The sequence below is a fragment of the Schaalia sp. Marseille-Q2122 genome (assembly GCF_903645355.1).
Taxonomy (GTDB): domain Bacteria; phylum Actinomycetota; class Actinomycetes; order Actinomycetales; family Actinomycetaceae; genus Pauljensenia.
Genome location: NZ_CAHJXR010000005.1, coordinates 288,358 through 346,028, shown reverse-complemented (window position 1 = coordinate 346,028; position 57,671 = coordinate 288,358). Strand labels below are relative to the sequence as shown.

Genomic DNA, 57,671 nt, shown 5'->3' with positions numbered 1-57,671 from the left:
AGAACGCGGACGTCGAATTCGGCGCTTTGAGCCTGAGCGAGGTCTTGCACGAACGCGGGTATCCCGTCATTAGGACGGGCAGGGAACGTGGAGGCCAGAACGAGGAGGCGGGGCTTAGACGGTGGCATGCTCTTCCTTTTATGGGTAACGGACACAGCGTATCATTACTGCAAGAGCGCGTATTTTGACGTCGCATCGCTCGCCTCCGGTAGCTGTGGAGGCAGAGCGCTCAAGAAAGGTACCTATGTCACGCTTCCTGGTTATTGGTGGAAACGGTTTTATTGGGTCGCATCTTGTTGATGCGCTTGTGGATCGTGGGCATGAGGTCAGTGTTTTCGACCAATTCAATGGTGTCGAACCGCGATGGAAGCCAGCGGACGTGGAGGTGATTTCAGGCGATTTTCTCAATGTCGGCGATGTACGGCAGGCTTTACGCGGCAAAGAAGCCGTGGTTCACATGCTCTCAACCACTGACCCTGCCTCTGCAGAGGATGACCCCACCGTTGACATACGAACGAATCTTCTCTCGTCGATTAACCTGTTTCAAGAATGCGTCGATGCAGGTGTCGGGCACGTTTATTTCCCGTCCTCTGGAGGAGCTATCTACGGAAACCAAGAGGCGCAGATTTTCTCTGAAGACTCTCCGACCTTCCCCCTTTCCCCGTACGCCATTGGGAAGTTGGCTATCGAAAACTATCTGGGCTACTTCCGGAGGAAGTACGGCTTACAGTCGACAATCATGCGCATTTCCAACCCCTATGGGACGAGGCAGAACCCTCGTAAACGCCAAGGAATTATCCCGATCTTTCTCCGTGCAATCCTCCGCGGGGAACCGTTGACCATTATGGGGGATGGCTCCATGGAGCGCGACTATATTTACGTTGAGGATTTGGCGGCGATCATGGCGCTGATGATGTCCGAAGAGCCCAAGCGGACTCTGTATAACGTCGGTTCAGGGGTGACCTTGTCCGTACGGGAACTGCTAGAAACAATCCGTCGGGTAACGGGTGTAGATCCGCAGATTACGATGGTTGAGACACCATCTACTTTTGTGCAGCGCGTCGCCCTGGATGTCTCTCGCCTGCGGGAGGACTACCATCTCCCACCTCTGACTCCTCTTGAAGTCGGTCTTGCTGAAACTTGGGGTGAAATCCGTAAACTTGGCCATTGAAAAGCGAGAGAAATGAGTAAGATGAGCGCTGTCAAAAACGGTGTGAAATACCTATTTGTTGCCGTGGCGCTGGCTTTGCTGGCGTGGGCTGTGTGGCAACAGCGCTTCTCAGTGGCCGAAGGTCTTTCGCGTCTTGGAGGCACGGCTGTGAGTGTGGCGCTAGTGTCTGGTGCGGGAGCAGCGTTGCTTAACGCCTTGTCGTGGCGAGCAAGTTATCGGGCGATGGGGGCAGAGCTTCCTCTGTTGGAGGCAATGCGAGTCTTTCTTATCTCTCAGATCGGAAAGTATCTGCCGGGGAGTGTGTGGCCGGTGGTCACTCAGATAGAGATGTCCCGCCGACATGGCATTAGTCGCTCTCAGGCGGCTACAGCATCGATTGTGTCGATGCTGGTTGGGACACTGACTGCAGCCTTAGCTTCCCTCTTGATCTTTGTGGCGGACTCGGGGACCCTTCTGTCTCAGTATTGGCCGGTGCTTGTTGCTGTGCCCCTGATTATTACGGTTATCTACCCGCCTGTGCTCAACCGGCTGCTGCGACTTATATCGCGATACTTCCGTCGTTACGAGTGTGTGGAGGTTGTGGACTTTTCTGCCCTCGTGCAGAGTTGTCTATGGTCCGGTGTCATGTGGGTGGCTTTTGGCATTCACTTCCACGTTCTGGTCAATGGGCTGTCTGAAGTGCCTGTGTCCTTCGCCCACAGTGTAGGAACTTTTGCTTTGGCGTGGGTGGCCGGTTTCTTGTTCATTATTGCTCCGGCGGGAGTTGGCGTTCGTGAAGCGGTGTTTGTCATTGCATTGGGTGATGCGATAGGCGCACCTCAAGCGTTGACTGTGGCAGTGCTGTCGCGAGCGCTGTTGACAGTGATTGACGCTGTCGGCGTGGCGCTGGCGGGGCTAGTGCCGATGCTTGTATCGCCGACACACGCCAAAAAAGCCAAGGGCGATTATTCCGGCTGAGGTTCTTCAGCTGCGGAAGGAAGGCTGCCCTGGGAGTGTGTTCCAGCATCAGCCGGGAGATGAGGGGCCTCGTGCGTCGATCCGCAGGCGTGAGGAGCATCAATACCAGGCGGGGTGTGGGTATTGATGTACTCCACGCGTTTAACGCGTTCAAGAACGTCCTCGATGAGGACACGGTTCGTTCGCTGGAGGTCAGCTACCACGAGGATGGAGAGTGTGACCATCGCGCCGGTGGTGAGAGCAGAGCCAAAGATCAGGGACTGGATATGGCCTGAGGAATCATCAAAGAGCCACTTGATGAGGAATCGAATCATCGGAATGATGCCGATAATTCCCATAATCGCTGCAATCCAGCCTAAGACCAGATGCGGGCGGAACATGAGGTAGGAGCGGATAATAGCCGCCCCCGATTTGTACATATGCTGCCAAATATTCTTAAAGAGGCGCGATTCGCGAGTCTTGGGGTTGGTAGTGATGGGAACCGAGGCGATCTTCAGTCGCTTGTTACCCGCCTGAATAATCGTCTCCATGCAGTAGGAGAATTGCGTGATGATATTGAGGCGATAAAGCGCCTGCCGGGAGTAGGCGCGGAACCCCGACGCAGCATCGGGTAGCTGGGTGCCAGCCGCTGCATTGACGACCTCTGATCCAAAATGCTGCATTCGCTTCTTGAACCATGAAAAGTGGGCGATCTTCGCCGTTTGCCTGTCAGCGATTGCAATGTCTGCCTCGCCAGCCAGAACGGGGGCGACGAGCGCAGGGATCATCTCTTGGGGGTATTGGTTATCCCCGTCGGTGTTGACAACAATGTCGGCTCCATGGGCCAGCGCGTAGTGAACGCCATCAGCGAAAGAACGTGCCAGCCCCATTGTGTTCGCGTGGGAGACGAAATGACGGACGCCAAGAGCGCGTGCCACCTCAACAGTACGATCCGTTGAGCCATCGTCAATGACAAGGATCTCCACCTCGTCAATCCCCTCAATCGACCGAGGGATCGAGGCAAGGACGAGGGGGAGGGTTTCTTCCTCATTGAGGCAAGGAATCTGGACAAACAGACGCACGGCGCACTCCTGAATACTGGACACATCCAGCTCCCAACCCTAGCACTCCTCGCTTGAGACCACGATCCTCACAGGGCGCTGCCCCCACAGGGAAGAACAGGGGTGAGACAGAGACGGAGTAACGCCGCTCTAGGAGTGAGTCGGACACGATAAACACTATGCTTTCGTGAGCCGGTGAGCCTGATAGAGTCAGGGAATGCGTATTTCGGTTATCGGATGTGGCTACCTTGGGGCCGTTCATGCAGCAGCAATGGCCGAGCTTGGTCATGAGGTTGTCGGAGTCGACGTTGACCGCGCCAAGGTGGAAGCCCTCTCGCAAGGAATAGCCCCCTTCTATGAGCCGGGACTTCCTCAGCTCCTCGAACGCAATGTGGCTGCGGGGCGTCTTCGATTCACCACTCACTACGAGGAAATCCGCGGCTGTTCTGTCCACTTTATTGGAGTAGGCACCCCCCAGATGAGCCAATCGGGGGCTGCGGACCTGCGTTTTGTTGACGCAGCCGTTGAGGCGATGATTCCCCACCTGGGATTTAGCGAATCAGGCATTGAGGTGATTGCAGGAAAGTCAACGGTTCCAGTAGGGACAGCACAGAGCATTGCCCAGCGCGTCGCATCCACAGGTGCTTTCGTTGTCTGGAATCCGGAGTTCCTCCGGGAGGGTTTTGCTGTGAAGGACACCCTGGAGCCAGACAGAATGGTTTACGGCCTGCCCGAAGATCCCGAGATCGCAATCCGCGCTCAACGTCTCTTGGATGAGGTCTATGAGCCGATTATCGATGCCGGTACACCGCGTTTAGTCATGGACTATGCCACCGCTGAGCTTGTCAAAATCAGCGCCAATGCCTTCCTCGCCACGAAGATCAGCTTCATTAACGCAATGGCTCAGATCTGTGACGCCGCTGGAGCTGATGTGACAGCCCTTGCAGGGGCAATCGGCCTTGATGAGCGTATCGGGCGGCGCTTCTTGCGGGCCGGCATCGGCTTTGGTGGCGGATGCCTCCCCAAGGACATTCGAGCCTTCCAGGTTCGGGCACAGGAGCTCGGGGTGGGAGACTCCCTCGCTTTTCTGCGCGAGGTAGACCGTGTGAACGATACGGTTCGGCTTGGGGTCATTCACACGGTGCGTGAATTGTTGGGCGCTGACTATTCTTCTGCGCGTATCGCGGTCCTTGGCGCGGCTTTCAAACCTGATTCAGACGATATGCGTAATTCGCCGTCGCTGGATCTCGCCCGTCATTTTGCTCAAGAAGTCGCGTCGGTGATCGTAATGGACCCTGAAGCTGGTCCTGTTCTGCGTGCTCAAGGTGAGCTTCCTTTCGAGGTTGCGCAGACGATTGACGAGGCGTTGACGGGTGCTGATTTGGTGCTTCTTGGTACTGAGTGGGCGGTCTTCCGTCAGATCGACCCCACTCACGCGGCCGCCCTCGTGAAGCGAAAGATCATTGTGGATGGTCGAAATGCCCTGCGTGCGACCTCATGGAAAGCTGCAGGCTGGACCTATCGGGGTATTGGCCGACGTTAGTCTGAGGAAGGTTCCAGGTGAATTACGACCTTATTGTTGTGGGGTCAGGACTCTTCGGCCTGACCATTGCTGAGCAGTGCGCGAACCGTTGGGGCGTGCGTGTTGCCATCGTTGAACGGCGTCCCCATATTGGGGGGAATGCCTACTCGGAGATTGAGCCATCGACAGGCATTGAGGTACACCGTTACGGCGCCCACATCTTCCACACATCGAATGAGAGAGTGTGGGAGTATGTGAATCGCTTTACCTCCTTCACGCCCTACATTCACAAGGTGTGGACGACAGTGGGTGGAGTTGTCTACCCCATGCCCATTAACCTGGGGACGATCAACCAATTCTTCGGAGCCGCGCTGAGCCCCGATCAGGCGCGGGCATTGATCGCCGAGCAGGCCAGTGAGGTAGACGATCAAGAGATCCACGATTTTGAATCGAAGGGGATCTCCTTAGTGGGGCGTCCCCTCTTCGAAGCCTTCTTCAAGAACTACACGGCGAAACAATGGCAAACTGATCCGCGAGACCTCCCTGCCTCCATCATCACGCGCCTGCCGGTGCGCTTCACCTACGACAATCGTTATTTCACGGATACCTACGAGGGGCTTCCTCTCCACGGCTATGCGCACTGGTTGTCCCAGATGGCTGACCATCCCAGAATTGATGTCTATCTGGACTCTGACTTTTTTGATCCGCACCACCCCCTAGGCCAAGCCGCAACCGTTGGGAATGTTCCTGTTGTGTACACGGGTCCGATCGATCGGTACTTCAACGGGGAGGAGGGGAATCTGTCGTGGAGAACCGTCGATTTTGACGAGGAGATCGTCGATACTGGCGATTTTCAGGGATGTCCGGTGATGAATTATGGTGACTTGGAGGTGCCCTACACGCGCATTATCGAGTTTCGGCATTTCCACCCAGAGCGTGATTACCAGCGCGAGCGAACGGTAATTTTCCGCGAGTTTTCACGCTTTGCTGAGGGTGATGACGAGCCGTACTACCCGATTAATACCGCCTCAGATCGACAGACCCTGATGGCCTATCGGGAGCGCATGAAACACGAGGATCAGGTCTTCTTTGGTGGGCGACTGGGCTCCTACCAATACTTGGATATGCATATGGCGATCGCCTCGGCGTTGAATATGGTGGACAACTCTTTGGCTGATCTCTTCGCACAGCGTAGACCGTAGCCTCGCGGCGAGACTTCGGCTCAGGAGTTGCTACGTGAGGACTGTCCTTACCGCAGCGGGTGCTAGGCGTTGTGAGGACGCTCAGTGAGCATTATTTCGTCGACGTTGTCGTAGTAGGCGGGGTCGATAACGATGGCGCTGCCTGCCTGTGCCCAGAGCGCGGTGAGTGGGGCGCATAGGGTGAGGGCGTCGCCCTCGTGAAAGACGCAGCGTTCCGTGTCGCTGAGCGTATGCGAAGAGCTGAGAACGGGGGCAGCAGTATCCCCGGCGGAGGAGCGCATAGTGCGGGGAGGCCAGTCCTGGGCCTCATGCTCGTGCTCGAGGATGTCATTGTGTGACATCAGTGCTTCGAGGGCGTCAATGGCGGCCGCTGGGAGCTCTTCCTCCCATTGCAGAGCGAGGAAGGCAAGGTTGTGAAGGAAGAGGTCGGCGCCCTCTTCCTGGGCGCGTTCTGCGGCGGCGCTGAGGTGGTTGGTGACGTAGACGGTGACCGGAGGGAGGGAAGTCGGCTCCGCAGTGGGGGAGTCGTCATGGACGAGGGCGTCTCCGGGGGACTCGTGGGCAGTGAAACCCTCCTGACGTGGGGGGATGGTGACGGTCCATCCGCATAAGGTTGCGGCGGATACCCAGATGATTTTCTGCCAACACGAAGGAAGATCAACAACCATGTGTTGTGAAGCCCCAGGTGAGGGGGCATAGAGATCGGTGTACTCGTGGGTGAGGAGGTTCGCGGTCTTTGAGAACCATCGAGCAAGCACTGGGCCGCCGAGTTCCACACGGTCTGGACCGTACCACGTGAGCACAGGTCGGGCCTGTGTGTACAAGGAATCAACAACCTGGTGGAGTGAAAGCATAGAGGATAGCCTAACGTGGGGAGAATCCCAAATACATCTTTTGGGCTTGACTTTCACGTATGACACGCGTGTAATTCTTATTGTTGACCGAACAGAGACGAAGGGGCGAACAATGTGGAACATCCTCGGAGATGGACCTATTGCATGGTCTGACGCCTCAGAATTTGAGCTGCTCGGCATTGACGACGGGCCCTTGGGATGGCAACAGCACGCACTATGCGCTCAGACCGACCCGGAAGCATTCTTCCCGGAAAAGGGTGGCTCCACTCGCGAGGCTAAAGCCGTCTGCCAGTCCTGCTCTGTGCGCTCTGAATGCCTCGAATACGCCCTCCAAAACGACGAACGCTTCGGCATCTGGGGCGGCATGTCTGAGCGCGAACGTCGTAAGCTGCGTCGCTTCGCCATCTAATCGCCGTGACTGCTACCGGTCAGAGCACCTGCGCCCTCCTCGTCACTGTCGCCGAGGATGAGGATTTCCGCGCAACCCTGTCTGCCCTGCACCACCAAAGCCTCCCACCCGCGCACCTGGTCGTCATCGACGCCTCCGATAAAGGCGTCATCAGCGAAGCCTCCCTCCCTCAAGGCACCCATCTTTTTCACGCCCGCGCGGCGCATAACTTCGGGCGCGCTCTTGACGAAGCCCTCCGCTCCCACGCCCTCGCCCCACTGCTTTCTCAGTCACGTTTCCTGTGGCTCCTCCACGCCGACTCCACCCCCGAAGCTGACTGCCTCAAACATCTTCTTGCCGCCGCAGAGGCAGGCACCACCATCGGAGTTGTCGGCCCCAAACTCCTTGACGCCACCGGGACGCGCGCCTTAGCTGTGGGCATCACTGCCACCCGAAGCGCCCACCGCCAAGAGACCTCCCTACCCGAAGAAATCGACCAGGGACAATACGACGGGCGCGTCGACGTCCTCGCGGTAAGTACTGCAGGCATGCTCGTCACCACCGAAGCGTGGACGGCGGCCGGGGGCCTCGACCCGATCCTGGGCCCCTACGGTGACGGACTGGAGTTTGGTCGGCGCGTCCGGCGTCTAGGCTACCGCGTCGTTGTCTGCCCCAAGGCCCGCATCCGCCACCATCGGCGCTCCTGGCAGGCCAAGCGCTCCATGACGCAGCTGCTGCGCGCGCGCACCTACAACTGGCTCCTGGCCGTCCCCGCCTGGCAACTACCCGCCATCATGCTCGTGGCCCTCATCGCAGCGCCGATTCGCGCCCTTGTCTTCGCCGTGGCCGGACAGAGCTCGAGAGCATGGAGTGAACTCCTCGCAGGCCTGTACGTCTTGGCTGATAGCCCACACCTTCTGGCCAGACGCGCCTGGATTCACCGACACGCGAGGGCTCCTCGCCGCGCTGTGGCCAGCCTGGAACTGCCGTCACGGGCGCTGCGGGAACGACGCCAAGAGATCCGTAAGGGCGTTGAGCGCCTCCAAGGCACCGAGGCTAGCCCCGAATTGGCAGGGGCCGTCCGCGTCCATCGCGCACGCACCCTTGTGGGGGCGGGCATTGTCGCGGCCCTCCTGACAGTCCTTTCCCTGCTCATGTGGGCGCCCCTCCTCGATGGCGTGACAGGCGCAGCCTGGGCGCAGCTACCCTCCTCCTGGCAGTCACTGTGGGATGCGGCTTGGACGCCGTGGATTCCCGGCGGCGATGGTGCCCCCGGTGTCAGTGATCCAGTAGTCGTGATCCTCGCTCTCCTCACCGCTCCAGCGGCACTCTTTGGCTTGAGTCCCTACGAGCTTGGCCCCTGGATGCTGGCCCTCACTGTTCCTGCCGCTGGCCTGGGAGGCTGGGCGCTGGCCAGTGCCCTGACTCTGCGTGTGGGTGCGCGTGCCGCTGGAGCCCTCCTGTGGGCCAGCCTGCCCATGATGACGCTGAGCGTGACCAGTGGTCACCTCAGTGCGGTGCTCTTCCACGCCGTTGTTCCCTTCGCTTGCGCTGCATGGCTGAAGTTCATGGGTCTTCGTTTCCGCCGTGAACTCGCCGGCGAACTCAGTGCCGTTATTGATCCCTCCAGTACTCGGATGCGCTGGTGGGGGCCAGCGGCGCTCAGCCTCTTCATCCTCAGCGGACTCATGCCCGCCCTCGCCCTCGCCGCCCTCGTTGCGGCAAGCCTCGCAGCGCTGATCGGAAGCTTTGCCGGGCGACGAGGCTCCCGCCGCAACGCCAACTCCTTCCGCCCACCCCTGTGGCGTGTTCTGGCAGCACTGGCGCCAAGTCTCCTTCTTGTCCTGCCCTCCCTGGTGCACACCCTGCGAGGCGGCGGATGGGGCGCCGTCCTCGCTCTGCTCACCTCAGCACACCCCGCTCACCTCAGGACCAGCGTGGCACCCTGGCAGCTCATTCTGGGGATGCCTCAGGGATGGGAGGCCGTCCCACATCATGCCACCCAGCTGGCAGCATGGGCCCTGCTACTCGTCCCCGCTGTTTTTGTGCTCATCTGGGCGCTGGTGCGCTCTGGGAGAAGCGCCTACCACTGGCAAAATCTGGACGCTCCGACACAGGCGCACAAAGAGGCATGGCGGCTGTGGCTTCCCCCTCTGGCGCTCCTCGCAGCGGGCCTGTTCATGGTCGGCGCCTACGCCATGACCTTCCTGCCGGTGGGAGTCTCAGATGAGGGCCTTATCGCCTTTGCATGGCCTGCACCGGCCCTGTCAGCTGCTGGCGTGTGCCTGCTCATTGCGGTTCTAGCTCCAACAGGGACCACGGTGGGGGAGCGCAGGCTCTACCAGCTTCTCTCTGTGACGGCAATAGCCGCACTCGCCACTTCCCTTGGGATCACGCAGGGGATGGTTGGCCTGCCCGTCGGCGAACGCATCCACGATGCCGCAGCGAATGCTCTGCCTGCGGCCAGCGTTCACGCTCAAGAGAGTGCGCGGGCTGCGAGGATCCTCCGCGTGGATCCCACGGCCGAACCCCTGCGTCTTCGTCTCTATCGCGGCCGCGGCCCAGTCATCACAGAGTCTTCCGCTCTGCTGCGATACGCCGAGATCGCCTCCCACGCTCAGCGCGACACGGATCCTGCGTGGAGTTCTCTGGCCTCTGCGGCGCTGACAGCAATGACCGCCCCGGATGCTCAGGCGATCGCCACCCTGGCCGAGCACGGGGTCGACGCCATTATTCTCAGCTCACCTGAGGGAGACTCTGCTGCGCCCCTCGCCCGCGCCCTCGATCGCGCGCCCGGTGTTGAACGCGGTGCTCACACCGGCGCTGGAGCAAGCTGGCGTATTCGTCCGCAGGGGAGCGTCCCGGCACGCGCCACGCTCATTCCTCAGGGACAAGAGGATGCTCAGATGAGGGAGCAGGCGGCCCTCACCGTGGATTCTTATGGCCTCACAGTCAGCGGTTACGCGAATGAGGCAGGCCGCCTGCACCTGGCCGAGCGAGCATCTCAAGGATGGGTGTTGCGCGCCAATGGAGAAGTGCTTGCCCCCTCCACCCACCAGTGGGCCCAAAGCTGGACGATTCCCTCTGAAGCCACCATCACCATCACCTATGAGGCGCCCTGGATGAGTGCCTGGAAGTGGGTGCTGCTCGCCAGCGTACTTGTCTCCCTGCTCGGCTGTATCCCCGCAGGGAGGAAACAATGACACCCACCCACGAGAAGGATTCCCACGAGAAGGATTCCCACGAGAAGGATCCCCGCGAGGAGCAGGACTCTCAACACACGCCCATGACCACCCTCCCCCCCCGAGCCCACGGAAAGCCCCGCCCCTCGCCTACTGACAGTGCGACCCCAAAAGACGAGGACACAATCCACGACGCGGCCGAGCCTGCAACCGACACTGATAGCACCTACCTCACTCACACGCGCAAACGTCAAGCGAGGATCCTCGGCCTTGCCTGGTTCATCGGTGTTGGACCATTGGCGCTATCGCCGCCAGCACTTTGATCGTGCCCTCTCACAGGGCGCCCTTCCCGCTCTCTTCCCCCTCTTCGCCAGCGGCCACCAACGATGCAGACGAGGCACGCCCGCAGCCCCTGCCTGCCACCATTGTGAGCGCGCATCCCTCAAGCCTTACCCTGGGCTGCCTCGATGCCAGCATTGATCCCTTCGCCCCTCTCGGCGTCGAGGACACAGAAACCTCGACGAATCGACAAGCGCCCCGCGCGGTTGCCGCCACCCTCTGGCGCCCCTCCTCGGCCATTCCCACAGAGTTCCTGCTGGGAGGAGAACCCGCACAACCTCCCACACTCCCTGACGGCCGCGCGTGGGCCCTCACCACCACCCTCCCCGCCTCCAACAACGAGGCCGGCGCGCCCGCCTCGGCAGAGACCACCACTGAACTGCCCCACGGCGTGAGCCTCGTCGGACAAAAAGGCGGTGAACTCCGCGGCCTCTCCCTACTGCCCTGCACCCCCGCAGCCCTCGAACACTGGTTCGCTGCTGGAGCGACCTCCTCCGGTGAAGACATGGTCATCCGCCTGGCCAATGTCGGCAGCCAACCCTCCGTCGTCACCCTCGCCGCCTGGGGAGCCCGCGGCCCCCTCGACCAGCTCTCCCAAGGCCTGGTCGTCGGCGCAGGCGAGACACTGTCGATCCAACCCGGACGCTACTTCCCCAACGAGGAACGCCTCCTCCTCCGGCTCAACGCCGACGGCCCAGGCGTCTCTGCATGGCTTCACAGCTCCGCCATCAACGGAGAAATCCCCCAAGGATCAGCGTGGGTGGGCTCCACCCTGCCCAGCACTCAACTCGTCATTCCCGGCCTGACCGCGCAGGGCGCACACTCCCTTCGTCTTGCCGTCCCCTCGCTCACCGCCAGCGCTCAGACCGCGGCCCCGACGGCGAAGGAAAACGGGGCTGGCGAGGAGGCAATGACCGCGCAAGCCGAAGTCACCCTGCGCCTCATTGACACTGCGGGAACCCACGATATTCCCGGTGGGACACTCTCCCTGGCAGAACACAGCGTCCTCGATATTGACCTTCCCGCCCTCACCGAGACCTCGACCCTCGTCATCGAATCCACCCTGCCGGTCGTCTCTCAAATCCGCACCCTCTACCCCGGGACGCAGTGGCCAACAGGCGCTGCCCAACCCGCCCAGTCAACTGCAGAAAGCTCTGCACAGCGGTGGACTGGACGGGGCCTGCTCACTCCCTCCACCCCCATCCGGGCACTGAGTATCCCCGCAGCCACCGAAATGACCACAGCCTTAACTCGCGCTTTCGATGCGGCGATCATCCGCCCAACCTCGGTGACAACCCCCGCTGAGAGCAGCATTGCCAGCCAGGACATCCTTCTGATCAACCCCACCCCCGAACCCCTCACAGCCCGCTACGGGGAGGAAGAGAAAAACATCCCAGCCGGATCAAGCATGACCCTTCCCCTGGCAGGGACTCAGAAGACCTTGAGCGTGGAGGAAGGCCTACATGCAGCGATCCTCATCCGCGCCGAACTCCCTACCGGCAACCTCGACGCCGTCTGGCCCCTCGGCAATGTCGCCATGAGCGGCTTCACCCGCGCTCTCGACCTGCGCTGAGGCACTTCGGTCAGACACCACATCCAGACAGCGTGCTCAGGCGAAGCGGAGCGGCTGGCGCAGGCAGGCCACTGCCACAACGCCCTACTGGTTGAGTGCCTCGTCATACTCATCGGGAGGAATGATTAATACCCGATTGATGCGCTCAAGCAGAATATGGCGCAGCATCCGCTCCAATTCCTCCCCCTGAGCGCGAGCCACCACCGGCAGGCGATAGACAACAATCCGATCCTTCAACCCGCGACGACGATCAGCGGGAAACAAGCGTGACAGCACAAAAGAATGATCCTCCCACGTTGCAGGATCAGAGGGCGGCACGTCCTCGCACGCAAACTCAATCGTCGCCACCGCAGGCCAACGCTGCGTGAAATCCCCAATCACCCGCGCCATGAGGTCCTCAAAGCGCTCGCGGCGAGTACGCCAGGCGGGCGTGCGGGGAAAAAACAGCGGAGAACGCATGCCGCGGCCGTGGCGATCTCGATAAGGATGGCGCGCAGAGAACATGACACCACGATAGCCCACCCCAGGCCAGCGCCCTACGCCCACGACACCACCCCCGGCGTGTGGAGAGGCGGCCGCAAAAGACGGGCGCACCCGCCGATGTCACCACCTTGCTTGCCAGAAAGTCGTAAGGTAGAGCGGTGATTGCGGCTCGACCTTGTTCCAAACCCGGATGCACCCACCCCTCCGTGGCGACATTGACCTTCAACTACCATGACTCGATGGCAGTCCTGGGGCCATTGGCGACCTCACCGGAACCGCACACCTATGACCTGTGCGAAAACCACGCCATGAGTCTCACAGTGCCCGTGGGATGGCAGATCGTCCGCCTCCAAACCACCTACGAGCCAGCGCCGCCCTCCTCCGACGACCTCCTGGCCCTCGTCGACGCGGTGCGTGCCGCCGCCCGTTCTGAGGGCGCCGCACGTCGCCCACAGACTCACCCCCCGCACAATGAGCGCACCGCAGCCTCCCCACTCGGAGGCGCCGACGAGGAAGAACCCTCCTATGCGACCGTCACTCAGCTGCGTCCCCACTCGCTGACCGAAACCTCCCAACACGGTAGCAATACCCCCGCGCCCTCCCGTGACAGCACCAGCGAATCTCGCCCAGCCGGCCTGCGCCCACGCAGCGCCGCAGAGCACGTGGCCAGCGAACTCGGCCCATTCGCCCAGCCTCGCCCTGACCTGCCCGCAGAGGAATAGTCACAAGCCCTTCGTCAGAGAATCTCTGAGGAAGGAGGGCGCGCCCAGAGCCTGAATCCAGGCCGTCTTTCAGAGTCCAAAGGGCGAGGTCGTCGCGCGTTCAAAACTCCGCTGGCTGCGCTCATCACGCGCCACCAGGCGCAGGAGGTCACGATCACGGCGCACCACCAAGACCGCCGCAATAAAACGTTCCGGATGAGTATTCGCCGGAGGAGCAGGCTCAACAAAAGTCATCAATTGCTGGGCGATCTGCTGGGCGCCAGCCTCACGCACATGAGGCACCAAAGAACGGCTCGTGCGTAAGAAATGCAGGGCCTGCGAGGACACACTCGTTGGTAAGGACACCACCTGCGCCGTCGACGCCCACTCGGCCAGATCCGGGGGCATCAGCACCGGGGCATAGAGCTGAGGCTCAGGCAAACGAATCACCATCGTCCCAGCAGCCATATCACCTAGACGCTTCGAACGTGGCGCCACCAGGGTCGTCACCATGGCAATGGCCCCCAGGGAGAGCCACACCTCCAGAATGCCTGCCAACATACGCATCAAGGAATGACGAGCTGTAATGACGCCACCGTCATCACGAACCACCTGCAATCCAAACGCCCACTTTCCCAACGAACGGCCGCGGGTGGCGACCTCGACAGTCATGGGAAGGATCACCAGCAGCATGACGAGAGTGCCGATGGCGACGACGCGGAGCATGGACTCGGAGGAGACCTCCACGTACAGCTGAGCCACGTAGAGGGCAATCACCGTGTAAAAGAGCGTCAAGGCGATGTCCACCATGGTCGCTGCAGCGCGAAGCAGAGGGGATGCCGGGGAAATCTCCAGGGCAACAGCCTCGCCGGTGACAATCGATTCTTGCTGAATGTGGCGTAGCGGGACGACAGAAGCACTCATATATGACACGCTAGCGGATGTGGACATTGATGCGCTGAAGACTGCCCGAGCAAGCTCATGGTCGCGCCTGCATGAGCTGGCCCGCTCATCGAGTTTGAGCGGGCCGGAGATTGACGAACTCGCCCGCCTATACCGGGCGGGAACTGCAGATCTTGCCTCCATCCGTTCAGCAACCCCCGACCCGGACCTCATCCGGGTACTCTCACGTGACCTGGCAACGGCGCGCGCACGCCTGACGGGCACATCGGGCACCTCGGCCTACAGTATCGCCCGCTGGTTCCGCGCCGAACTCCCCGCAGCCCTGTACTCCATCCGATGGTGGAGTATCACGGTGATGCTTCTCTTCATCCTTGTCGCTGCCGTTCACGCATGGTGGTTGTTCGCCGACCCCGTGCGCTTCAGCGCCCTGGGCACCCCCATTGAACTGGAGAACTACGCCAAGTCGGACTTCGTGCAGTACTACCACCAGGACACCAACGCTGAATTTGGCGCCTCCGTGTGGGTGAACAACGCCTTCATTGCCGTCCAATGTGTGGGCGCGGGCATCACAGGCCTGTACCCCGCCTATGTTCTGTTCAACAATGCTGCGATGCTCGGGCAAGTCGCTGCCATCGTCATCCAATTCGGTGGAATCTGGCACTTCTTCCGCTTCATCCTGCCTCACGGCCTCCCAGAACTGACCGCGATTTTCATCGCCGGAGCCGCGGGAGTGCGAGTATTCTGGGCGCTCCTTGTCCCTGGAGCGCAGACCCGCATGCAGGCGGTCGCTCAGGCGGGGCGGACCATGGTGACCGTTGCCCTGGGGCTGGTCATTCTGCTATTCATTTCCGGCATCCTGGAAGGCTTTGTCACCCCTTCTGATCTGCCTGACTGGCTGCGTATCGGGCTGGGCCTGCTGGTGACCATCGGCGTGTGGGTCTACACCTTTGTCGTCGGGGGGCGTGCGGTACGGGCGGGCTATAGCGGTGACCTCACGGAGGACGCAGGCTACAGCACCCCGGTGGCGGGCTGAGCATCCCCCGGGCTTTTCGCTGTGGTCAGCCTGGTGTCGTGAGGTGGTCAGCCCGGTGTCGTGAGGTGCTCAGAGAATGCCCTGACGCTTGAGGTCGATATAAGTATCGGCGGTGCGAGCTGCCAACAATCCCGCATCCTCCGACACCGTAATGGCACCCACGCGGCGGACCTGCACCACACCCGCAGCGCCCTCGTGAGCGAGGGCGGAGGCCGCCGCAGCCGTGTAAATGTCGGCAGAGGTTTCCCGCGCGGCAAGAAGCTCAGGAACCGTGGGGTCATTCGCGCTCGCCACAACCACAGTATGGGAGGCAGTCAGTTGAGACACGGCCTCAAGGAACTCCGGGTCGGTTCCCACCGGCGGGATCTCCGTCAGCAGCAGGACGAGGCTGCGCTGGCGAACCGTTCGACGAACCTCACCAGCCACCAGCTGCCAGTCAATGGGCTCCAATGATGGAGAAATCTCCTGGAGCGCGCGTGCGGTCGCATTGAGCAAGCTCGCTCCCTTCAGGCCTGAGACGCGGGCGCGCACCTGGCGGTCGATCGCCAGGAAATGCACCTTATCGCCAGCCTTATCAGCCAGAGCCTCCATGAGCAGTGCCGCCTCAATGCCCGCATCCAAACGCGGCGCGACCCCCAGGTCGAGGGTGTCGCGCTGGGTGCGGTCCTGCTCGGCTGAAATCTGCCCCTGAGGATGGGGGGAGCTCGCCTGCGGTGCCCCCAGAAGAAGGGCTGAGGCGCGCCCGGTATCAACGACGATCACCACATGCCGGTCACGTTCGGGACGCCACGTGCGCACCACCAGATCATCTGAACGCGCCGAGGCACGCCAGTCAATGTCACGAGGATCATCACCACGCACGTAGTCGCGCAAGGAATCAAATTCCGTACCCGGGCCGCGCAAGATCACTGCACTTGAGCCTTCGAGTTCCTGAAGACGAGCCAGACGCGAGGGAATAAGGCGCCGGGAGCGGAATTCCGGCAAGACATCAAGCGAGCAGGGCACAGCAACGGAGACCTGTCGAGCAGCAAGCCCTAAGGGCCCCCATACCCGCACGGTCACATAATCAGCCTGGCGGACACCTCGTCGTTCAGGGGCCAGGGTCGTCACGAAGGTCGCCGGCGCGGAGGAGGCAAGGGTTCCGCGGTGGTGAGCGGGGGAGGGGCGCAGGGACGGCGGCCACGCGTCACGGACTTCAATGCGGGCAACTCGTGAGAAGGGACTGCGCACGGTAACGGTCGAGGTCGTCGTCTGGTCGGCGCGAATCGGGCCGATGACGTGACGTTCGAGCGTGTACATGCGGGGGCTCTGCGCCGCCACAGTATCAATGAGGCTGAGGGCCGCCACACACAGCAGCCACGCCCACGCGGTCACCCGCGAGGGAAAGAGGATCGTCAGAGGAAGGCCCAGCGCTGCTAGGAGCGCCGCTCGCCATGACAGTGCCATTAGCGCGGAACCGGAACGGAGGCGAGGATACTCTCAATAGCAGCCCTGGGGGTGATGCCCTCTAGGTCTGCTTCAGCGCGTAGGCTCACGCGGTGAGCAAGGGTTGAAATGGCCATGGTCTTGACGTCGTCGGGCGTGACGTAGGAGCGTCCCTGAAGGAATGCCCACACGCGGCTGGTCCGCAAGAGTGCGGTAGCGCCACGAGGCGAGACGCCCAAGCGCAGGGATGAGGAATGCCGCGTCGCCTGAACAAGGTCAACAATGTAGGCCAACACCGCAGGAGAGACGTCAATCCTCTCGGCTGCAGCCCGAGCTGCGAGGACATCGGCAGCTGAGGCGACGGCACTTAGACCTGCTTCGCTGAGGGAGAGCGGATTAAAGCCGTTTTGGTGACGGGAGAGGATGCTGATCTCCGCATCGCGCTCAGGCAGGGGCAAATCGATCTTCAGCAGGAATCGGTCCATCTGCGCTTCAGGCAGTGGGTAGGTGCCGGAGTGTTCAATGGGGTTTTGGGTCGCGACGACCATGAACGGTTCAGGTAGGCGGCGGGTCTCGCCATCAACGGAAACCTGGTGTTCTTCCATGGCTTCCAACAGGGCCGACTGAGTCTTAGGTGGTGTGCGGTTGATTTCGTCAGCCAGGAGGAGGTTGGTGAAGACCGGGCCGGGGCGGAATTCGAAGGTCGAGGTGCCCGCATCCCACACGAGCGAACCCGTGATGTCGGCTGGCATGAGGTCGGGGGTGAATTGGACGCGAGTCATCTCCACGTCCAGGGAAGCGGCCAAGGAACGAACGAGCAGGGTCTTAGCAACGCCGGGAGGTCCTTCGAGAAGGGCGTGACCTCCGGCAACAAGGGCGATAATGAGGCCGGTGACAGCTCCCTGCTGGCCGACGACGGCCTTGCCAATTTCGGCGTTGAGGCGCTGCAAGGCAACGAGGGATTGACGCGCCTGCGGTGAGAGAGGAGCCGGGGACTGCGGAGTCGGCGCCTGTTGCGTGGGCTGGGCCTGGGGCAGTGACGGTTGCTGGGCAGAGGCAGGCGGAGCCGCTGGAGGCAGGTGAGTCATCGGTGTGCCCGGCATGCCCGGGGTCGTCGGCGTGCCAGGCGTGCTTGGGGTGCCAGGCGTGCTTGGGGTGGCCGGGCCATAAGGATTAGTGCCGGACATTACGAATCTCCTCTTCAATCGCGGCGAGCCTGGAAGCCACTTCGACCAGGTCATCATCGGTGGCGGGTTCAGGTGACCACAGCCATTGACTATCGGTATCACTCACGCCTGCACCGCGCAGGGCGCTGCGAAGCATTTCAGGGTCCTCCCCTTCGGGTACGCCAAGGCGAGTCGCAAGACGGCGAGCGGTTGCCACCCGAAGATGGTGGGCAGCGTGGGCACGCTGACCTTGACGGCGCAGCAGACGTCCACGGCCAGTAATCGTTTCCGCTGCAGGGACATAGGAAGGCAGGTCTTCTGGGACAAGCCGACCGAGTCGGCGCCCCTGCGCCACTGCGAGGAACAAGGTGGCGCCGATCAGCAGAAGGGAGACGGGAACAAGCCACGAGGGCGCTCCAGGAACCACGGGCCGTAGGGTGTCTGTCAGGGAAGCCCGGTACCACACGATCCGTCCCAGGTCATCACGCGGGGCGGGGGCGGTGAGTGCATTAAGCATGAGCGTCGCGTTGCCTTCACGCGCGATCCACTCATTGGTTGCCAGAAGGTCATTGGCGATCACCGCACGGTAAGTCTCCCCCTGCCACTTTTCGGCATAGATCGCACCAGCGGACCCTTGATCGTCTGGGGAAAGGAAAGGATCCCCCGAATCATCAACGAGGAAGCACCACTCCCAGTCGGCCGGGCGCCCGGGGATCTGGCCTGGCTGCACACCCGTCGCAGACTCCATGAAAGCTGAGGCGGAAAACACGTGCCGCCGCCCTGCTGTCGCCGACTGTGCCGCCCTCGCCGAGGGACTTGCACACGATGCGGTTTCTAGAGAAACAGCGACCGCATCCTCAAGGTCAGGCGTGGTGCCAGTCGTCAAGGTTTCGAGCCCGGGGAAGACCTCCGAATCCCCCGGCGGTAGGGAGCCGATCCCGACGACGCGCCCAAGCTCGGCGGCGGCCTCGTCGATCTCAGAGGACATGAGGTCAGGCTGGGTGATGACCAGCGTCGTATTAGGCAACTTGGCCTCGGCAATGGCCTCGGAAGCGTCGGCAGCGTAGATGACCTCTGCCCCCAGATCCTCCAAAACTTGCGCCAAAGCACGGGCCCCACGAGGTCCAGGGTTGGCCGGGGACAGTGGCACAGTGTCGAACTCATCTTGAGGGATGAGCAGGAAGAGCGCCCCGGAGATCAACGCAATAAGTCCAATCGAGATCAACGAACGAGAGCCGCGTAGACGCTGGGACACCTTCGGTGTGACGACAACACTGGAGGTCATCAGGCGCCTCCCGACTGGACCATGGCGCTGAGGCCCTGCATCCGCCGCCACATCGCTTCATCAGCGTGAGCGGTACCGTAGCGGACACCGTCAAAGTCAAGGCGCCCTTGCTTCAACGCATCCGAAGCAGTGGCGAAATGGGGAAGCAGGCGATCGACCACTTCCTTCGCCGTCAAACCGGGAGACAACACCAGGAGGTTCTTCTCATGCGCAATGAGGGCGCAGGCACGAAATTCCCACACCACCGCTTCCTCCCACTGGCCCGACGCTCCGGCAAGCCGAGCCCTCTCCTGAGCGAGGGGGACCGTCGCCTCCTCCTCACCAAAGAGGTCGGCTGACTGTCGGCGCAGCAGCCGAACCGGGTTGAGGAGGACGATGATGACCAGAGCGATGAGGAACACCGCAAAGACCAGCAACACGATGGAAGAGACAGGCACTTCCCCCAAACCCTCGCCGTTGAAAAGGTCGGCAATGCCGCGAAGGAGGTTGGCGAAGAAGCGAGTCAGAGGGGACATCTCGCTTCCGTACTCTGGACGCGCAAGTTCCTCGGCCAGTAAGGACTGGCCGGTATCCGGATCGGGGATCAGCGGATCAGGCACGACCGCAGAGAGGAACAAAGGTATCACTGAGTCTGCGATGCCTGAATGAGTGAGGGAGCGAGGTTTTCCTTGCGCATGCGCTCATCGATGTACATGAGCGTCTGGAACGCCGCAGAAATCGGAATGAGGAAGGCCGTGAGTATGCCGGTAAGGAAGGTACTCACCGACATGGCAAAAGCTTCGCTGGTGAAGAGAGGAAGAATTGCCTGCAGGATCCCAACAAGGCCGCCCAAAATAGCGCCGATGAAACTGGTCACCACGGTGACGAGCAACAGGCGGCCCAGGACGCGCCAGAAGGAACCCTTCGACAGGGCGAAGGAGCGGGTAATGGAGGTCATGACCCCCTGACCTTCAATCGCCAAGACAGTCGGAGCGAAGAGGAGCTTGACCTGCACGTAGAAGGCGACGATGGTGACAAGCGGAAGTCCCAAGAACACGACGATCAAGGTGACGAGGACGCCACTCTCTGTTGCTGCGTAAGCGGCAGCTGCAAGAGCTCCGAAGGCAGCGAAGACCGCGAGAAGGGCGAGGATCGAAATGAGGCCAACGAGGAGGGAAAGGCCTAGCAGCTTCCACACGCGAGGACGAATGCGTTCCCAAGCGTGTTCGATGCTCGTCATCTGGCCAATGACCGCATCCGTCACCGTCAAAGCCAGCATGCCGGTAAGGATCATCACCGCGATGGAGTTCAAAATGGCGCTGGCAGCACTGGTGAGGAAAGTCGAGGTCAGGGAGGAAGCAACGCTCTCGAAGCTATCCCCATCGAAGGCTGCCGGATCCGCCAAAGTCGCCATCAGACCACCCAGGGTGTACCAGGTGAAGAACGCCGAAATGAGGGACAGCACTGCCATCACCGCAACAGCAAACCCAAACATGACCGTCGGATTGGAGCGGATTGCCCGGAAGGTGCCGTCGAAGAGATCCCCCAGATTCAACGGACGCAAAGGAATGATGCCCGGCTGAGGAGCAGGAGCCCATGAGGCATAGCCGCCGTAGGCGCCCCCGCCATAGGGGCCAGCACCCGGGGTGCCCGGCGCCCCAGACGCTCCCTGCGTTCCTTGGGCACCCGGTGCGCCCTGGGCTCCCGGTGCGCCCTGGGCGTAGCTGGAATACGGGGGTGCTCCGGGCGCAGTACCTGCCTGCGAGGCGTCAGGAGAGTAGTAGGGCGAGGCCGGCTGTTGAGCTTGGCTGCCCTGCCCATTGGAGGGGGTGGGGTTTTCCCAGCCGCTGGCCGGGGAATCCTGGTAGGAGGGATCAGGAGAGGGCGATTGGTAGCCAGGAGAGGAGTCAGGAGCCTGCCATCCTTGAGTGGTGGGCTCATTATCGCGCGGCTGGTCAGTCATGCCGAGTCCTCTCTGCCAGTAGTGGCCATTCACAAACTATCGGAATACATCGTGCCACGTTTCCCCCGGTTTTTCGTTCACGAAGTGACTGGAAGGAAGAAAATGTCCCCATTGTGAACGCACACTGACCTCCGATCTGCCCGGCAGAAGTGGATTCACAGCGTGGACTTGCAACAAACTGCTTGAGGAAGGTGCATAACTGGCCGCGTCGTGACAAAATCGTGATCATGACTTCGCGCATCCTCGTTGTCGACGACGACGTCGCACTGGCTGAAATGATTGGAATCGTCCTCGAATCCGAGGGCTTCGTTGTGATGGACTGCGCCGACGGCGCACAAGCCCTCGACACCTTCCGTACCACCACGCCCGACCTCGTCCTTCTTGACCTCATGCTTCCCGGCATTGACGGCATCGAAATCTGTCGCCTCATCAGACGCGAATCTGACGTGCCCATCGTCATGCTTACCGCTCGCACCGACACCGCCGACGTCGTCGCTGGCCTGGAAGCAGGAGCCGACGACTACGTGCCCAAACCCTTCAAACCCAAGGAACTTGTCGCACGCGTACGAGCCCGCCTACGCGGACGCGAAGACTCCGGCGAAGAACACCTCACCCTGGGCGATATCAATATCGACGTCCAAGGCCACGCCGTCCGCCGCGGGGACGAACTCATCTCCCTCACCCCCCTCGAATTTGACCTCCTCGTCGCCCTTGGCCGCGCACCCTGGAAGGTCTTCTCACGCGAAGAACTCCTAGAGAAAGTCTGGGGCTACCGCCACGCCGCCGACACCCGGCTGGTCAACGTCCACGTGCAGCGCCTGCGTTCCAAGATCGAACGAGACCCCGAACGACCCGAAGTCGTCGTCACCGTTCGTGGCGTCGGCTACCGCGCCGGAACAACCTCCTAAGACAGTGGCCGTGAATACAGCGGCTGGAAGTGAGCTCTGAGGATGGCCTCACAGCCAGGACCCCCACGGCCAGCGTCAGGACGCGACGCGAAGGCCAGGGGCGTCCTCGCGCGCCTCGGCACATACCTGACACCACTCCGAGAACGCCTGCGTCGCCACCCCCTCGTCCAGCGTCTCCGCTCCTCCCTCTCTTTGCGCATCGCCCTGTCGATCACTGCCACAGCGATCATCGTCCTCACCGTCTCCTCCGTCGTCGTCTCGAGCCAACTGACGGATTCCATGTTCGAGACACGACGTGTCGTCGTCCTCGAAGACGCATCAGTGCGTTTCTCCTCAGCCCGATCCTCACTCGAACAATCCACCGCGTCCTCGCCAGACCAGGTCCAAGAAGTTGCCCGGCAAATCGTCGAAAACATTCAGTTTTCGGCCGCTGGCGCCGGCGCGGTTTCAGCCGTTCTCCTGCGCTCCCCCGAGGCCTCATCCGTCGTTCGGATCAACGAAATCATCCCGGCGAACTCGGCAGCGATCATCTCCGATGAACTTCGCCAAGCGGTCCAACACAGCGGCCAGGCCCACTGGCAATCCATCCTCATTCCCGCCACCGAAACGCGCCCCGAAGCGCCCGGTATTATTACCGGCACCCAGGTGATCCTCCCACGTGCAGGCGCCCACGAGCTCTACATCGTCTACTCTCTGGCCGCAGATCAAGCAATGGTGTACACGACGCTTCAAGTCCTCACCATTGCTGTTCTCCCCATCGTCCTCCTCCTGCCCTTCGGCGTATTCTTCGGCGTCTACCAACTGCTACGCCCCGTGCGCCGCACCGCAGAAGCGGCCTCAGGATTGGCCGCAGGCAACCTCGACACCCGAGTCCCCGTTGAAGGCAATGACGAAATGGCGCGCCTGGGCCACGCTTTCAACGACATGGCGGCCTCCCTCCAACGTCAGATCTCCGAATACGACGAACTCTCCCAACTCCAACAGCGTTTCGTCACCGACGTCTCCCACGAGCTTCGCACCCCGCTGACCACCATCCGCATGGCAGAGGAAATGATCTGGGACGAACGCGACGAACTCACCCCCTCCGGGCGCCGTTCCGCTGAACTTCTCCACGGCCAGGTCGAACGCTTTGAATCAATGCTCGCCGACCTCCTGGAGATCTCCCGCCACGACGCCCAATCAGCACTGCTTGAAGCCGAATCCACCGACATGCGTTCCATCGTGTCCAAAGTCGTTGAGGCCAATGCTGAACTGGCTAAACGCTTGGGGGTGGAGGTGCGCGTCCACCAGCCTGAAGAACGCTGCGCCGCCGAAGTCGACGCCCGCCGAATGGAGCGCGTGCTGCGCAATCTCCTCGTTAACGCCATTGAACATGCGGATGGCAGCGCCGTCGATATCCACCTTGCCGGAACCGACACTGGAGTGGCCGTCCGAGTATGCGACTACGGAGTGGGCATGACCGAAGAAACAGCCGCGCGCGTCTTTGACCGTTTCTTCCGCGCAGACCCCGCCCGCGCCCGCACCACCGGCGGCACGGGACTTGGTCTGTCCATTGCCGCCGAAGACGTTCACCTGCACAATGGTCTGCTCAGCGCCTACGGAGAACCAGGCAAGGGAGCCTCCTTCCTCATGGTCATCCCGCGAAGAGTCTCAGAAGATCCCGGTCCAAGCCCCCTCGCCATCTGGGAAGGAGAACAATGAGCGCCCACCCGCGCCGCACCCACCTAGCGGCCCTCATCGCGTTACTCCTTCCCCTCAGCGCCTGCTCGGCGCTGCCCTCAGCCGGTAGCCCTCAACCCTTTGATGTCAACACACCCACCACCGGCACCATCAACTTCGTGGCAGGCGCGCCCCTGCCAGGAGCAACCCCCGATCAACTTGTCGAAGGTTTCCTGCGTGCCTGCGCTGCCGGCGCCTCCGATGACTTTGAGACCGCCAGGCTTTTCCTCTCCACGACCTCCCAACGCACGTGGAAACCTCGCGCAAGCATCCAGATCTACTCCACGGACTCAACCCCGCGCCTCGATGTGGAAGAACAACAAGGGAAGGCCCTCGTCACTGTCAACGCCCCTGCCGTAGCAAGCGTCGATGCTGAAGGGACCCTGACAGAGGCAGAGGCAACAGCAGCTGTCCAAAGTCGATTCCACCTCATCCAAGAGGGGAACGAATGGCGTATCAACCTGCCAGATGATGGCATCGTCCTCTCGCGCGCCTCCTTCGCCGCAGCCTTCGAAGCGGTCAATCTCTACTTCCCCTCTCCCGATGGCAATGCCCTCATCCCAGACCCGCGCTGGTATCCTCGCAAACGAATCGTCTCCCACATGGTCGATGGCCTCCTCAAAGGGCCAAACGCCGATATTGCGCCCGCAGTTGCCAGCGCCATCCCCGAAGGAGCACGGCTAGGTGGCGCAGGAGTGAGCGTGAAGGACAGCGTCGCGACAGTTGTGCTCGAAGGAGCGCAAGCCCCCTCCACCTCAGCCCAGACGCTTCTCCTGTGGCAGGTCGCCACCACCTTGAAGCAATCAGCGCTGGTGGCAGATGTGACTTTGACCGTGGGCGGGGAGACGATGAGCGCTGAAGCTCTGCCCGCCGGGCCGAACTATCGCCTTGATTCTGCGATTGCCTCCACGGATGAGGGGATCGGTATCCAAACCGGGTCGAGCTACACTCCCCAGCCTTTCCCCGATGGGCACAACGCGCCTCTGCCTCGTCTGGCAATGAGCCCTGTCTCCTCCGATCTGCTGGCGTGGGCCTCCGACACCACGCTGACCCTGTGGGAGCGCGGCCGAGGAACCACCCAATCCATTCCGGTGACGAAGCCGAGCTGGCCTTCCATCGACCGCTACAACTGGGCGTGGACAGCCTCGCGTGACAAGGGGATGCTGGCACTGATTCATCTGGGGGGCAAAACCAGTCCCCTGACAGGCAGCGCCTACGAAGATGAGATCCACGCGCTGCGGGTCTCGCCCGATGGCTCCCGGGTGGTCATGTTGCGTCGCGTCGGACAAGCTCAGGGCTTGTGGGTGGCGACGATCTCTCGTGATCAGGAAGGAAAGCCGATTGCCCTGTCGGACCTGCGTCCCCTGGCGCGCCTGTCCGAGGGCGTGGTTGACGTGTCGTGGGCGTCCTCGACAATGGTGGTGGCCCTGCACCAGCACGACGGCGGGCATATGCAGCTGGAACTCATTCCCTTGGGGGGCTTCATTTACTCCCTGGCGGCCCCTGAGAACGCGCGCTATGTGACTGCAGGCGCCTCTGCCTCTTCCTTGTATGTGACGACGGCCGACGGGAAGGTGTGGGCGCGTTCGAGCGCGATCTGGCTGCAGGTGCCACAAAAGATTGTGGGCGTGCGTTTCCCCGGCTGAGTGTGCTCTCCCCTGGGGTGTGGGAAGCGTTATCCACAGCTTGGCGGCTTAGGCAGGCGTCGCGCTCCACACCTGCTGAAATGGGGAGTATGAATCTTTTGCGTGCTCTTGAAGGACTGATCTTACCCACGCAATGCGTCGGCTGTGGACGCTGGGATGTGGCGCTCTGCTGTGAATGTGCGGCTCTTGCGCGCATGCCTCCTGACAGCTGGGGGATTCTTGAAGGGGAAAGCTGGGGTGCGCCTGAGGGGGGCAGGGAGGGTGCGCTGGAGGGCGAGGCTCATCGTGGGGACCTTCCCTTGTGGAGTCTGGGTGAATACGACGGTCCTGTGCGGAGTATTCTTCTGGCTGCAAAGCATCGTGATCGGGCTGATACGGATGTCTTTATGTGGGAGGCGGGGCGCACGCTGGGGCGCAGTATGAGCCAGAGCAGCCTGCTGGGGGAGTGGGAGGAACTGTGGGTCGTGCCCGCACCTTCACAGTGGCGGCGCCGATGGAACGGGCGCGAGGTGGCGCTCATGCTGGGGCGAGGTGTCGCGCAGGGGATCTACGAGGGACGAGGTGGACGCGTGCGTCTTGTGCAGGCGTGCGCCCTGCGTTGGGGTGTGGGAAGTCAGGCGGGGCGCAGTGGTGGCGAAAGGCGACGAGGCCGTGCAGGGACGATGCGCTTGCGCGTGGAGCTTCCTTCGGAGGTGAGGGTCGTGGTGGTTGATGACGTGGTGACAACCGGGGCGACAATTCGGGAAATGGGGCGCCTGTTGGGTGCGCAGGTGCTGGGTGTCGGTGCGCTGTGCCGGGTCGGTCGATGAAAGTTTTTGCATCCTTCGTGGCTATGATGCACATCACGACGGAGCGTAGTATTGTGTGTCACAACACAGTCGGAGGGTACTTATCACCCGCCGGTGCAGATGGGAGGTGGTAGCCGGACGCACAGCCCAAGGCGATGACGCACTTGGGATCCACCACGCGGGGTTTCCCCGCTCTTACTCCCATGGAGGAACATCATGGACATCACTGTTGTGGCACGTAACGCCGAGATCCACCCCAACTTCCGTGAGTACATTGAAGAGAAGGTCTCAAAAGTCACCCAGTTCTACCCCCGCGCTCAGAGAATCGACGTTGAACTCACTCACCAGCGCAACCCTCGTCAGGCTGATACCGCAGAACGGATCGAGCTGACGGTCTACGGGAAGGGTCCGGTTATTCGAGCAGAAGCAGAATCTGCCGATCGTTACGCCGCAGTGGATATCGCAGCAGGAAAGCTCTTCGAACGTCTGCGCCGTTTGCGCGACCGTGCGAAGGATCATCGCCGCTACCCGGGTATCGATGACATCGAGTTGGCGGAAGTGCCTGTTGATCTTCCTGTCGAAGAGGTTGAAGAAGTTGAGGTCGATGAACATCTGCGTTCGGCAGAGGACCTCAAGGTTGGAGAGGCCCGCGAAGAGCAGCTGGGCGATTCTCCTGTGATTGTCCGCCAGAAGGTGCACGAGGCGGAGCCAATGACAGTGGATGAGGCACTCTACCAGATGGAACTGGTTGGCCACCCCTTCTTCCTCTTCGTTGATAAGGACACGAAGCAACCATGCGTGGTCTACCACCGCCATGGCTGGACCTACGGTGTCTTCCGACTCAATGTTCAGGTCTGCGACTCCTAAAGAGTCGCACCCCTCACAGGGGTTCATCCTTACACTGGGGTCGCCACGACGACGTGGCGACCCCAGTACTGTGTCCAGGCATCCTCCCAGTAGTCCGCCGCAGTGTCGGGCAGGGATCAAAATCCACGAGGATGCATTGGGGGCGTAGCCGTGTGGGGTGAGCTGCGGCGGCGTGTTTGGGCCCATGAGCCGCAGTGAAGTGACGGTGAGTGGGCGCGCGCCCCAGTCCTCCTGGCCCGCAGGAGTGGGGGAGGAGGGCTGGAAAGCCTCCCTTGGCCTGCGCTCTGGGCGAACGTGTGCAAGGCAATGAGGAAAAAGGCTCCGCATAAACGTAAAATAGAGCGGGTATGCGCCAATGTGTACCCGAAAGCGTAATGGCTTTTGGCCATGATCTCAGGAGCACCTGTGTCCTTCATTGACAAGATCCTTCGTGCAGGCGAAGGCCGCACCCTGAAGAAGCTCGACCGTATTGCTCAGCAGGTTGACGCCCTCCGGGAAGATTTCGAAGCCCTCACCGACGAGGAGCTGCGCGCCAAGACCGCAGAATTCAAGCAGCGTCTCAGCGAAGGCGAAACCCTCGATGACCTGATGGTTGAGGCTTTCGCAACTGTCCGTGAAGCCGCCTGGCGTACCCTGCGTCAGCGCCCCTTCCACGTTCAGGTGATGGGAGCGGCAGCACTGCACTTGGGCAATATTGCTGAAATGAAGACCGGCGAAGGTAAGACCCTGGTGGCGACCATGCCCTCTTACCTGCGCTCCCTGACGGGCGATGGTGTGCATGTGGTGACGGTCAATGACTACCTCGCCAAGTACCAGTCTGACCTGATGGCCCGCGTCTTCAACTTCCTGGACGTGTCCGTGGGCTGCATCCTTGTGGGCCAGTCTCCCGAAGAGCGTCGCAAGCAGTACAACGCTGACATCACCTACGGCACGAATAACGAGTTCGGCTTCGACTATCTGCGCGACAATATGGCCCAACGCGTGGAGGACATGGTTCAGCGCGGACATCACTACGTCATCGTTGATGAGGTTGACTCGATCCTCATTGACGAGGCCCGAACCCCGCTCATTATCTCCGGACCTGCGACCGGAGACGTCAACCGCTGGTACACCGAGTTTGCGCGTATCGTGCGCGGCCTCGAAGCTGGCGTTGACTACGAGGTCGACGAGAAGAAGAAGACCATTGGTGTCCTTGAACCGGGTATCGATAAGGTCGAAGATGAACTCGGGGTGGAAAACCTCTACGAGGCAGCTAACACCCCCCTTATCGGCTTCCTCAACAACGCGATCCGTGCGAAGGAGCTCTTCCACCGCGACCACGACTACATCATCGCCGATGGCGAGGTGCTGATCGTTGACGAGCACACCGGTCGTTCACTGCCGGGCCGCCGCTACAACGAAGGCATGCACCAAGCCATTGAGGCCAAGGAAGGCGTGGAGATCAAGGCGGAGAACCAGACTCTGGCTTCGATCACCCTGCAGAACTACTTCCGTCTCTACCCCGAAGGTTCGCGTGCGGGCATGACGGGTACAGCTGAAACGGAAGCGGCAGAATTCGTGTCCACCTACAAGATCGGCGTTGTCCCGATCCCCACGAATAAGCCCGTTCAGCGCATTGACCAGCCTGACTACGTGTACCCCACCTTGCAGGGCAAACTCAATGCCATCGTCGACGACATTGCCGAGCGTCACGCCGCAGGTCAGCCGGTCCTCGTGGGTACGGCCTCGGTGGAAAGCTCCGAGCTTGTCTCTGAGATGCTCAAGAAGCGTCGCATTCCCCACCAGGTGCTCAACGCGAAGCAGCACGCTCGTGAAGCCCAGGTTGTCGCCATGGCGGGCCGTAAGGGCGCTGTCACCGTCGCCACCAATATGGCTGGCCGCGGTACGGACATTATGCTCGGTGGCAACTCGGAGTTCATCGCTCAAGCGAACCTTGCTCACCGCGGGCTCGATCCTAAGCTTGATCCCGAAGGCTACCGCGCCGCCTGGCCTGAAGCCTTGGCCGAGGCCGACGCCGCTGTGCAGGCAGAGCGTGAAGAGGTATGCGAACTGGGCGGCCTCTACGTACTGGGTACTGAACGTCACGAATCGCGCCGTATCGATAATCAGCTGCGAGGCCGTTCAGGCCGTCAAGGCGATCCGGGTGAGTCCCGCTTCTACCTGTCAATGCAAGACGATTTGATGCGTCTGTATAGCTCCGGCTTAGCGCAGCGCATTATGGCCTCGGGCGCATACCCAGAGGATATGCCCCTGGAGTCGAAGATCGTCTCCCGTTCCATTGCCTCGGCCCAAAGCCAGGTGGAGGGCCGTAACTTCGAGATCCGTAAGAACGTCTTGAAGTACGACGATGTGATGACGGGCCAGCGTGAACTCATTTACGAGGAGCGTCGTCGCATCCTTGAAGGTGAAGACATGCATGACCAGCTTCTGGGCTTCATGGAGCTCATGATTGCTGGTCTCGTGAAGGAAAAGACCGCAGACCTGTCGCCCAGGGAATGGGACCTTGACGAACTGTGGGATACGCTGCGCGCCTACTACCCGCCGTCGGTCACCTACCAGGAGGTGGAAGACGCGCACGGCGGTCCGGGCTCCCTCGTGCGTGAGGAACTCATTAATGAACTTGTCGGCGACATTAAGTCTGTCTACGCCGACGCCGAGGATCGTCTTTCGCAGAATCCCATCGCAATCCAGCAGCTCGGAGAAGACCCGATGCGCACCCTCGAGCAGCGCGTCGTCATCGGCACGGTCGATCGCCTGTGGCGCGAGCACCTTTACGAGATGGATTACCTCAAGGAAGGTATCGGCCTGCGCGCTATGGGTCAGCGTGATCCCCTCGTTGAGTATCGTGACGAAGCCGCCAAGATGTTCAACATCATGATGGAACGTATTCGTGAAGAGTCCGTTCAGGCAGTCTTTGCCTACACCCGCCAATTCGACCTCGTTTACGAGCAGGCTGTTGAGGCGGCGCTGGCCGAGCAGCGTCAGGCAGAACAAAATGCCGCCCAGGCCGAAAAGAACGCTCAGGCTGCCGCCCGACCTGCGGAAGTTTCTGCCGCAAAGGCTCGCGCTGTGATGGGCGATCTGGGCCGGGAGAAGCGCACCGAGCGCCTGCAGTACTCTGCTCCGTCTGACACGGGAGCCAACTCGGGAATGAACCGGGCTCAGCGTCGCGCTGCGAAGAAGGGTCGCAAGTAGGTCCCATGGTGGGCTGAGTGTCTTTGGCCGTGCTCGAAGGCTCAGCAGAGTTTTAGAGAATATCGAGGGCAGTGGCGATCCACCGCCCTCGATATTCTTCTATTCGCACCGAGACGGTACGTTGACGGCTGCGGGTTTGGACGATGACGCAGCTTTCAACAATGCGGTCACTAATGGGGCAAATTCGCCAGCGAACAAGACTGCAGGTACCGGGCTTGCTTCCCTCATCAGCGATGCAGCCACGAGCAAGAGCGAGTTCGTCATAGAGCGCTGGAAGAACCCAGCGGCGCACCTGGGGCAGTGGGCGAGTGTCCTGGAGAATCTCCACCAGGCCAAGGGCGAGGTTAGCCGCCCAGCTGTCGGCTGCGGGCAGGCACTTTTTCCACACGGGTGAGGAATGAGAATCCCTCAGGCGCTCACGGATGATGGCGACCTCGCCAGAGGGGAGGTCTCGAACCATGTCCCACTGGAAGCACGGTCCATTATGGCGAGGGACGCGATAGGGCGCGTCATGGCGAGCCGGTAGAGCGGCGAGGCCGCGGGCGCCTCGGCGTGCGACGGGGCGGGTGTGGGGGCGTTGGCGGGGAGCGAGAGTGGTCGACATCGTGGACTCCTAGAATGATGCGGGCAAGGTGAGAACGGTGCCCGGCAGGATCAGGTCAGGGGAAGGGCCAATGGTGGCCCGGTTGAGTGCATAGATTCGCTGCCAGGCAACGGTGATGGCAGCGTCAGAGCTGTTATCGCCAAGTAAGGTTGCGGCGATAGACCAGAGGCTGTCTCCCTCACAGACCGTGTGAGTTCGAGAAGGGGAGGCAGCTTCGGTGGCTGGGGTATTGTGTGCGCTTGGGGGAGCGCTGATGCGGGGGCTTTGTGGAAGGAGGCGTCCGACGAGGGCGCCTTCGGTGCTGCTCGGCGTGAGAGCGGCTCCAACGCTTGGGCGGGGCACCTGCGGCGTGTCTGGACGTACATAGGGGCCGTGGGAATAGCTGGGCTGCTCATTGAGCTCAACCCTGGGAGAGTAGCGGCCAGTGCCTTCCATGCGTTGCTTGGCGTCTTGAGCAACGGGATGAGAGGCTGCTCCTCGCGCGTGCTTGTCTGGTACCGCCTCCGCTGAAGTGGGCGCCGCGCTCTGCGGTGCGTCTGCAGCGCCGGGAAGGGGGTGGAGAGGAGAGGGTAATGTGCTCGCCGTGCCAACCTCATGGCCCTGGCTCTCGCGCTGGCCCTGCTCCTCGCGCTGGCCCGTGCCCTCGTCTCGGCCATTGCCCGCCGACACCGGCTGGGTTGGGGGTGTCGGCTGACTCGCTAGGGCTGGCTGGCTAGGGGAGTCAGCGGGTGGGAGAAGATCGGCGTTTGGGGCAGGCAGAGTCTTAGAAGCACTCATCGGCGCGTCAAGGGGAGGAATGTCGGGGGAGGGAAGATCTGCGGCGAGGGCGAGTGGGCTCACACCCAGGGTGAATGTGCCAACACCGAGGGCGAGCTGTGCGCTTGAACGCAGAAGAAGTCGGCGCGCATGGGCTGTGCCCCAGCGGGAAATGAAGGCCGAGCAGCCGCGCCTGATCCAGGCTGGTGCGTGACGCAGACTTCCAAGGCGGGCGAGCAGCGCGTTGACGAGATTCCAGGCACTCAAGAGACCCCCAGCAAAACTGACCACCAGGAGAAGAACCTCCTGAGGTTGAGGCGCGGTAGAAAGCTCAAGAGCCTGCCAGGTAATGACAAGCATGGCGCCCATGCCGGTGCAGGAGAGGAAAAGGAAGAGCTCCCATGCTGCGGCCCTGAGTTGCTCAGAGCGTGAGGAGGAAGGCGAGAGTATCGCCTCCATTTGATGTGTATCGACGCTTCTCATGCTCAATCATCTCTAATCGTGTCAGTTCGTTGCAGTTAATCGTATCAATAGTGTTGCGCAAGAAGTTCTTGGTGTCAACTGGCTGCAGTTCGTGTGACTTTGTGGCAGGGTGAATCTATGGATCTCAGTCTTTTTCTGGCGGATATGGAAAGCCGTTTTGACCAGCACAGGCGAGATGAGCACGATGAGATGCTCGTAGAGATGCTTGACGCTGAGCGGGCCGGAATCTCTTACGCCCAACGCCTCCTCGCAACGCTCCATCAGGAGGTTGAGCTCATCCTTCGAGGCTCTCAGCGCGTCCGGGGAAACGTTGCAGACGTTGCCCTCCAATGGATTCGCCTCAAATCCGGGCGAGAGGAACACATCATTCCCCTCCATGCCATCGTGGCAGCGCAGGGGCTTGATTCGGCCCGGACTGATGCGGACTCTCCAGCCCTCCGCGTCTCCATCGGCCACCTGCTACGCGAGCTCAGTGCGCGAGGTGTCATGCTCGTCATTGAACATGATGCAGGCCAATACGTCGGGCGCCTCACCGCTGTCTATGCCGACCACTGTGACATTCTCATTGGTGGCAGGGACTCATGGGACCAGCGTGACCGTGGTCCGACGGCGCTCATCTCCCTCTCGCTGCAGGGAGTGCACAAAATTACCCTCGCCAACGAATGGCGAGGGTAGGGGAAAGGGGCGGAAGTCGGCCCGCATCCCGACGTGCTCCCTGGTCAGTAGGGGAGCGGGTGCTTGCGTCACGCGGCGCAGGTGTGCATGCGCTGGCAGCTGACATCCTGGTATCTGGCGCCTCGGCGCCTGGCACCCTGGCATCTGGTACCCCGGCACCCCGGCACCCTGGGTGGCCGACAGCGTGTTGGAGGAAACCTAGTCGAGCTGTGCGCTCTTGACGCGCTCGCGGGTAGCGGCGTATTGATCCTGGATGTACTGCTCAAGAACAGTATCCTCAATGCGCCATGCCTTCTTTCCGCCAACCTGGATCGCGGGGAGCTCCCCAGAATTTACCAGGGAACGGGCCGCTGATGGAGTGAGGTTAAGGATCTCAGCAACATCGGTCAGGGTAAGGAAACGTGGACTCATGCCACTATCATGCCACTTCTCATCGGTTCGCGCGAGATGCTCATTCTTCCTGTGGAGAACCCGAGTCGCGTCACATGAGTCACGAGGCAAGAAAAATTGCCCTGTGGATAAGCCTCCTCGCGAAGAAAATTCAGCAATGATGTGAGAATGATTAGTCATCGAAGCTCCGTTTCCATTCCCCGATCAACCAGCGTCTGGAAAGATCCACGCCTCGTGATCGGCATCATCGTGCTTCTCGCCTCCATCATCGCCTGCACCCAACTCATCGCCTCCGCACGAGCAGGAATACCGGTCTACCGCAGCACCCGCCCCATCGCCCAAGGTGAATCCCTTGGACCTCACAACACCGTCATCATTGACGCCCGCCCAGAATCAACCGCCTACCTTCCCGGCGGAGAGCTCCCCTCCGACGCCCAGGCGACCATCAATATCGGCGCCGGAGAACTCATCGCCCGCTCAGCCATCACCACCGAAGCGCAGAAAAACAGACGCAATATCGTCATCTCCGTCTCCGACGGCCTTCCCGATACCGTCACCCCGGGCACAAGCCTCGAACTGTGGTTCGTCCCCAACCAACCGATCGGCACCCAAGAAGCGCCAAAACCCAGCATCGTGACCAAAGACGCCACCCTGGTCAAGGTCCTCGGAGAGTCAGGGATCCTCGCTGGACAGGGATCCCTCCGCATCGAAGTCCGCTTCAACGTCACCGACATCTCAAAGATTCTTGAAAGCGCCCATGGAAATGGAACACTTTCCGCCGTACCCGTAGGACTATGATGAGCCCCACACATCCCCACTCGCCAACGCCCATCGCCCTGTGCATTCCCGAGGATGCCGACACCGAAGTGCTCACCCACCTCGAAGGCTACGCGCGCACCCTCAAAGTCGTCCGCCGCTGCGCTGACCTCGTCGAACTTGAAGCAGCAGCCCGCGCGCGCATCGCCGAAATTGGCGTCCTCAGTGGCAATGACCCTGATTGCGACCGTCCCTTCATCGACAGCCTGCACGAGGCCGGGATGAAGGTCATCCTCCTGCAGGACTACACCCCCGCTGGCGAAGCCATCGGAACCCACAGCCTCCTCAAGCTCAAACCCGATATGCTCGCACCTGCGCATGACCCCGAGGGGATCGCCCGTGCGCTGCTCAGCATCGCCCATGGAGGTCACGCCGAACAGTCCAACACCAGCGCAGACAGCAGCCTGTCAGGCTTAGAGCAGTCTTTCGACGCCCACGAGCTCTTCTCCCAAAGTGACCTCAGTGACGGCACGCAATACAAGGACGAGGGCGAGGCCACTGGCCGAGATCCCCTTCGCCTGCACGACGCAGCAGGGAAGGACACCCCAGCGGCTCAGGCGCACCACACCGAGGGGGACGAAGCAGCGATCAACCCCCATAGCATCGACAGTGCGGAAAGCTTCCCTCAGGAGGAAGAAAACCCAGGCGCCACGCCCCTCAGCCTCGGTGATACCGCATGGCTCAATAGCGCCACAAGCCGCCCTCAACGAGGAAAAATCATCGCCATCTGGGGAACCAGCGGCGCGCCGGGGCGCACCACCGTCGCCATCAACCTCGCCGCAGCCCTCCACCACAGCAACTCCCTTCCTCCCATACGCACCCTCCTTATTGACGCTGACACTTACGCCCCCTCCGTCGCACACGCGCTGGGCATGAGCACCGACGTCTCCTCCCTCTCCGCCATTGCCCGCTACGCCGCCCGCGGCGACGTACACGCAGAGCACATTGAACACGCCCAACAGACCAGCGACGAAGGGATCCCCGTCATCACCGGCCTGAGCACACCCCACCGCTGGCGAGAAGCCTCACCCTCAGCCCTCACCCAGTGCCTACGTGCAGCGCGTGAACACGCCGAATACATCATCGTCGACTGCGCCTCAGGAACCCTCGACCCCCTCGAAGACTTTGGCCGATTCAACGCCGGACGAGACGAGGCCACCGCCGCCGTCCTCAAAGTCTCCGACCTCATCCTCGTCGTGGCCCGCTCCGATGCTGAAGGCCTCCACCGCCTCATGTACTCCCTCGAATGGCTACGCGCTCACATTAGTGGCCCCCAGGTCCACATCGTTGCCAATATGGTCTGCGAAGAACGTGCTGGCTCGCGCCCCGCACAAGCCATCGCGCAGGCCCTCGCTCCCTACCTGCCCGGAGAAGACATCTCCCTCATTAGTGACGATCCTCAGATCCTCAGCGCTCAACTCCAAGGACGCTCCCTCATGCGTGGCGATCACAAAAGCCTTGCCGCACGCGACTTCGAGGAGCTCTCACAACGCCTTATCCGCCTCCTGGCCCGCAATGTGCAGCCAGCAAGCGCCGATCAACTTCCCAAACGAGCCCACGCACACCACCGGAAGATCCGCGCCCCACGCATGCTGTCCCTGGCACACACCCTCCGAAAACGCGGGAAAGCCCAGACGCGCGACGGCTCCTAAGTAGGCGAAAAAGGACAGCTATGCCACACTGTCCCTATGCGCGTCTACATTCCAGCACTCAGCCATGAACTCAGCGGTGAACACCCGCCCGCCCGCAAGGCATGGGTGGCCCTCATCCCGGCGGGCACTCACCCCGAAGAAGCTGAAGTCATCGAAGACGACGCCCAAACAGAAGCCTGCCTGGAAGGTCTGACCCTCCTGCGTGACACTTCCCCGGAAGGAGCCAAGCGTCGCATCGTCCTCGCCGTCGACATCCCCGGCCGCGCCCCCGCCACGCAGGAAGCGGACGTGCGCGAGGTCGACACCCCCAGCTACACCTGGGCAGATGTCGCCGCCGTCCTCGTTGACGGGCCCGAGGCCGAAGAAGCCGTGCGCGCGGTCATCGCAGCTGAGGACCAAGACACGGCTGACGAGGCTGTCGCACAGCTGTGGGATCACGCCCTTGAATGGTTTGACTCCTCCGAACGACTGGGCTTGGCCACAGCACTGGCTTAGGCGCGGACCGTGACCATTGAGCCTTCCTTCGCATTCCAACGCACCCGAATCTGATCGGGGATGAGGGTAGCCATCTCATGAACATGGCTGATGACACCCACCGTCCGGCCAGAATCACGCAAGCGCTGCAGCTGCGCCATCACAGTCTCGAGGGTATTGGCATCAAGGGAGCCAAAGCCTTCATCGATGAACATTGTGCGCAGTTCAACGCCGCCGTTTTCCCCGGTCACCACGTCAGCAAGGCCAAGAGCCAGGGAGAGGGAAACGTAGAAGGTTTCACCACCCGAGAGCGTACTCGGCAGGCGCGTCGTTTCCGTGTCGTGGTCAACGACAGCCACACCAAGCCCCGACTTGCGTGACTGCGACCCGTCATCGTCCACACGAATCAACTCATACCTGCCCTGCGAGATAGCAAGTAGGCGAGGATTCGCCGCAGCGAGGACCTCTTCAAAACGCGCCATCAACACCCAGGCGGCAAGAGGCGTGCGTGTGAGATTCTCTGCCGTCGTAGCAGAGGCGAGGGCGTGGAGGCGCCGAGCCGGCTCAGCTGCCTTAACGGCAGCGTCACAGGCTGTGCTCGCCTCACGGAATTTGTTGATGGCCCGCCTGAGAGCTTCAGCCTGGGCAGTGGCGTGAGCCTGGCGGGTAACCATCTGGGTGTGAGTGTCCTCGGCGGCCACAAGGCGCGCTTGACACGCCGCTAAGGCGGCGGCTTCCTCGCCGGTGAGGGTTGCAAAGTCGGGATTACTCAGGCTCTCACGAGTGCTCGACAGCGCACTGTGGTAAGACTCGATCCGTTCCTCCAGAGCGTGACATTCGGCAAGGCTACGCAGGTGCTCCCGGCGGGTGGCAATCGCCACCTGCGCCTGCTCAAAGCTCTGCGCCTGGTCAAAGTGTTGAACTGGGGCGGCGCTGGCGGGGGAATCCGCGCTGCGCAGACGCGCCACATAGTCCCGCACAGGGATGTTGATTTCGAGGGCCCGACTGACACGCGAGGCGGCGGCCTCGAAGGCCTTTTCCGCCCCGATCCACTCATTCAGGGCTGTCGCTGCCTGCTCGACAGCGTCAATGCGGGCACTGAGGGCCGCATCATGAGCTGACAGGGTAGAGAAAGCCCCCGCTGCGTCGTCGCAGCGCCGCCGATCAGCCTCAACGTTGGCGGCATGAAGCTCGCGCTGCTGGCCTAGAGCAGCTCCCTCCTCGCGTAAAGTGATGATCTGCGTGTGAACGCGTTCCTGCGCCGCACGGACCTGTTCAATCTCCGCGCTGAGGAGGGGCAGCGAGGACTCTGCCTTCTGGGCTGTCTGGAGAGCCTCAAGGGCGGCCTCTTCCAGGGGGCGAAGCTCATCGAGTGAGCCGCCTGCCGCTAGGCGCTCCCGCTGGCATTGTGCAGTCAACTCGGCGAGGACATCGCGACGCTCCTGGAAGGCGCGATCGGCCGCCTGCCGGGCAGCATCTGCCTCCTCGACTTGCGCATGGCTCACGGTTTCGCCCTCGCCCTGGGGGGTGGCAGGGAGGTGTGGGGGAGCCACACACAGGGCAGGGTTCATCGTCTTGGAGTTCGCAGGCCAGAGCGGATGCAGCATCAGCCATCCATGCCGCACGCAGGGAACGTGCGCGCGCGTCGGCCTTCTGAGCTACATGACCAGCATCATCGACGTCCTGCTGTGCACCTGGGATCTGTGCCTCGTAACGCTCGACATTCTTGGCGTGTGCGTGCCGTTGGCGCAGTTGCGTGAGCTCCTCTTCCAAGGTTGGGAGAGTCTCGCAGGCGCGACGAGCCTGCTCGTAGGCGCTCTGAGCTTGGTCCAGTTGGGCGGGGAGCTGGGCGCCGAGAGCCTCCGCTTCGGCGAGGGCCGTGGCGGTGGCTGCCTCACGCTGGGAAAGCTCGGCTAGATCGCCCTCACGTTGAGCAAGCCCCTTCTCGATAGTGAGTAGTTCGCTCAGGCGTGCGCGCTGCCTTTCAGCGTCGATGGCGTGGGCGCGCAGCAGGGCAAGAGAGTCAGGGGAAGAGAGCGCCTCCCATCCCTGTGCACTCTTGCTTGCAGGCTGACCCCAGTGCTTAAGCAGGGTGAGTACAGTTTCAGGGAGAGGCAATTCCGCGCTCGCCCCAGAAGCGAGATTGTCAAGGGCGGTCTCTGTCTTGTCACAGGCTGACGTGAGAGCCTCGTAGGCGCTGTCGAAATCATCAAGGAAGGGCCGTGCAGTCTCGGCATCGCGCGCCTCAGCGAGCTCCAATCGGGCAGCCGCGATCTCCTCACCTTGCCCCTCCAGTTCCTCCAGACGTTTGACGAGGGCATCGCGGGCGGCCAAGTTGAGCGCCCCCTGACGTGCACTCTGTTCATCCCTCCGGGCAGTCTCCAGATCTTCCCGTGCCTGCGCTACCTGCGAGTTGATAGCCCGACCTTGAGTGTCTAGGACCTCGCTCAGGCGGGTCAGGAGTGCCTCATCCCCCTGTTCTGGCTCCTGGTCTACCCCGCTGTAAGAGTCGGGTGAGGGGGTGCTCTCCTCCAGGGAGAGGAGGTCTGTGCTGAGTTCGAGAATCCGGGCACGCGCCTCCGCCACAGCGGCTTGGGCGGCCTCCACAGCCTTAGCGTGCTCAATGGCCGCTAGACGGAAACGCTCCTGCAGGTCCTGGTAAATATGGGTGCCGAAGACGTCTTGCAGGATCTCTCGGCGAGTCTCTGAACGGGCGGTAAGGAAGGTCGCGAACTTCCCTTGAGGGAGGACGACCGTCTGCAGGAATTGCTCCTTCTTCAGGCCGACGAGCGCAGTAATCTCCGCATCAGCCTCCGCATGCGAACGCGAGAGCGTTTCCACGCCTTGGAAAGCGCCCTCAGTATCCTCAACAACTCGTTCAAACTGAACGGTGGCATTGACCTTCGACTCGCGCCCAGGCTTGATATAGCGGGGCGTACGGGTCACCCGGTAGATCCCCGACGAGACCTCGAAGACACACTCCACACGCGAGGGATCATTGGGGGCGCAATAGGAGGAACGCAGGCGATCCTTCGAAGCGTCAGCTAGTCGCGCGACATCCCCGTAGAGGGCGAAGGTCACGGCATCAATAATCGAGGACTTCCCCGAGCCAGTTGGCCCCTCGAGAAGGAAGATCCCCGAGGCATCAAAGCGTGAAAAATCAATACTCACAGGCTTGGCAAAAGGCCCCATGCCTTCAATGCGTAAGAGATGGAGTTTCATGCCATGACCTCCTGAGGAGTCGCCGAAGCAGGAGAGGCGTCGGCAATATCACCGCGTTCACCAGTGCGTAGATCAGCCCAGAGGCGATCAATAAGTGCGCGTTCAGCCCCACTCAATGGGGCGCCGCTCATCTCTTCAAAGAAATCAACGGTCACATCATGGGCGGAGCGAGTCTCGCCAGCGCGGGGCGCTACCGCCGCCCGAGGAGAATACGACCCCTCATGCAAGACGACGAGGGCGTAAGGAAAGACCTCACGAATGCGGGTCGTCAACTGAGCGGGACGCGCATCATCGGTGACCGTGATCGACGTGAAGTGTGAACGCAGTGGTGCGTATGCCTCGGAGAGAATAGCGTCCAGAGAATCACGAATGACGCTCAGCGGACGCCAGCAGGGAACGGGCAAGTGCTCAAGGGAATGCAATCCGTCGGGTCCAAACTCCAGGAGTGTCACCGTCTTTGGGGCGGCGGCCTCGGAAAAGGAGTAGGCCACAGGGGAGCCCGCATATCTAATCGGAGTGGTAGAGCCCGCAATATCCTGGGGGCGATGTAGGTGTCCGGCAGCAACATAGTCAAAACCGTCGAAGGTGGCTGCTCCGACGTTTTCGACGCCCCCAACGCGAATATCTCGCTCAGAATCCGAGGGAGTAGCACCGGTAATGAAGGCGTGAGTCATGACAATGGCAGGAGCATCTTCACCCTCATGACGTCGCTGGTTCAGGTCCGCCCGGATGAGGGACAGTGCAGCATCCATGACAGCCTGGTGAGAGCGAGCAACAAGGAACTCAGTGTCAGTGTCGGTGTCGCTGTCAGCGGGCCTTGGTAACAGGTCAGCGAGGCGTTCGCCCAACTCCCGCCGCACCAGATCAGGCTCCAGATACGGAATGGGGTAGACCAGGCAGCGCTGCCTGTCGCGACCCTCACACACGATGGGTGAGCCGATGGCAGAAATGGCACTGACAATACGTAACTCAGGGCGCATGAGATCGGCAGCGAAACCCAGGCGCAAAGCCGAATCATGATTGCCTGGCATAGCAACCACCGTCGTCACTTCGCACAGACGACTCAGGGCTTGGGATAAGCGCCGAACCGCGCGTACCGGGGGCACAGCGCGATCAAAGATATCGCCCGAGATAAGCAACACGTCAACCGCTTGCTCACGAATCTGTTCCTCCAGCCAATCGATAAAGGCATCAACGGCATCGGACAGATCCGCCCCATGCAGTGAGCGGCCAATATGCCAATCCGACGTGTGCAGAATCCTCATGCACTAAGTGTGCCTGCCCACCCCCGTATTTGTGGACACGACCCACGCGCCACGGCGGCACGCCAAGACGATGAGGACCTCAGACGGTACAGGTGCGGGCGCTGGAGTCCAGCGCCCGCATGGAGATGTTACTTCTTCTTCGTTTTTTGACTAAAGGCCCAGGCAATGAGGCCAAGAGTCAAAAACATGCCCCCTGTAGCGAGGGTCAATGACAGGGCCGAGTAGAGACTTGCAGCACTCACGATCAATCACTCCCTTGTGATTCTCTTGTGACTAACTGGTGACCACCTTGTGATGTGATGCACAGTATGTGCATCACCAGCATAGCCTGAACAACACCGAAAGTCAGCGGATAATCCTCAGCTACGCTCCCAGTAACGCCTCGGCATACTCCACGCTAAGACCCCGGCGGTCCCAGCTAACGCGCAGCCTTCGAAGTCGCCTCAGCAGTAGCCACAGCCTCCAGCAAACGCCGAACCGACGCTGCCCGCGAAACCCGACGCGCGGCCTCGGCCTCGACAGACACTTCCGCGCCATCGCCCAGCGACACCGCCACCTCCAAGGGCGGGAAAGGCTTCGCCCCCGCCACCCAGCGGTCAATCGCGCAGGACGCCTCCGACTCCGCGTGACTACACAGCGGCAGACACCACTGAGCGGCCTCCTCCACATCCGGAAAGACCGCCAGCACGTCCTCGACACTGACATGCCCCAAACCAAAAGAACGCACGCCAGGAGTGTCCACCACCCAGCCGCCGCCAGGCAGTTCAAAGGCCTCCGACGAAGTCGAGGTATGACGGCCACGGCCCGTCACCTCATTGACATGGCCCGTTGCGCGCTGAGCATCAGGGACCACCGCATTAATGAGCGTCGACTTCCCCACGCCTGAATGACCCACAAACACACACCACTGATCGCGCATTATCTCGCGCAATTCCTCAATCCCAGGCTGGTGCAGATCCTTATCCGAGGGAGTATCACTCAGCGTCGTCACCACCGAGCGCACATTGAAGTCCGCGTAGGCATCCAGCAGCGTACTCGGATCAGTCAAATCAGCCTTCGTCAGGCATAACACCGGCTCCATGCCAGCCTCATAGGCGGCCACCAGACAGCGGTCAATCATGCCCGTGCGCGGAGGAGGATCAGCCAGAGCCACAACAATCACCATCACCGCAGCATTAGCAATAATCGCCTTCTCTCCGCGCTGATCAGGAGCATCCTCCAAAGAACGACGCAGCACATTGTCGCGCTCCTCCACAGCAACAATGCGCCCCAAGGTATCAACTGTGCCCGACAGGTCACCCGTCAGACGCACCCGGTCACCCATAATGACCGTGCCCCGACCCAACTCCTTGGCGCGCACAGTCTGCACGCGGGTGCCGCCCTCGTCCAACACGACGGTATAACGCCCACGATCAATAGCCACCACCCGCCCCAGGGGCTTGGTCGACCAATCCGGGCGGACCTTCGTGCGGGGACGTGACCTCTTGCCGGGGCGGATCCGCACGCGAGGGTCGTCAGTGCCGGTATCTCGGGCCATTAGTGGGCCTCCTGGGAAGACAGCGGTGAAGGGAACGGCGTCGAAGGAGAAGATGGCTTCACGTGCGAGTGCGCCGACGTTGAGGCGTTGCCATGCTCGGCGGACGTTGGAGGACAGAGGAAATCCTGCCACATCTGCGCAAATCCGGGCAGGGTCTTCGACGTAGTGGCAATATCAGCCACCCGCACCCCCGGAACGCGCAACCCCACCAACGCGCCAAAGGTTGCCATCCTGTGATCGGCGTAGGACTCAAGGTCAGCTGCATGCAGCCCCTGAGGCAGGTCGACAGAAGGAGTAATTGCCAGGCCATCTTCATACTCAATGACCTCGCCACCCAGTCTGCGAATCTCAGCCGCAAGGGCCGCCAGACGATCCGTCTCATGCCCGCGAATATGGGCCACACCGCGCAGCGCGCACGGGGAAGAAGCGAATAATGCCAGGGCAGCAATCGTGGGGGTCAGCTCACCAATCGCAGACAGATCCCAGTCAAAACCCGGATAAGAGGCACGCCCCTGCTCATCCCGGGGCCCTGTGACAATCAGATCATCATGATCACGGACGACGGTGGCCCCCAGGGAGGCCAAGAGGTGGCGCCACGCATCCCCGGCTTGCGTGGTGCGCGTCGGCCAGTTGCGAATCCGTACGGTTCCACCCGTCAGCATGGCCGCCACCAGGAATACCCCCGCATTCGACAGGTCTGGTTCGACCGTGAAATGGCCACCCTCAGGGCGCGAAGGGGTGACAGTCCACGAAGGGCCGGACACAGCACTAAGGCCCCGACCCGCAAGAACAGGCAAAGCAGGGTCGTAAGCGACATGGACACCTCGGGCCTGCAAGGCCTCGGCGGTCATCTCAACATGAGGTAAGGACACGACCTCGCCACGCGGGCAGATCACACGCGCCTGCCCGTCAAGAACACCTAAGAGCGGGGCAACCAACAGGGCAGCGCTAAGGAACTGTGATGAGGCGGAGGCCTCCACCTCGATCACCTGTGGGAAAGAGTACGAGCCGCTGACCTGCGGCCGCACACCCACAATGGTGAAAGGCAGGCGCCCAGGTTCGCCGTGACAGATCACCTGCGCGCCGAGCTGCTCGGCGATGTCAAGCAGGGGAGCCATCGGGCGTGCAGAGGCTTCCGGGTCGCCCTCGAAACGCGTCCGCCCCGGGTAAAGGGCGGCAATGAGGGGCAGGAAACGCATGACCGTTCCCGCCAGGCCGCAAGTAATCTCCCGTTCAGTGAAGGGCAAGAGCGCGGGGGTGGGCATCGGCGTGATATGGAGGACCCCCGAAGGGTCGGCTGTGATGGTGGCACCGAGAACACGCAGGGCCTCGGCCATTAAATCCGTATCTCGCGAGGCCAAAGCCCCTTCCAGGACGGAGGGGCGATCCGCAATGGCCGCCAGAAGGAGGGCCCTGGCGGTGACGGATTTCGAACCCGGGATGGTGAGCGTCGCCCTCAAAGGAGCACTGGCTAGCGGAGCTGGCCAGTAGGAGTCCTCAATGGGGGTGGGGTGCTGCGACATCCGCGCCCTCAGGACAGGCCGTGATCAGCTCGGATCTGCTGAGCGGCCAGGGCACGCTCGGCCTTCCACTTGCGGACCCGCCATGCTGCAGAGGGGGAGCCCTCACGGTCAGTCATAGCAATGGCGAGGCCGCCGGTGAGGGCAAGCCCGCGGAAAAGACCGGAGGTCATCTCGGTGCGAGCACTGGCAGTGCGGGCGGTCCAGAGGGGATTGTTAATGAGGGCAACGGGCACCGACAGGGCAGTGAGCACAGCCGCGCTGGTCCGAGGGGCGCGGCCCGTGGCGAGCATGAGGCCCGCAACGAGGCTGGTCGCACCCATCGCGCGGGAGGCAAGGGTGAGGTCCTCATCAGTGCATTCAATACCGAGCTTGTCGAGGACGGGCTGGCAGGAGTCGGTGACGACGCGGGCGCGTGCAACATGCGATTCGGGGGCGAAAAGAGCGCTGGCACCGTCGACGATGAAGGGGGCAGCGAGCATAGGGCGAGCAAGGAAACGCAGAAGATTCATAGTGTCTATTGTCTGTGTTTTGTGCCATTCATGCGAGTTGCACGAGCAGGTGCGGCGCAAAATGGGACACATCATGTCAAGCCGCGTTGTGAGTGGCGCGCAGAATGTGGGAGAATAACCCAGTTGAGTTCGATCGTTGAATGGAGACGGAAATGTCGAAGCGTGGCCGTAAGCGTCGTGCACGCGCCAAGCGCGGTGCAAACCACGGCAAGCGTCCCAACGCCTGAGCCGTTGGAACGACCTCGTCGTTAAGAAAGTGCCCGGAGGCGAAAGCCCCGGGCACTTTTTCTGTGCCTCAGTCCGGGTGCTGGTGGTATGTGTCGGCGTTGGTGGTATGTGTCGGCGCTGTGGGTATGGTTGGGCGTCTTTGGTAGGTGGTGTGCTTTGTGCCGAAGGCGCTGGTCTGTACCAGTGGCGTTGGGCTGTGCCGATGGCGTTGAGCTGTGCCGATGGCGCTGAGCCGTACCGGTGGTGGTCTGGGGTGCTTTGCTTGCTTGGGTGTCCGGGCTGTTTGGGGCGGTTGGTAGGTGTGGGTGCTGTGGGTATGGGTGGGCGTCTTTGGTAGGTGGTGTGCTTTGTGCCGATGGCGCTGAGCCGTACCAGTGGCCTTGGGCTGTGCCGATGGCGTTGAGCTGTGCCGATGGCGCTGAGCCGTACCGGTGGTGGTCTGGGGTGCTTTGCTTGCTTGGGTGTCCGGGCTGTTTGGGGCGGTTGGTAGGTGTGGGTGCTGTGGGTATGGGTGGGCGTCTTTGGTAGGTGGTGTGCTTTGTGCCGATGGCGCTGGCCTGTACCGAAGGCGCTGGGCTGTACCAATGGCGTTGGGCTGTACCAGTGGTGATGATTCGTGCTCGTAGGCCGTGTGTTATACGAGGCAGTCGCGCGGGCATGGTGGTCTGGGGCGTTCGCGGCGCGGATGGGCAGATAAGCCGAAGCGAAGCGAGGCTCATGGGCTCGAACGCCCTACCCTGCCCACAAAAAGCGATCAGTAAGTAAAGCTCAGGCCCTTGGCTCGGTGCCCGTCCACTCGTACCAGCCCTGATGCAGCACCAGCCACGCCATCAGGGCATGCCCGGCCTGCCCAGGCAGGGTAGCACCCGTGACGGAACGGACCTGCGAGATCGCCATGTCCTCAAACCACTGGTCGTGGCCCAGCAGTGGCGTAAAAGTATCGACGAAGGGCAGGCCACGGCGTTGGGCAACCTCAGAGCAGGCTCGGGAGAGTTTTTGAATTTCCACGCGGTCGACCCCTGCCAGGGGCGGCGGGCCAACAACCATACAGGGGATGCCTCGTGAAGCGGCCTGGTCAAGGATATTGGCAAGGTTCAGGCGTGAGCGTGGGGTGGAAATACCGGAGGTAATGTCGGAGGTTCCAATACCAACGACCAAGAAGAAAGGCTCGTCCTCGGACCATCGCGAGACCACTTCGTATTCCCAGCGGGCCATGAGGGCGGCCGTGTTTTCTCCGGGGACGGCCAGTGGCATGACGATGGGGGAGACGGGGAAATCGGTGCGAGCGATGACGCGGCCGACCCAGCCGAGGGCGCGGGGGTCTCCGGTTCCTGCTACCAGTTCATCACCAATAACGCAGATACGCATGGGTCACCTTCCCTCGGATGTGTAAAACAACGATACCTATCGCAGTGCACTTGTGCGTCGGTCACACCCCGGTGGACGCTGAGCTTACGTAAAACGGGCTCCCACGATCGAATCTGGGGGCGTGACCGTGGGAGCCCTGGGGGTTGGAGGAGCGGCGCCTTAGCGGCGGAAGGTCTCCTCCAAGAGGGTGGCGTGCTGCTCCTTGTGCAGAGCAGCACGGCCCGCCGCCGTCGTTGCCGACGCCGGGCGGGAAACAAGGCGCACAGGGCGGCCAAGCTCAGGCACCATATTCAGTGCCACGAAAGGCCAGGCGCCTTGGTTTTGAGGCTCATCCTGAGCCCACACGAGTTCCGCGTTGGGCCAGCGCGAAATGAGGGCCTTCACGTCCTCGGTGGGCAGGGGGTAGAGCTGCTCAAGGCGAATGATCGCGGTGCTGTTCTCGCCACGGGCATCGCGCTCGCGGACAAGATCGTAGTAGAGGCGACCCGAGCACAGGACCACGCGGTCCACAGCCTGAGCAAGCACGCCAGCGTCGACCTCGTCAATGACAGGCTGGAAGGCGCCGTGCGTGAACTCTTCCAGGCTGGAGGTCGCAGCGGGTAGGCGCAGCAGTTGCTTGGGCGAGAACACCACGAGGGGCTTACGCGGGCGACGGTAGGCCTGCTCGCGCAGCATGTGGAAGTGGTTAGCCGGGGTAGAGGGCTGCACGATCCACATATTGTCCTCAGCGGCCAGCTGCAGGTAGCGCTCGATACGTGCCGAGGAGTGGTCGGGACCCTGACCCTCAAAGCCGTGGGGCAGGAGGAGCACCACGGAGGAACGCTGCTGCCACTTCTGCTCGGCGGAGGACACGAACTCATCGACTACCGTCTGGGCGCCATTGGCGAAGTCACCGAACTGGGCTTCCCAGATGACGAGGGCGTCGGGGCGTTCCACCGAGTAGCCGTATTCGAAGGCCATGACCGCGTACTCAGACAGCGGCGAGTCGTAGATGTCGAACTCGGCTTGGTCGCCGGTGAGGAATCGTAGGGGCGTGAATTCGCGGCCATTGGTGTTGTCGTGGAGGACCGCGTGGCGCTGAACGAAGGTGGCGCGGCGCGCATCCTGGCCGGAGACACGAACGGGGGTTCCTTCCATGAGCAAGGAGCCCAGGGCCAAGAGCTCACCAAAACCCCAGTCGATGGGCGCTTCCCCACGAGCCATTTGAGCGCGACGCTCGCACAGCTGGGCGATCTTGGGGTGGGGGGTGAAGTCGTCGGGGAAGGCCACGTGAGCCTCGCCAATGCGTGCGATGGTCTGGGGGTCGGCGGCCGAGGTCCAGCCGATCATCATGCCCTCTCCGGGGCGCTGAGATTCGGGCAGTTCCCAATCCTTGGGGGTGTCGCCCTCAACCTCGTCGGGGGACCAGCCCTTCGCGCGGGTTTCCACGAGGATGTGACCCAGCTCTGCCTCGTAGGCGTCAATGGACGCCTGGGCTTCCTCAACGGTCAGCTGACCGCGGCCGACGAGGTTGCGGGTGTAGACCTCGCGGGTGGAGGGCAGGCGCTTGATCATGCCATACATGACAGGCTGCGTCATTGACGGGTCGTCGCCCTCGTTGTGACCGCGGCGGCGGTAGCAGACCATGTCGATAATGACGTCCTTGTGGAATTCCTCGCGGTATTCGGCGGCCAGGCGCGCCACGCGCACGACGGATTCAGGGTCGTCAGCATTGACGTGCAGGATGGGGATTTGCAGGCCTTTGGCCAGGTCGGTGGGGTAGCGGGTGGAGCGGCCTGAGGTGGGGCCGGTGGTGAAGCCGATCTGGTTATTGACGATGATGTGGATGGTGCCGCCGGTGCGGTAGCCGCGCAGCTGGCTCATGTTGAGGGTTTCTTGTACGACGCCTTGGCCGATAAAGGCCGCGTCACCGTGGATGAGGACGGGCACGATGGGCAGTGAGGGGTCCTCAAGGCGGTCCTGCTTGGCGCGGACGATGCCTTCAAGGACGCCGTTGGCGGCTTCGAGGTGAGAGGGGTTGGCGGCCATGTAGACCTTCGTGGCCACGCCGTCCCCGATGGTGTAGATGCCTTCGGTGCCCAGGTGGTACTTCACGTCGCCTGAGCCTTGGACGGTGCGGGGGTCCTGGTTGCCTTCGAATTCGGAGAAGATCTGGGCGTAGGACTTGCCCGCTAGGTTGGCCAGGACGTTGAGGCGGCCACGGTGGGCCATGGCGATGGCGACCTCATGGATTCCGTTGACGGCCGAGTGGGCCAAGATGGCGTCCAGAAGGGGGATGAGGGACTCGCCGCCTTCGAGGGAGAAGCGCTTTTGACCAACGTACTTGGTTTGGAGGAACTCTTCGAAGGCTTCGGCATGGATGAGGGTGTCGAGGATGTGGAGCTGCTCGGGGTGGGTGGGCGGCTCGTAGGGTTGCTCAATACGCTGCTGGACCCAGACGCGCTGTTCGGGGTCTTGGATGTGCATGTATTCAATGCCGACGGAGCGGGTGTAGGTGTCGCGCAGGCGGAAGAGGATGTCACGCAGGAGCATCTGGTTTTCGCCGCCGAATCCGCCGGTGGGGAAGGCGCGGTCGAGGTCCCACACGCTCAGCCCGTAGCGGGTGATGTCCAGGTCGGGGTGGCGTCGCACGCGGTATGCGAGCGGGTCAGTGTCTGCGGCGAGGTGTCCGCGCGAGCGGTAGGCGTGGATGATTTCGGTAATGCGTGAGGGCTTGCCCTTGTCACGCTCGGGATCATATTCGTGGTCGGGTTCCCACCGGTAGGGCAGGTGGGGCACCTGGAGGGCGTCGAAGACGCGGTCGTAGAAGCCGTCCTCGCCAGAGAGTTTTTGGGACACGAGGCGCAGGAATTCACCCGAGGCCGCACCTTGGATGACGCGGTGGTCGTAGGTGGAGGACATGAACATGGTCTTGCCAATACCCATGCGGGCTAGGCGCTTGGGGGAGACGCCCGCAAATTCGGCGGGGTATTCGGTGGCACCCACGCCGATAATGAGGCCCTGTCCGCTCATGAGGCGGGGTACTGAGGTGGTGGTGCCCAGGGTGCCGGGGTTGGTGACGGAGACGGTGGCGCCCTTGTAGTCGTCAGCGGTGAGTTCGCCCTTGCGGGCGCGAGAGACGATGTCCTGGTAGGCGGCGACAAACTCAGGGAAAGTGAGCAGGTCTGCCTTTTTCAGGACCGGCACGATGAGGGAGCGGCTGCCGTCAGCCTTGGGGACGTCAATGGCGAGGCCGAATCCAACGTGGGCGAGGTGCTCCATGGTGGGCTTGCCGTCAACGACGCTGTAGCGCACATTCATCTGCGGCATTTCGCACAGGGCTTCAACGATGGCGTAGCCGATGAGGTGGGTGAAGGAGACTTTGCCGCCGACGGTGCGGGCCAGGTGGGTGTTGAGCAGGGCCCGGTTTTCGATGAGAAGTTTGGCGGGGACCTGCCGGGTGGAGGTGGCGGTGGGAACCTGGATGGACTCTTCCATGTTCTTCGCGGTGGCGCGGGCGATGCCGCGTAGGACTTCGGAGTAGTCATCGGTGGCGGGGGCTGCACCGCGGGATGCGGCCCGCTCTTCGATGATGCCGCGCCGGGTGTAGGGGCTGGTGGCGTCAGCGAGGATTGAGGGGGGTGCCGGAGGCAGGTCGGAGCGGGTGACTGAGACGGTGTTGGGGCGTTCTTCTTCGACCCGGGCTGCGGGGGAGAAGGCCTCAGGTGGCCAGGTGTCCTGGTCGGGGCGTGGTGCAGCGTGGTGTTCTCCGCGTGGGGGGAAGGGCTTCGAGGGCGTCCGGCCTGCGATGGGTGCAGGAGCGTACTGGGGGAGGGCTGGCCGTGCGGGGTTGTGGAAGGGAGGGGCGGGGGCGATGGGTCGAATTTGCTGGGGGGCACCGGCGAAATGGTCGCGCCAGGATTGGTCCACTGAGGAGGGGTCTTCCTGGTATTGGCGGTGCATGCGTTCGACGATCCAATCGTTAGGGGAAGAAGTGTCCTTCACCGTCGTCTCCACTTTCCATACAGGTTGATATCAACGTTGATAACTGCTGGCACTCATAATATGACGAAAGTCCCAGGTGTGTGTGCTTTTGACAACATTTGGGAGGGTTTGAGAGCTGCACTGTAAACACTCTTGACCCTTCTTTTAAAAGAGGCGGGGAGGGGTCTGTCCTCAGCAAAGAGGGGCGCTCGCTCTCGCCAGCCGCGCGATTGCCCACATCCCCCGCCTCTTCCCCTCCCGCACCGCCCTCGCCCTGTAGGATCGAGACATCATGGACAGTGACAGTTGTAGCCACCAGGCCTTTGTGTATTGCCCGGCGCCGCACTCCTTCGCGCCACGAGCCCTTCAAGGTGTGATGCTGCGTGCTCGTTGACATCCTCATGCTCCTCCTGGGGGTCGTCCTCACAGCAGGAACTTTCCTCTTTGTTGCCGCCGAATTCTCCCTCGTCGCCCTCGACCAAGCCGTCGTTGAGCGCCGCTCCGTCGAAGGCGACAAACGTGCCACCCAGGTTCTCCGTGCCACCCGCACTCTTTCTACCCAGCTATCAGGGGCGCAAATCGGCATTACCCTGACCACCATCTTGCTGGGCTACACTACCCAAACCTCCCTGACGAATATCCTGGCTGACTTGCTTGGTAATGCTGGCGTTGCCTCGGCTCTGGCCACAGGTGTCGCCTTGGCCGTCTCGGCCATCGTCGTCAACGCTTTTTCGATGCTCGTGGGTGAACTCATCCCCAAGAACCTCGCCTTGGCAAAACCTTTAGAAACAGCTGGCCTGGTTGTCCCCTTCCAAATGGCATTCACCGCCATCTTCAACCCCCTCATCAGGGTTCTTACTCGCGTTGCAAACGCCATGCTGCGCGCTTTCGGGATTGAACCCCAAGAAGAAATCTCCGCTGCGCGCTCCTCCTCCGAACTCGCCGCCCTCGTGCGCCACTCCGCACAGGAAGGCACCCTTGATACCTCAACCGCAGCTCTGCTTACCAACTCCATCCGCATCGGAGAACTCACTGCCGTTGACGTCATGACCGACCGAGGCCTCCTCCACACCCTCCCCGAGTCCGCCAGCGCCGCCGACGTTGTTGATCGAGCGCGCGAAACTGGCCACTCGCGCTTCCCCGTCATCGGCGATGACAGTGATGACATCGTTGGTATTGTCAGCCTGCGTCGCGCTATTGCCGTGCCCTACGAGCGGCGGGCTGAAGTCCCCGTGATCTCCTCCTCCCTCATGACCGAAGCCCCCAAGGTTCCAGAGACCGTTCCCCTGGGGCCCCTCATGCTCCAACTGCGCGATGAGGGCGTGCAAATGGCCGTCGTTGTCGACGAATATGGCGGGGTCTCCGGCATCGTCACCCTCGAAGATGTCGTCGAGGAGATCGTGGGCGAGGTCGCCGACGAGCACGACCTGCGGCGCCTCGGCATCCGGCAGCGTCCAGATGGCACCTACCTCGTGCCGGGCACCCTGCGCCCCGACGAGCTCGCCCAGCGCGTCGGCATTGTTCTGCCTGAAGACGGCCCTTACGAAACCCTCGCTGGCCTGGTGATGACCCACTTGGGTCGCGTGCCCATCGTGGGCGATCGCCTGAAGATTGCGGGCGCCGTCATTGCTGTCACGCAGATGCAGGGCAGACGAGTCACGCAGCTCGCCCTCGTCCCACCTGCCCCTGCCGAGGATGAGGAGGTGCACCTGTGAACCCCGTTCTCGCTCTCCTCCTGACGGTGCTGCTTCTGGCGATCAACGCCTTCTTCGTCGCTGGCGAATTCGCGACGACTTCTTCGCGTCGCTCCCAGGTTGAACCCCTCGTTGAGCAGGGAGTACGAGGTTCCCGCCAGGCCATGTACGCCCTCGAGCACGTCTCGCTCATGCTCGCCATCTGCCAGCTGGGCATTACCGTGGCCTCAACGTCGCTGGGCGTCGTTGCCGAACCCGCCATCGCCCACCTCATCGAAGAACCCCTCGTGGAATGGGGCCTGCCTGCCGCCAGCGCCCACGTCTTCGGCTTCGCCATCGCCCTGGCCATCGTGCTGATCTTGCACGTTGTCATCGGCGAAATGGTGCCAAAGAATATTTCCATCTCCACCGCCCACCGCGCACTCCTTGTCCTCGCCCCACCCCTGGTGGCCATCGGCCACCTCGTGCGCCCCCTCATCGAAGCGATGGACCGCGTCGCCAACTGGTTCCTGCGACGCTTCGGCATCGAACCCCAATCCGAGGTGTCCTCGACCTTCACCGTTGAGGAAGTGGCCTCCATTGTGGAACTCTCCCAGCAGGAGGGCATGCTCGACGATGACCTGGGACTGCTCACCGGCACGCTGGAATTCTCCGAAGAAACCGCAGGGGATTCCATGGTGCCCCTGGCTGAATTGATTATCCTTCCCCACGATGTCACTCCCGCCGCCGTGGAACGCGAGGTCGCCCAGACCGGATACTCGCGCTTCCCAGTGGTTGGCGAGGACGGCGCGATCGTCGGCTACGTGCACCTCAAAGACGTGCTCTACGCCGAAGACGAAGCCCGCGAGGAGCCCATTACCTCCTGGCGGATCCGCCGCATGGCCTCGATCAACGCCTCTGACGAGGTGGAAGACGCCCTGCGCCTCATGCAGCGCACAGGATCGCACTGCGTGGAGGTCCGTGACGAGGTCGGCGCCGTCGTGGGTGTCCTCTTCCTGGAGGACATCCTCGAAGAACTTGTCGGCGAGGTGCGTGACAGTCTCCAGCGCGAAACCAACCTGTGAAGCGCCTGAGGGTGACGGAAAGGGGAGCATCGCTTGGAGGATCTGGACGGAGTGGAGACGCACAAAGGTAAATGGGGTGCGCACATGCGTGATCTGATGCTCAACTACTCGCACTGGCAGCGTTAACGAGGTAGGTTTAGAACAGTCATTTCGTGAGCGCCTGATCTGCACCAAAGTCCAGGTGTTTCGCAGGAGAAGGGTAAGGAGTCGGAGTGACCCACGGCATGCAGGGAGAATACCCGTTCCCCTCACGCACGCAGTTGCATGGACGTTCCCGTACCACTGTCACCGCAGCCGACAACCCCTATTCGTCGCTCCTGGCGCCGGAGAGTGAAACTCTTCCCACCCAGAGCCGATCGCATAGCAGTCAAGAGCACGCCGCTCTGCCTCGCTCCATGCGTCAGGTCATCAAAGCCTCTGCTTTGGCCCTCCTTACCCTGACCACTGTGGTCGTGCCCGTCGCGGGCTTCATCGGGCCAGACTCCTCCGTCCAACTGCCTGTCAAGATCCTGTCCTCCGGTACAGGTGGTCACACCTGGGTGGGCACTGTCAATTCCTCCATCGAGTACGCCTCCCTGGAAGGTGCCGTCGCAGCGGCCTCGCGTACCCGCGTGCGCACCCCTTTGCTGGCCACCGCCTGCGTCCCCGCAGAAACAGCGGCCAATGGTGACCGAGTCGTCGTCAAACAAGAACGCGTGTACTGGCCACTCAAGCCCGGAACCTACGAGATCACCTCCGGTTTCTCCATGCGTATCTCTCCAGTGTCAGGCCAGATGCTCATGCACGAGGGCGTTGATATGGCCGCATCCCTGGGCACCCCCATGTACTCCGCTGCCGCTGGCGTCGTCACCGAAGTGGCAGAGAATTCCCGATCAGGCGCCTATGTCGTCATCCGTCACGAAGGCCAAGATGGCACCCCCTACTTCTCGGCCTACCTGCACCAGTACATGAACGACATTGTCGTCACGCAGGGGCAAGAGGTTGACGCAGGGCAGCTCATCGGCGCCGTCGGCAATAACGGCTGGTCCACCGGCGCCCACCTGCATTTCGAGATCCGTGATGCCGCAGATAAGCCGATTGACCCCGTGCCTTTCATGGAGGAAGCCGGGGCGACCTTCCTTGGACAGGAGTGTCAATGATCCCCGTCGTCGCCGGTGGATGCCCGCTCGTCTTCGCTCACCGTGGGGGAGCTGCTGAAGTCGCTGAAAACTCCATGCTCGCTTTCGACCGGATGCGCAGCATCGGTGTACGTCATATTGAAACCGACGTGCATGTCACTGCCGATGGTCGAGTAGTTGTTCACCATGACGACGTCATTGACCGCACCTATGACGGTGAAGGTCGTGTTGAAGACCTCACCTGGGCGGAACTGGTGACCATGCGCAATGGTGCTGGCGAACGCATGCCCCTGCTCGAAGAGGTATTCGAAGCCTACCCTGACCTGTGGTTCAACATTGACGCCAAGAGCGATGGCGTTGTCGAACCCCTCCTGGCTACTTTGGAGCGCTGCAAGGCCTTCGACCGGGTCATGCTCGCCTCCTTCTCTGAACGCCGCCTGCAGCGCATCCGTGCCATGGCTCCTGGGAAAGTCTCGACATCCCTGGGCGTCAGTGCCGTAGCCCGACTGCTCGGCGCTGCCCAAACCGCCACCAACGCCGGTTCCTGGCACGTGCCTGGGCCTCGTCAGGGCGTGCGCGCCGTGCAGGTGCCCCACTATCAGGGGCCCATCCGCGTTGTTGACCCGCGTTTCATCGCCACCGCCCATACTCTGGGCTTGGCAGTTCACGTGTGGACCATTAATGAACCAGCAGAAATGGTTGAACTCATTGAGATGGGCGTTGACGGTATCGTCACCGACCGGCCCTCGATGATGCGTGAATTGCTGATTGCTCGTGGCCAATGGCGTGAGCTTCCCGCCCCTAACGCGCGCTGAGTCTCTGTCTCGCCTGCAATGAGTGCGTGACGATCTTGGGAAGTAGAAGAAGATTATGGCAGTGCTGATCCAGGCCGTTATCGTCCTCATTCTTCTGTACGTCATCGGGCGGATTGTCTATAGAGGCCGCAGCGACGCTGAATATTCCTTCGTCGCAGTCATGCTGCACTTCCTCATCATGCTTGCGACCACAGCTATTGTCCTGCCCGTCGTGGCAATGGGAATGATGTCGCTTGCGACCATTATTGAACTCATTCGAGATCCCTCCATTTTCGTCGATATCGAGACCTCGCCTTTTGGGCAGACTTTTGGCAAGTTTGAAGGCGGCTCCTTCCTTCTGGGGCTCCTCATCATGATTCTGCTGACAGCAATCGTGCATTATTGCTGGCGCCAGATGGTCATGCAGGTTCTTCCTCTGCTGCGACTCAGCGGCGACGACTACGAAATCTCAGAGTATTTCATCCAATGGATGACGATTTACTTGGCTGTCTACCAGTTCTTCTTCGACGGTATGCGCAGCATTGTTGTCCTGATCGATGGGGAACTCACTGCTGAAGAAACCTTTGACATCATTTTGAATCCCGCCAACGTTAACCTGGTCATCCAGCCGCTGCTGATCTCCACCTGGATCGTGATTGTCATGGAGAAACTACGGGCCCGCCACCATGAGAAGCACGAACAGTCGGCCAACTCAAGTTTTGACAGAGCACCCATTCAGGGCAGCGGAGAAAAGTTAGCGTCAGTAGAGCAGGCTAAATAACTACTGACAAATGTCATGGGTTGCTTCTGAAGAACCCACATGAAGTGGTGATATCGCTCAGTAGGGGAGCTCCATTGTCGGGGGAACACTAGAAACATCAGTTGTTCACCGCCCCGAAGGAGCCTCTCATGAGCGTCATCGAAGCCCAGGATATTGTTCGCACCTACGGTAAGGGTGCCTCGCGTTTCACTGCCGTTGACGGCGTGTCTTTCCAGGTTGAACGAGGTGAACTCGTCGCCCTCCTGGGAACCAACGGCGCTGGCAAAACCTCGCTGACGGAAATCCTCCAAGGCACCGCTCCGGCAACGTCTGGCGAGGTACGTCTCTTTGGGCACGACCCCCAAAAAGAACGGGCTGCGGTACGCCCTCGCACCGGCATTATGCTTCAAGAGGCCGGTTTCGCTGACGACCTGAGCGTCGCGGAAACCCTCACCATGTGGCGTGGCACCATGGCTCAGGGACGCAGCGTTGCCGATGCAATGGACCTTGTCAACCTCAGCCACCGCGCAACGGTTCGCGTCAAGGCTCTCTCGGGCGGGGAACGTCGCCGCCTTGACCTGGCTATGGCCACCCTGGGACGGCCTGAACTCCTCTTCCTTGACGAGCCCACCACCGGCCTTGATCCCGCATCCCGACGCGCCACCTGGGAGTTCATTAGCTCCATGCTCAACGAGGGCACCACTGTCTTCCTCACCACTCACTACCTTGAAGAAGCTGAAGCCCTGGCGGACCGCGTTATGGTGATGGCCACGGGACGTATCCTCACTGAAGGCAGCGTCGCACAGATCGTCGCCTCTCAGCCTTCAACGATTAGTTTCGTTGTCCCAGAAGCCCAGGCAGGTGCTCTGAGGATTGACGAGGCCGCTCTTGCCACCCTCCCTGCGCTCAGCGGCGCAGTGGTCCGCGAGCGCCAGCGCTTCGTTCTGCACAGCTCGGACCTGCAAACAACCCTGGGGGCCTTGCTGGCACTCGCAGATAGTCACGGTGTGCGTTTGGAAGCTCTCGATGCGCGCAGCGCGGCTCTTGAGCAGGCCTTCTTAGCGCTGACCGCTCAGAGCACAGGAACTGAGGCTGGTGTCTCTTCTTTGGAAGATCCTGCCTTCCTGGCCACTGCATCCCGTTAGGCGGCACTCTTCAAAGTGTCGTTGCACTCCCTATGCCTTTGACCCTTGTCGTTTTCCCTCCTTGGAAAGGAATCCACCATGAGCTCCCTGACCCTTCACGGCCCAAGCTCCACCCCCGCGTCGTCCTCGTCCACGCCTCGCACCGCCGGTATTCTTCAGCGCATGAGCGCGCTGGTCGCAGCAGAAAGCAAACTCTTTTTCCGTAACCGCACGGTGCTGCTCAACGCCCTCCTGCTCTCACCACTGATGGCCCTCGCCCTGGCTCCGCTCCTCCTTGATACTCTCGGCGCTGAGAGCTTCGCCGTTCTCGTCATGCAGATGCTGGTGGGTTTTGGTGCGATGTTCGTCATCTACTACAACTTCACCACGATCGTGGTTGCCCGACGCGAGGCAGGTATCTTCCAACGGATGAATACCGGTCAGGCCAGCGTGTGGGAGGCGCTTGTTGCCGCTGTTGTCCCTTCGGCTGCGGCCCTGGTTGTGCAGGTGCTGACCGGCATGATTGCCGTTGCTGTTCTGGGTAAAGTAATGCCACTGGTCAACCCGGTGGCCCTGCTTGTCGCCATCGTGGGTGCTGTCGTGATTTTCGCTGGATTGGGAGCGTGGACCTCAGCGTGGAGTTCAAGCGTTGAGGCCGCGCAGTACTCCTCAATGCCTCTGATGCTGGCAGCATTGTTCTTTTCTGGTTTGTTCTTCCCCGTCCAGTTCATGCCCGAGACTTTGCAAACCATCTGCTCCTACTCGCCCCTGTACGCGGTGAACGCGCTGGTGGGGATCTCAATGGGGGTTGCTCCTGTTATTGACGGGGGCGCTGCATTGAGTGTGGGTGAATCCTTCTTGGCCATGATGGTGCCCACCGTGACGGTCATTGCCTGGTCAGCCGTAGGAATCTACCTCGCCCGGTACACGCGTTTTAGCCGCCGTGCCTGAACGTGTCCTCACCCAGGATTGGCTTGAGGATCTGGAAGAATACGATTATGACCTTGCAACGCGCAGTTCCCGCTGGCAGTGGACGCATGCGTTCCTATGTGCTGTGGTCCTTCTTCCTTCTCTTTGCGGCATCGCCCCTCTTCTCTGCGATAGTTCTGGTCATTGTTGACGCCGATATATCAATCTCGTGGTGGGGGCGGGCCCACATGATCCTCATCAGTGTTGAGGCCCTCCTCGCCATCATGTACGGGCGGCGCCTGCTCAGTTACGCGCTTGACGGTACGCCGCTACCACGCTGGGTGCTCCCCACGATTGTCACACTCGGTGGGGCCTCGGCCCTGGCAGGCGGCCTCGTCAAGCAGATCGTTTCCGACCGCGAGAACGTTTTTCTTTCTACCCTTCCTGTGCTCCT

Annotated in this window: 49 protein-coding genes (2 of these 49 only partly in view); 28 read left to right on the top strand and 21 right to left on the bottom strand. The window is 61.6% G+C overall.

The window, feature by feature from the left end:
• Nucleotides 1-128, bottom strand: the 5' end (the start) of a protein-coding gene (locus HWX48_RS07660; RefSeq protein ID WP_175956229.1) for a glycosyltransferase. 1,072 nt of this gene lie to the left of the window's left edge; only the first 128 of its 1,200 coding nucleotides appear in the window; it begins with the start codon at nt 126-128; its stop codon lies off the left edge, out of view.
• Between the two features lie 116 nt (nt 129-244).
• Between HWX48_RS07660 and HWX48_RS07655 the strand changes: the two genes are divergently transcribed.
• Nucleotides 245-1,171 (top strand): NAD-dependent epimerase/dehydratase family protein, encoded by a 927-nt coding sequence (locus HWX48_RS07655; RefSeq protein WP_175956227.1) that lies wholly within the window; start codon nt 245-247, stop codon nt 1,169-1,171.
• A 12-nt stretch (nt 1,172-1,183) separates the two neighbouring features.
• Complete coding sequence (locus HWX48_RS07650; protein WP_217701606.1) at nt 1,184-2,128, top strand: lysylphosphatidylglycerol synthase transmembrane domain-containing protein; 945 nt, start codon at nt 1,184-1,186, stop codon at nt 2,126-2,128.
• On the opposite strand, the gene HWX48_RS07645 is transcribed toward HWX48_RS07650, so the two are convergent.
• Nucleotides 2,116-3,189: a glycosyltransferase family 2 protein gene (locus HWX48_RS07645; RefSeq protein ID WP_175956223.1), complete on the bottom strand. Its 1,074-nt coding sequence runs from the start codon at nt 3,187-3,189 to the stop codon at nt 2,116-2,118. The genes HWX48_RS07650 and HWX48_RS07645 overlap by 13 nt on opposite strands.
• A gap of 196 nt (nt 3,190-3,385) precedes the next feature.
• Between HWX48_RS07645 and HWX48_RS07640 the strand changes: the two genes are divergently transcribed.
• Both HWX48_RS07640 and glf read left to right on the top strand, forming a co-directional pair.
• Entirely contained in the window at nt 3,386-4,711 is a 1,326-nt protein-coding gene (locus HWX48_RS07640; protein WP_175956221.1) for a UDP-glucose/GDP-mannose dehydrogenase family protein, read from the top strand.
• A gap of 17 nt (nt 4,712-4,728) precedes the next feature.
• Entirely contained in the window at nt 4,729-5,892 is a 1,164-nt protein-coding gene (gene glf, locus HWX48_RS07635) for a UDP-galactopyranose mutase (protein WP_175956219.1), read from the top strand.
• Nucleotides 5,893-5,954: 62 nt separating this feature from the next.
• Here glf and HWX48_RS07630 read toward each other — a convergent pair whose 3' ends face one another.
• A complete protein-coding gene (locus HWX48_RS07630) occupies nt 5,955-6,746 on the bottom strand; it encodes a TIGR03089 family protein (protein WP_303048075.1) in 792 nt (263 codons plus the stop codon).
• 112 nt (nt 6,747-6,858) lie between these two features.
• Between HWX48_RS07630 and HWX48_RS07625 the strand changes: the two genes are divergently transcribed.
• From HWX48_RS07625 to HWX48_RS07610, 4 genes are read left to right on the top strand one after another with little or no spacing between them, the layout of a single operon-like run.
• Nucleotides 6,859-7,155, top strand: a complete 297-nt coding sequence (locus HWX48_RS07625; RefSeq protein ID WP_175956209.1) for a WhiB family transcriptional regulator — start codon at nt 6,859-6,861, stop codon at nt 7,153-7,155.
• A 5-nt stretch (nt 7,156-7,160) separates the two neighbouring features.
• Nucleotides 7,161-10,337 carry a glycosyltransferase family 2 protein gene (locus tag HWX48_RS07620; RefSeq protein ID WP_175956207.1) on the top strand — a complete coding sequence of 1,059 codons (3,177 nt, stop codon included), beginning with the start codon at nt 7,161-7,163 and terminating at the stop codon, nt 10,335-10,337.
• Nucleotides 10,334-10,639: a hypothetical protein gene (locus HWX48_RS07615; RefSeq protein WP_175956205.1), complete on the top strand. Its 306-nt coding sequence runs from the start codon at nt 10,334-10,336 to the stop codon at nt 10,637-10,639. Before HWX48_RS07620 ends, HWX48_RS07615 begins: the two co-directional genes overlap by 4 nt.
• A gap of 2 nt (nt 10,640-10,641) precedes the next feature.
• The gene (locus tag HWX48_RS07610; RefSeq protein ID WP_175956203.1) at nt 10,642-12,228 is read left to right on the top strand and encodes a DUF5719 family protein; all 1,587 of its coding nucleotides are present in this window, start codon (nt 10,642-10,644) and stop codon (nt 12,226-12,228) included.
• Between the two features lie 84 nt (nt 12,229-12,312).
• Here the strand turns inward: HWX48_RS07610 and HWX48_RS07605 are convergent, their stop codons facing one another.
• Nucleotides 12,313-12,732 (bottom strand): metallopeptidase family protein, encoded by a 420-nt coding sequence (locus HWX48_RS07605; protein ID WP_175956202.1) that lies wholly within the window; start codon nt 12,730-12,732, stop codon nt 12,313-12,315.
• Between the two features lie 137 nt (nt 12,733-12,869).
• Between HWX48_RS07605 and HWX48_RS11350 the strand changes: the two genes are divergently transcribed.
• A complete protein-coding gene (locus tag HWX48_RS11350) occupies nt 12,870-13,433 on the top strand; it encodes a DUF3499 domain-containing protein (RefSeq protein WP_175956201.1) in 564 nt (187 codons plus the stop codon).
• Nucleotides 13,434-13,502: 69 nt separating this feature from the next.
• Here HWX48_RS11350 and HWX48_RS07595 read toward each other — a convergent pair whose 3' ends face one another.
• Nucleotides 13,503-14,336, bottom strand: a complete 834-nt coding sequence (locus HWX48_RS07595; protein WP_175956200.1) for an RDD family protein — start codon at nt 14,334-14,336, stop codon at nt 13,503-13,505.
• Nucleotides 14,337-14,355: 19 nt separating this feature from the next.
• Here HWX48_RS07595 and HWX48_RS07590 point away from each other — a divergent pair, with 19 nt between their 5' ends.
• Complete coding sequence (locus HWX48_RS07590; protein WP_175956199.1) at nt 14,356-15,348, top strand: stage II sporulation protein M; 993 nt, start codon at nt 14,356-14,358, stop codon at nt 15,346-15,348.
• A 69-nt stretch (nt 15,349-15,417) separates the two neighbouring features.
• Here the strand turns inward: HWX48_RS07590 and HWX48_RS07585 are convergent, their stop codons facing one another.
• From HWX48_RS07585 to HWX48_RS07565, 5 genes are read right to left on the bottom strand one after another with little or no spacing between them, the layout of a single operon-like run.
• Nucleotides 15,418-16,794, bottom strand: coding sequence for a DUF58 domain-containing protein (locus HWX48_RS07585; RefSeq protein WP_175956198.1), 1,377 nt, complete (start codon nt 16,792-16,794; stop codon nt 15,418-15,420).
• The gene (locus HWX48_RS07580; protein WP_175956197.1) at nt 16,794-17,960 is read right to left on the bottom strand and encodes a MoxR family ATPase; all 1,167 of its coding nucleotides are present in this window, start codon (nt 17,958-17,960) and stop codon (nt 16,794-16,796) included. Before HWX48_RS07580 ends, HWX48_RS07585 begins: the two co-directional genes overlap by 1 nt.
• On the bottom strand, nt 17,947-19,224 hold the full coding sequence (locus HWX48_RS07575) for a DUF4350 domain-containing protein (protein ID WP_175956196.1): 1,278 nt from the start codon (nt 19,222-19,224) through the stop codon (nt 17,947-17,949). Before HWX48_RS07575 ends, HWX48_RS07580 begins: the two co-directional genes overlap by 14 nt.
• Entirely contained in the window at nt 19,224-19,841 is a 618-nt protein-coding gene (locus HWX48_RS07570) for a DUF4129 domain-containing protein (protein WP_175956194.1), read from the bottom strand. The genes HWX48_RS07575 and HWX48_RS07570 overlap by 1 nt, the downstream gene beginning before the upstream one ends.
• A gap of 5 nt (nt 19,842-19,846) precedes the next feature.
• Nucleotides 19,847-21,166, bottom strand: coding sequence for a glycerophosphoryl diester phosphodiesterase membrane domain-containing protein (locus HWX48_RS07565; protein ID WP_175956192.1), 1,320 nt, complete (start codon nt 21,164-21,166; stop codon nt 19,847-19,849).
• Nucleotides 21,167-21,393: 227 nt separating this feature from the next.
• Between HWX48_RS07565 and mtrA the strand changes: the two genes are divergently transcribed.
• The 6 genes from mtrA (at nt 21,394) to secA (ending at nt 30,289) form a co-directional block, all read left to right on the top strand.
• A complete protein-coding gene (gene mtrA / locus HWX48_RS07560; RefSeq protein ID WP_175956190.1) occupies nt 21,394-22,074 on the top strand; it encodes an MtrAB system response regulator MtrA in 681 nt (226 codons plus the stop codon).
• Between the two features lie 42 nt (nt 22,075-22,116).
• Nucleotides 22,117-23,775: an MtrAB system histidine kinase MtrB gene (gene mtrB / locus HWX48_RS07555; RefSeq protein WP_175956188.1), complete on the top strand. Its 1,659-nt coding sequence runs from the start codon at nt 22,117-22,119 to the stop codon at nt 23,773-23,775.
• Nucleotides 23,772-25,439 carry an LpqB family beta-propeller domain-containing protein gene (locus HWX48_RS07550; RefSeq protein WP_175956186.1) on the top strand — a complete coding sequence of 556 codons (1,668 nt, stop codon included), beginning with the start codon at nt 23,772-23,774 and terminating at the stop codon, nt 25,437-25,439. Before mtrB ends, HWX48_RS07550 begins: the two co-directional genes overlap by 4 nt.
• Nucleotides 25,440-25,528: 89 nt before the next feature.
• Nucleotides 25,529-26,248 carry a ComF family protein gene (locus tag HWX48_RS07545; protein ID WP_254873014.1) on the top strand — a complete coding sequence of 240 codons (720 nt, stop codon included), beginning with the start codon at nt 25,529-25,531 and terminating at the stop codon, nt 26,246-26,248.
• Between the two features lie 195 nt (nt 26,249-26,443).
• The gene (gene raiA / locus HWX48_RS07540) at nt 26,444-27,094 is read left to right on the top strand and encodes a ribosome-associated translation inhibitor RaiA (RefSeq protein WP_175956184.1); all 651 of its coding nucleotides are present in this window, start codon (nt 26,444-26,446) and stop codon (nt 27,092-27,094) included.
• 405 nt (nt 27,095-27,499) lie between these two features.
• A complete protein-coding gene (gene secA, locus HWX48_RS07535; protein WP_175956182.1) occupies nt 27,500-30,289 on the top strand; it encodes a preprotein translocase subunit SecA in 2,790 nt (929 codons plus the stop codon).
• A 52-nt stretch (nt 30,290-30,341) separates the two neighbouring features.
• Here the strand turns inward: secA and HWX48_RS07530 are convergent, their stop codons facing one another.
• Together HWX48_RS07530 and HWX48_RS07525 are read right to left on the bottom strand one after the other, a co-directional pair.
• Nucleotides 30,342-30,893, bottom strand: a complete 552-nt coding sequence (locus HWX48_RS07530; RefSeq protein ID WP_175956179.1) for an Rv3235 family protein — start codon at nt 30,891-30,893, stop codon at nt 30,342-30,344.
• Nucleotides 30,894-30,902: 9 nt separating this feature from the next.
• Entirely contained in the window at nt 30,903-32,132 is a 1,230-nt protein-coding gene (locus tag HWX48_RS07525; protein WP_175956178.1) for a LysM peptidoglycan-binding domain-containing protein, read from the bottom strand.
• A gap of 117 nt (nt 32,133-32,249) precedes the next feature.
• On the opposite strand from HWX48_RS07525, the gene HWX48_RS07520 reads away from it, so the two are divergent.
• Nucleotides 32,250-32,807, top strand: a complete 558-nt coding sequence (locus HWX48_RS07520; RefSeq protein ID WP_175956177.1) for a hypothetical protein — start codon at nt 32,250-32,252, stop codon at nt 32,805-32,807.
• A 198-nt stretch (nt 32,808-33,005) separates the two neighbouring features.
• Here the strand turns inward: HWX48_RS07520 and HWX48_RS07515 are convergent, their stop codons facing one another.
• Nucleotides 33,006-33,218, bottom strand: a complete 213-nt coding sequence (locus HWX48_RS07515) for a helix-turn-helix domain-containing protein (protein ID WP_124871121.1) — start codon at nt 33,216-33,218, stop codon at nt 33,006-33,008.
• A 147-nt stretch (nt 33,219-33,365) separates the two neighbouring features.
• Between HWX48_RS07515 and HWX48_RS07510 the strand changes: the two genes are divergently transcribed.
• The 3 genes from HWX48_RS07510 to HWX48_RS07500 are packed head-to-tail and all read left to right on the top strand — an operon-like array spanning nt 33,366 to nt 36,160.
• Nucleotides 33,366-33,995 carry a hypothetical protein gene (locus HWX48_RS07510; RefSeq protein ID WP_175956175.1) on the top strand — a complete coding sequence of 210 codons (630 nt, stop codon included), beginning with the start codon at nt 33,366-33,368 and terminating at the stop codon, nt 33,993-33,995.
• Nucleotides 33,995-35,665 (top strand): hypothetical protein, encoded by a 1,671-nt coding sequence (locus HWX48_RS07505; protein WP_175956173.1) that lies wholly within the window; start codon nt 33,995-33,997, stop codon nt 35,663-35,665. Before HWX48_RS07510 ends, HWX48_RS07505 begins: the two co-directional genes overlap by 1 nt.
• 36 nt (nt 35,666-35,701) lie before the next feature.
• A complete protein-coding gene (locus HWX48_RS07500) occupies nt 35,702-36,160 on the top strand; it encodes a hypothetical protein (protein WP_175956171.1) in 459 nt (152 codons plus the stop codon).
• Here HWX48_RS07500 and HWX48_RS11245 read toward each other — a convergent pair.
• The 8 genes from HWX48_RS11245 to HWX48_RS07465 all read right to left on the bottom strand — a co-directional run bounded on the left by HWX48_RS11245 (nt 36,157) and on the right by HWX48_RS07465 (nt 49,775).
• Entirely contained in the window at nt 36,157-36,621 is a 465-nt protein-coding gene (locus tag HWX48_RS11245) for an SMC family ATPase (protein WP_254873018.1), read from the bottom strand. The genes HWX48_RS07500 and HWX48_RS11245 overlap by 4 nt on opposite strands.
• 883 nt (nt 36,622-37,504) lie before the next feature.
• On the bottom strand, nt 37,505-39,361 hold the full coding sequence (locus tag HWX48_RS07495) for an AAA family ATPase (RefSeq protein WP_175956169.1): 1,857 nt from the start codon (nt 39,359-39,361) through the stop codon (nt 37,505-37,507).
• Nucleotides 39,358-40,626 carry an exonuclease SbcCD subunit D C-terminal domain-containing protein gene (locus HWX48_RS07490; protein WP_175956167.1) on the bottom strand — a complete coding sequence of 423 codons (1,269 nt, stop codon included), beginning with the start codon at nt 40,624-40,626 and terminating at the stop codon, nt 39,358-39,360. The genes HWX48_RS07495 and HWX48_RS07490 overlap by 4 nt, the downstream gene beginning before the upstream one ends.
• A 418-nt stretch (nt 40,627-41,044) precedes the next feature.
• Nucleotides 41,045-42,163, bottom strand: coding sequence for a ribosome small subunit-dependent GTPase A (gene rsgA / locus HWX48_RS07485; protein WP_175956165.1), 1,119 nt, complete (start codon nt 42,161-42,163; stop codon nt 41,045-41,047).
• Complete coding sequence (aroA, locus tag HWX48_RS07480; RefSeq protein WP_175956158.1) at nt 42,163-43,686, bottom strand: 3-phosphoshikimate 1-carboxyvinyltransferase; 1,524 nt, start codon at nt 43,684-43,686, stop codon at nt 42,163-42,165. The genes rsgA and aroA overlap by 1 nt, the downstream gene beginning before the upstream one ends.
• 8 nt (nt 43,687-43,694) lie before the next feature.
• Nucleotides 43,695-44,195 carry a DoxX family membrane protein gene (locus HWX48_RS07475; protein WP_175956156.1) on the bottom strand — a complete coding sequence of 167 codons (501 nt, stop codon included), beginning with the start codon at nt 44,193-44,195 and terminating at the stop codon, nt 43,695-43,697.
• A gap of 996 nt (nt 44,196-45,191) precedes the next feature.
• Complete coding sequence (locus HWX48_RS07470) at nt 45,192-45,791, bottom strand: GDSL-type esterase/lipase family protein (RefSeq protein ID WP_175956154.1); 600 nt, start codon at nt 45,789-45,791, stop codon at nt 45,192-45,194.
• Nucleotides 45,792-45,950: 159 nt separating this feature from the next.
• Nucleotides 45,951-49,775: a multifunctional oxoglutarate decarboxylase/oxoglutarate dehydrogenase thiamine pyrophosphate-binding subunit/dihydrolipoyllysine-residue succinyltransferase subunit gene (locus HWX48_RS07465; protein WP_303048074.1), complete on the bottom strand. Its 3,825-nt coding sequence runs from the start codon at nt 49,773-49,775 to the stop codon at nt 45,951-45,953.
• A 380-nt stretch (nt 49,776-50,155) separates the two neighbouring features.
• On the opposite strand from HWX48_RS07465, the gene HWX48_RS07460 reads away from it, so the two are divergent.
• The 8 genes from HWX48_RS07460 to HWX48_RS07425 all read left to right on the top strand — a co-directional run.
• Complete coding sequence (locus HWX48_RS07460; RefSeq protein WP_175956294.1) at nt 50,156-51,469, top strand: hemolysin family protein; 1,314 nt, start codon at nt 50,156-50,158, stop codon at nt 51,467-51,469.
• Entirely contained in the window at nt 51,466-52,512 is a 1,047-nt protein-coding gene (locus HWX48_RS07455; RefSeq protein WP_175956152.1) for a hemolysin family protein, read from the top strand. Before HWX48_RS07460 ends, HWX48_RS07455 begins: the two co-directional genes overlap by 4 nt.
• Nucleotides 52,513-52,724: 212 nt before the next feature.
• Nucleotides 52,725-53,651, top strand: a complete 927-nt coding sequence (locus tag HWX48_RS07450) for a M23 family metallopeptidase (RefSeq protein WP_254873013.1) — start codon at nt 52,725-52,727, stop codon at nt 53,649-53,651.
• Nucleotides 53,648-54,445, top strand: coding sequence for a glycerophosphodiester phosphodiesterase (locus HWX48_RS07445; protein WP_175956150.1), 798 nt, complete (start codon nt 53,648-53,650; stop codon nt 54,443-54,445). Before HWX48_RS07450 ends, HWX48_RS07445 begins: the two co-directional genes overlap by 4 nt.
• Before the next feature lie 55 nt (nt 54,446-54,500).
• Nucleotides 54,501-55,205, top strand: a complete 705-nt coding sequence (locus tag HWX48_RS07440; protein ID WP_175956148.1) for a hypothetical protein — start codon at nt 54,501-54,503, stop codon at nt 55,203-55,205.
• Nucleotides 55,206-55,333: 128 nt separating this feature from the next.
• A complete protein-coding gene (locus HWX48_RS07435) occupies nt 55,334-56,329 on the top strand; it encodes an ABC transporter ATP-binding protein (protein ID WP_175956146.1) in 996 nt (331 codons plus the stop codon).
• A gap of 78 nt (nt 56,330-56,407) precedes the next feature.
• Nucleotides 56,408-57,259: an ABC transporter permease gene (locus HWX48_RS07430; protein WP_175956144.1), complete on the top strand. Its 852-nt coding sequence runs from the start codon at nt 56,408-56,410 to the stop codon at nt 57,257-57,259.
• Nucleotides 57,260-57,306: 47 nt separating this feature from the next.
• Nucleotides 57,307-57,671, top strand: partial view of a sensor histidine kinase gene (locus tag HWX48_RS07425; protein WP_175956142.1) — the 5' end (the start) only. Its footprint extends 946 nt past the window's final position; the window shows 365 of its 1,311 coding nt (coding positions 1-365); it begins with the start codon at nt 57,307-57,309; its stop codon lies off the right edge, out of view.

Coding starts and splice junctions, on each gene's coding strand:
- HWX48_RS07595 (WP_175956200.1), bottom strand. CDS start 14,336: ATGAGTGCTTCTGTCGTCCCGCTACGCCACATTCAGCAAGAATCGATT.
- HWX48_RS07640 (WP_175956221.1), top strand. CDS start 3,386: ATGCGTATTTCGGTTATCGGATGTGGCTACCTTGGGGCCGTTCATGCA.
- mtrB (WP_175956188.1), top strand. CDS start 22,117: ATGGCCTCACAGCCAGGACCCCCACGGCCAGCGTCAGGACGCGACGCG.
- HWX48_RS07470 (WP_175956154.1), bottom strand. CDS start 45,791: ATGCGTATCTGCGTTATTGGTGATGAACTGGTAGCAGGAACCGGAGAC.
- HWX48_RS07580 (WP_175956197.1), bottom strand. CDS start 17,960: ATGTCCGGCACTAATCCTTATGGCCCGGCCACCCCAAGCACGCCTGGC.
- HWX48_RS07530 (WP_175956179.1), bottom strand. CDS start 30,893: ATGTCGACCACTCTCGCTCCCCGCCAACGCCCCCACACCCGCCCCGTC.
- HWX48_RS07505 (WP_175956173.1), top strand. CDS start 33,995: ATGAGCCCCACACATCCCCACTCGCCAACGCCCATCGCCCTGTGCATT.
- HWX48_RS07565 (WP_175956192.1), bottom strand. CDS start 21,166: ATGACTGACCAGCCGCGCGATAATGAGCCCACCACTCAAGGATGGCAG.
- HWX48_RS07550 (WP_175956186.1), top strand. CDS start 23,772: ATGAGCGCCCACCCGCGCCGCACCCACCTAGCGGCCCTCATCGCGTTA.
- HWX48_RS07525 (WP_175956178.1), bottom strand. CDS start 32,132: ATGAGAAGCGTCGATACACATCAAATGGAGGCGATACTCTCGCCTTCC.
- HWX48_RS07445 (WP_175956150.1), top strand. CDS start 53,648: ATGATCCCCGTCGTCGCCGGTGGATGCCCGCTCGTCTTCGCTCACCGT.
- HWX48_RS07615 (WP_175956205.1), top strand. CDS start 10,334: ATGACACCCACCCACGAGAAGGATTCCCACGAGAAGGATTCCCACGAG.
- HWX48_RS07510 (WP_175956175.1), top strand. CDS start 33,366: ATGATTAGTCATCGAAGCTCCGTTTCCATTCCCCGATCAACCAGCGTC.
- HWX48_RS07435 (WP_175956146.1), top strand. CDS start 55,334: ATGAGCGTCATCGAAGCCCAGGATATTGTTCGCACCTACGGTAAGGGT.
- HWX48_RS07490 (WP_175956167.1), bottom strand. CDS start 40,626: ATGAGGATTCTGCACACGTCGGATTGGCATATTGGCCGCTCACTGCAT.
- HWX48_RS11245 (WP_254873018.1), bottom strand. CDS start 36,621: ATGGCGCGTTTTGAAGAGGTCCTCGCTGCGGCGAATCCTCGCCTACTT.
- HWX48_RS07475 (WP_175956156.1), bottom strand. CDS start 44,195: ATGAATCTTCTGCGTTTCCTTGCTCGCCCTATGCTCGCTGCCCCCTTC.
- HWX48_RS07630 (WP_303048075.1), bottom strand. CDS start 6,746: ATGCTTTCACTCCACCAGGTTGTTGATTCCTTGTACACACAGGCCCGA.
- raiA (WP_175956184.1), top strand. CDS start 26,444: ATGGACATCACTGTTGTGGCACGTAACGCCGAGATCCACCCCAACTTC.
- HWX48_RS07460 (WP_175956294.1), top strand. CDS start 50,156: ATGCTCCTCCTGGGGGTCGTCCTCACAGCAGGAACTTTCCTCTTTGTT.
- HWX48_RS07650 (WP_217701606.1), top strand. CDS start 1,184: ATGAGTAAGATGAGCGCTGTCAAAAACGGTGTGAAATACCTATTTGTT.
- HWX48_RS07430 (WP_175956144.1), top strand. CDS start 56,408: ATGAGCTCCCTGACCCTTCACGGCCCAAGCTCCACCCCCGCGTCGTCC.
- HWX48_RS07605 (WP_175956202.1), bottom strand. CDS start 12,732: ATGTTCTCTGCGCGCCATCCTTATCGAGATCGCCACGGCCGCGGCATG.
- HWX48_RS07585 (WP_175956198.1), bottom strand. CDS start 16,794: ATGGCACTGTCATGGCGAGCGGCGCTCCTAGCAGCGCTGGGCCTTCCT.
- HWX48_RS07655 (WP_175956227.1), top strand. CDS start 245: ATGTCACGCTTCCTGGTTATTGGTGGAAACGGTTTTATTGGGTCGCAT.
- HWX48_RS07515 (WP_124871121.1), bottom strand. CDS start 33,218: ATGAGTCCACGTTTCCTTACCCTGACCGATGTTGCTGAGATCCTTAAC.
- HWX48_RS07500 (WP_175956171.1), top strand. CDS start 35,702: ATGCGCGTCTACATTCCAGCACTCAGCCATGAACTCAGCGGTGAACAC.
- HWX48_RS07520 (WP_175956177.1), top strand. CDS start 32,250: ATGGATCTCAGTCTTTTTCTGGCGGATATGGAAAGCCGTTTTGACCAG.
- HWX48_RS07625 (WP_175956209.1), top strand. CDS start 6,859: ATGTGGAACATCCTCGGAGATGGACCTATTGCATGGTCTGACGCCTCA.
- HWX48_RS07545 (WP_254873014.1), top strand. CDS start 25,529: ATGAATCTTTTGCGTGCTCTTGAAGGACTGATCTTACCCACGCAATGC.
- aroA (WP_175956158.1), bottom strand. CDS start 43,686: ATGTCGCAGCACCCCACCCCCATTGAGGACTCCTACTGGCCAGCTCCG.
- HWX48_RS07495 (WP_175956169.1), bottom strand. CDS start 39,361: ATGAAACTCCATCTCTTACGCATTGAAGGCATGGGGCCTTTTGCCAAG.
- HWX48_RS07440 (WP_175956148.1), top strand. CDS start 54,501: ATGGCAGTGCTGATCCAGGCCGTTATCGTCCTCATTCTTCTGTACGTC.
- mtrA (WP_175956190.1), top strand. CDS start 21,394: ATGACTTCGCGCATCCTCGTTGTCGACGACGACGTCGCACTGGCTGAA.
- rsgA (WP_175956165.1), bottom strand. CDS start 42,163: ATGGCCCGAGATACCGGCACTGACGACCCTCGCGTGCGGATCCGCCCC.
- HWX48_RS07575 (WP_175956196.1), bottom strand. CDS start 19,224: ATGACCTCCAGTGTTGTCGTCACACCGAAGGTGTCCCAGCGTCTACGC.